Annotated in this window: 53 protein-coding genes, 4 tRNA genes and 1 pseudogene (1 of these 58 cut by a window edge); 29 read left to right on the plus strand and 29 right to left on the minus strand. The window is 74.6% G+C overall.

Translation table 11 applies throughout. The features are described 5' to 3' along the window. Window positions 1-115 precede the first annotated feature (115 nt). A complete protein-coding gene (locus tag ACI79U_RS06595) occupies window positions 116-1,285 on the minus strand; it encodes a 4-hydroxybenzoate 3-monooxygenase (protein WP_457064230.1) in 1,170 nt (389 codons plus the stop codon). Window positions 1,286-1,335: 50 nt separating this feature from the next. Continuing rightward, window positions 1,336-2,079 (minus strand): IclR family transcriptional regulator, encoded by a 744-nt coding sequence (locus ACI79U_RS06600; RefSeq protein WP_457064228.1) that lies wholly within the window; start codon window positions 2,077-2,079, stop codon window positions 1,336-1,338. A gap of 102 nt (window positions 2,080-2,181) precedes the next feature. Between ACI79U_RS06600 and pcaH the strand changes: the two genes are divergently transcribed. The 5 genes from pcaH to pcaC are packed head-to-tail and all read left to right on the plus strand — an operon-like array spanning window position 2,182 to window position 6,172. Then, window positions 2,182-2,949, plus strand: coding sequence for a protocatechuate 3,4-dioxygenase subunit beta (pcaH, locus tag ACI79U_RS06605; RefSeq protein WP_457064226.1), 768 nt, complete (start codon window positions 2,182-2,184; stop codon window positions 2,947-2,949). Next, a complete protein-coding gene (pcaG, locus tag ACI79U_RS06610; protein ID WP_457064224.1) occupies window positions 2,946-3,626 on the plus strand; it encodes a protocatechuate 3,4-dioxygenase subunit alpha in 681 nt (226 codons plus the stop codon). The genes pcaH and pcaG overlap by 4 nt, the downstream gene beginning before the upstream one ends. A 25-nt stretch (window positions 3,627-3,651) precedes the next feature. Beyond that, window positions 3,652-4,995: a 3-carboxy-cis,cis-muconate cycloisomerase gene (pcaB, locus tag ACI79U_RS06615; RefSeq protein ID WP_457064222.1), complete on the plus strand. Its 1,344-nt coding sequence runs from the start codon at window positions 3,652-3,654 to the stop codon at window positions 4,993-4,995. Beyond that, the gene (pcaD, locus tag ACI79U_RS06620; protein ID WP_457064220.1) at window positions 4,992-5,768 is read left to right on the plus strand and encodes a 3-oxoadipate enol-lactonase; all 777 of its coding nucleotides are present in this window, start codon (window positions 4,992-4,994) and stop codon (window positions 5,766-5,768) included. The genes pcaB and pcaD overlap by 4 nt, the downstream gene beginning before the upstream one ends. Next, the gene (gene pcaC, locus ACI79U_RS06625) at window positions 5,765-6,172 is read left to right on the plus strand and encodes a 4-carboxymuconolactone decarboxylase (protein ID WP_457064218.1); all 408 of its coding nucleotides are present in this window, start codon (window positions 5,765-5,767) and stop codon (window positions 6,170-6,172) included. Before pcaD ends, pcaC begins: the two co-directional genes overlap by 4 nt. 44 nt (window positions 6,173-6,216) lie before the next feature. On the opposite strand, the gene ACI79U_RS06630 is transcribed toward pcaC, so the two are convergent. Then, window positions 6,217-7,608, minus strand: coding sequence for a hypothetical protein (locus tag ACI79U_RS06630; protein ID WP_457064216.1), 1,392 nt, complete (start codon window positions 7,606-7,608; stop codon window positions 6,217-6,219). 280 nt (window positions 7,609-7,888) lie between these two features. On the opposite strand from ACI79U_RS06630, the gene ACI79U_RS06635 reads away from it, so the two are divergent. Further along, window positions 7,889-8,878 (plus strand): hypothetical protein, encoded by a 990-nt coding sequence (locus ACI79U_RS06635; protein ID WP_457064214.1) that lies wholly within the window; start codon window positions 7,889-7,891, stop codon window positions 8,876-8,878. Between the two features lie 24 nt (window positions 8,879-8,902). On the opposite strand, the gene ACI79U_RS06640 is transcribed toward ACI79U_RS06635, so the two are convergent. The 5 genes from ACI79U_RS06640 to ACI79U_RS06660 all read right to left on the minus strand — a co-directional run bounded on the left by ACI79U_RS06640 (window position 8,903) and on the right by ACI79U_RS06660 (window position 11,565). Further along, entirely contained in the window at window positions 8,903-10,390 is a 1,488-nt protein-coding gene (locus ACI79U_RS06640) for a sensor histidine kinase (RefSeq protein WP_457064212.1), read from the minus strand. Window positions 10,391-10,403: 13 nt separating this feature from the next. Beyond that, window positions 10,404-11,147 carry a response regulator transcription factor gene (locus tag ACI79U_RS06645; RefSeq protein ID WP_457064210.1) on the minus strand — a complete coding sequence of 248 codons (744 nt, stop codon included), beginning with the start codon at window positions 11,145-11,147 and terminating at the stop codon, window positions 10,404-10,406. Window positions 11,148-11,248: 101 nt separating this feature from the next. Further along, window positions 11,249-11,322: transfer RNA gene (locus tag ACI79U_RS06650), tRNA-Phe, on the minus strand. A 31-nt stretch (window positions 11,323-11,353) separates the two neighbouring features. Beyond that, a tRNA-Asp gene (locus tag ACI79U_RS06655) sits at window positions 11,354-11,430 on the minus strand. Window positions 11,431-11,492: 62 nt separating this feature from the next. Next, window positions 11,493-11,565, minus strand: a tRNA-Glu gene (locus tag ACI79U_RS06660). 164 nt (window positions 11,566-11,729) lie between these two features. On the opposite strand from ACI79U_RS06660, the gene ACI79U_RS06665 reads away from it, so the two are divergent. Continuing rightward, window positions 11,730-12,356 (plus strand): AMIN-like domain-containing (lipo)protein, encoded by a 627-nt coding sequence (locus ACI79U_RS06665; protein WP_457064208.1) that lies wholly within the window; start codon window positions 11,730-11,732, stop codon window positions 12,354-12,356. 7 nt (window positions 12,357-12,363) lie between these two features. Here ACI79U_RS06665 and ACI79U_RS06670 read toward each other — a convergent pair whose 3' ends face one another. From ACI79U_RS06670 to ACI79U_RS06680, 3 genes are all read right to left on the minus strand, one after another. Then, window positions 12,364-12,702 (minus strand): hypothetical protein, encoded by a 339-nt coding sequence (locus ACI79U_RS06670; RefSeq protein WP_457064206.1) that lies wholly within the window; start codon window positions 12,700-12,702, stop codon window positions 12,364-12,366. Between the two features lie 71 nt (window positions 12,703-12,773). Continuing rightward, window positions 12,774-13,376 (minus strand): NAD(P)H:quinone oxidoreductase, encoded by a 603-nt coding sequence (gene wrbA / locus ACI79U_RS06675; protein WP_457064204.1) that lies wholly within the window; start codon window positions 13,374-13,376, stop codon window positions 12,774-12,776. A gap of 76 nt (window positions 13,377-13,452) precedes the next feature. Then, window positions 13,453-13,983, minus strand: coding sequence for a GtrA family protein (locus ACI79U_RS06680; RefSeq protein WP_457064202.1), 531 nt, complete (start codon window positions 13,981-13,983; stop codon window positions 13,453-13,455). 181 nt (window positions 13,984-14,164) lie between these two features. Here ACI79U_RS06680 and ACI79U_RS06685 point away from each other — a divergent pair, with 181 nt between their 5' ends. From ACI79U_RS06685 to ACI79U_RS06705, 5 genes are all read left to right on the plus strand, one after another. Beyond that, window positions 14,165-14,629: a hypothetical protein gene (locus ACI79U_RS06685; protein WP_457064200.1), complete on the plus strand. Its 465-nt coding sequence runs from the start codon at window positions 14,165-14,167 to the stop codon at window positions 14,627-14,629. Window positions 14,630-14,713: 84 nt separating this feature from the next. Next, complete coding sequence (locus ACI79U_RS06690) at window positions 14,714-15,601, plus strand: Rieske 2Fe-2S domain-containing protein (RefSeq protein ID WP_457064198.1); 888 nt, start codon at window positions 14,714-14,716, stop codon at window positions 15,599-15,601. A 34-nt stretch (window positions 15,602-15,635) separates the two neighbouring features. Next, a complete protein-coding gene (locus ACI79U_RS06695; RefSeq protein WP_457064196.1) occupies window positions 15,636-16,454 on the plus strand; it encodes a hypothetical protein in 819 nt (272 codons plus the stop codon). Continuing rightward, window positions 16,448-16,582, plus strand: a complete 135-nt coding sequence (locus ACI79U_RS06700) for a hypothetical protein (RefSeq protein ID WP_457064194.1) — start codon at window positions 16,448-16,450, stop codon at window positions 16,580-16,582. Before ACI79U_RS06695 ends, ACI79U_RS06700 begins: the two co-directional genes overlap by 7 nt. A gap of 118 nt (window positions 16,583-16,700) precedes the next feature. Next, window positions 16,701-16,773, plus strand: a tRNA-Lys gene (locus ACI79U_RS06705). A 65-nt stretch (window positions 16,774-16,838) separates the two neighbouring features. Here the strand turns inward: ACI79U_RS06705 and ACI79U_RS06710 are convergent. Beyond that, window positions 16,839-18,335 carry a hypothetical protein gene (locus ACI79U_RS06710; protein ID WP_457064192.1) on the minus strand — a complete coding sequence of 499 codons (1,497 nt, stop codon included), beginning with the start codon at window positions 18,333-18,335 and terminating at the stop codon, window positions 16,839-16,841. A gap of 399 nt (window positions 18,336-18,734) precedes the next feature. On the opposite strand from ACI79U_RS06710, the gene ACI79U_RS06715 reads away from it, so the two are divergent. The 5 genes and pseudogenes from ACI79U_RS06715 to ACI79U_RS06735 form a co-directional block, all read left to right on the plus strand. Next, entirely contained in the window at window positions 18,735-18,998 is a 264-nt protein-coding gene (locus tag ACI79U_RS06715) for a hypothetical protein (protein WP_457064190.1), read from the plus strand. After that, window positions 18,998-19,828 carry a hypothetical protein gene (locus ACI79U_RS06720; protein ID WP_457064188.1) on the plus strand — a complete coding sequence of 277 codons (831 nt, stop codon included), beginning with the start codon at window positions 18,998-19,000 and terminating at the stop codon, window positions 19,826-19,828. Before ACI79U_RS06715 ends, ACI79U_RS06720 begins: the two co-directional genes overlap by 1 nt. Window positions 19,829-20,049: 221 nt before the next feature. Further along, window positions 20,050-20,757, plus strand: coding sequence for a hemerythrin domain-containing protein (locus ACI79U_RS06725; protein ID WP_457064186.1), 708 nt, complete (start codon window positions 20,050-20,052; stop codon window positions 20,755-20,757). A gap of 97 nt (window positions 20,758-20,854) precedes the next feature. Beyond that, on the plus strand, window positions 20,855-21,595 hold the full coding sequence (locus tag ACI79U_RS06730; RefSeq protein WP_457064184.1) for an enoyl-CoA hydratase-related protein: 741 nt from the start codon (window positions 20,855-20,857) through the stop codon (window positions 21,593-21,595). A 144-nt stretch (window positions 21,596-21,739) separates the two neighbouring features. After that, window positions 21,740-23,182 (plus strand): annotated as a pseudogene (locus tag ACI79U_RS06735) (flagellin N-terminal helical domain-containing protein); the annotation flags it as partial. 162 nt (window positions 23,183-23,344) lie between these two features. On the opposite strand, the gene ACI79U_RS06740 reads toward ACI79U_RS06735, so the two are convergent. Further along, window positions 23,345-24,388 (minus strand): YihY/virulence factor BrkB family protein, encoded by a 1,044-nt coding sequence (locus ACI79U_RS06740; RefSeq protein WP_457064182.1) that lies wholly within the window; start codon window positions 24,386-24,388, stop codon window positions 23,345-23,347. Between the two features lie 308 nt (window positions 24,389-24,696). Between ACI79U_RS06740 and ACI79U_RS06745 the strand changes: the two genes are divergently transcribed. Continuing rightward, entirely contained in the window at window positions 24,697-24,867 is a 171-nt protein-coding gene (locus ACI79U_RS06745; protein WP_457064180.1) for a hypothetical protein, read from the plus strand. 57 nt (window positions 24,868-24,924) lie between these two features. Here ACI79U_RS06745 and ACI79U_RS06750 read toward each other — a convergent pair whose 3' ends face one another. Then, window positions 24,925-26,718: an acyl-CoA dehydrogenase gene (locus ACI79U_RS06750; protein WP_457064178.1), complete on the minus strand. Its 1,794-nt coding sequence runs from the start codon at window positions 26,716-26,718 to the stop codon at window positions 24,925-24,927. Between the two features lie 107 nt (window positions 26,719-26,825). Between ACI79U_RS06750 and ACI79U_RS06755 the strand changes: the two genes are divergently transcribed. Further along, a complete protein-coding gene (locus ACI79U_RS06755) occupies window positions 26,826-27,296 on the plus strand; it encodes a hypothetical protein (protein WP_457064176.1) in 471 nt (156 codons plus the stop codon). Continuing rightward, complete coding sequence (locus ACI79U_RS06760; protein ID WP_457064174.1) at window positions 27,293-28,462, plus strand: zinc-dependent alcohol dehydrogenase; 1,170 nt, start codon at window positions 27,293-27,295, stop codon at window positions 28,460-28,462. The genes ACI79U_RS06755 and ACI79U_RS06760 overlap by 4 nt, the downstream gene beginning before the upstream one ends. Window positions 28,463-28,512: 50 nt before the next feature. Here the strand turns inward: ACI79U_RS06760 and ACI79U_RS06765 are convergent, their stop codons facing one another. Together ACI79U_RS06765 and ACI79U_RS06770 are read right to left on the minus strand one after the other, a co-directional pair. Continuing rightward, window positions 28,513-30,450: an MDR family MFS transporter gene (locus tag ACI79U_RS06765; RefSeq protein ID WP_457064171.1), complete on the minus strand. Its 1,938-nt coding sequence runs from the start codon at window positions 30,448-30,450 to the stop codon at window positions 28,513-28,515. After that, window positions 30,447-30,971: a MarR family winged helix-turn-helix transcriptional regulator gene (locus ACI79U_RS06770; RefSeq protein ID WP_457064169.1), complete on the minus strand. Its 525-nt coding sequence runs from the start codon at window positions 30,969-30,971 to the stop codon at window positions 30,447-30,449. The genes ACI79U_RS06765 and ACI79U_RS06770 overlap by 4 nt, the downstream gene beginning before the upstream one ends. Before the next feature lie 182 nt (window positions 30,972-31,153). Between ACI79U_RS06770 and hrpA the strand changes: the two genes are divergently transcribed. Further along, complete coding sequence (hrpA, locus tag ACI79U_RS06775; RefSeq protein WP_457064167.1) at window positions 31,154-35,110, plus strand: ATP-dependent RNA helicase HrpA; 3,957 nt, start codon at window positions 31,154-31,156, stop codon at window positions 35,108-35,110. 82 nt (window positions 35,111-35,192) lie between these two features. Here the strand turns inward: hrpA and ACI79U_RS06780 are convergent, their stop codons facing one another. Next, window positions 35,193-35,552 (minus strand): hypothetical protein, encoded by a 360-nt coding sequence (locus ACI79U_RS06780; protein ID WP_457064165.1) that lies wholly within the window; start codon window positions 35,550-35,552, stop codon window positions 35,193-35,195. Window positions 35,553-35,709: 157 nt separating this feature from the next. On the opposite strand from ACI79U_RS06780, the gene ACI79U_RS06785 reads away from it, so the two are divergent. The 5 genes from ACI79U_RS06785 (at window position 35,710) to ACI79U_RS06805 (ending at window position 40,090) form a co-directional block, all read left to right on the plus strand. Beyond that, the gene (locus ACI79U_RS06785) at window positions 35,710-36,114 is read left to right on the plus strand and encodes an ATP-binding protein (protein ID WP_457064163.1); all 405 of its coding nucleotides are present in this window, start codon (window positions 35,710-35,712) and stop codon (window positions 36,112-36,114) included. Window positions 36,115-36,187: 73 nt separating this feature from the next. Further along, window positions 36,188-36,343, plus strand: coding sequence for a hypothetical protein (locus ACI79U_RS06790; protein ID WP_457064161.1), 156 nt, complete (start codon window positions 36,188-36,190; stop codon window positions 36,341-36,343). A 149-nt stretch (window positions 36,344-36,492) separates the two neighbouring features. Beyond that, window positions 36,493-38,778 carry a xanthine dehydrogenase family protein molybdopterin-binding subunit gene (locus ACI79U_RS06795; protein WP_457064159.1) on the plus strand — a complete coding sequence of 762 codons (2,286 nt, stop codon included), beginning with the start codon at window positions 36,493-36,495 and terminating at the stop codon, window positions 38,776-38,778. Next, window positions 38,778-39,281 carry a (2Fe-2S)-binding protein gene (locus ACI79U_RS06800; RefSeq protein ID WP_457064157.1) on the plus strand — a complete coding sequence of 168 codons (504 nt, stop codon included), beginning with the start codon at window positions 38,778-38,780 and terminating at the stop codon, window positions 39,279-39,281. The genes ACI79U_RS06795 and ACI79U_RS06800 overlap by 1 nt, the downstream gene beginning before the upstream one ends. Further along, on the plus strand, window positions 39,278-40,090 hold the full coding sequence (locus tag ACI79U_RS06805; protein WP_457064155.1) for an FAD binding domain-containing protein: 813 nt from the start codon (window positions 39,278-39,280) through the stop codon (window positions 40,088-40,090). The genes ACI79U_RS06800 and ACI79U_RS06805 overlap by 4 nt, the downstream gene beginning before the upstream one ends. A gap of 67 nt (window positions 40,091-40,157) precedes the next feature. Here ACI79U_RS06805 and ACI79U_RS06810 read toward each other — a convergent pair whose 3' ends face one another. From ACI79U_RS06810 to ACI79U_RS06830, 5 genes are all read right to left on the minus strand, one after another. Next, window positions 40,158-41,444 carry a sulfate adenylyltransferase subunit 1 gene (locus tag ACI79U_RS06810; RefSeq protein WP_457064153.1) on the minus strand — a complete coding sequence of 429 codons (1,287 nt, stop codon included), beginning with the start codon at window positions 41,442-41,444 and terminating at the stop codon, window positions 40,158-40,160. Continuing rightward, window positions 41,444-42,364: a sulfate adenylyltransferase subunit CysD gene (gene cysD, locus ACI79U_RS06815; RefSeq protein ID WP_457064151.1), complete on the minus strand. Its 921-nt coding sequence runs from the start codon at window positions 42,362-42,364 to the stop codon at window positions 41,444-41,446. The genes ACI79U_RS06810 and cysD overlap by 1 nt, the downstream gene beginning before the upstream one ends. A 123-nt stretch (window positions 42,365-42,487) precedes the next feature. Further along, window positions 42,488-44,092 (minus strand): sensor histidine kinase, encoded by a 1,605-nt coding sequence (locus tag ACI79U_RS06820; protein ID WP_457064149.1) that lies wholly within the window; start codon window positions 44,090-44,092, stop codon window positions 42,488-42,490. A 4-nt stretch (window positions 44,093-44,096) separates the two neighbouring features. Further along, a complete protein-coding gene (locus tag ACI79U_RS06825; RefSeq protein WP_457064147.1) occupies window positions 44,097-44,822 on the minus strand; it encodes a response regulator transcription factor in 726 nt (241 codons plus the stop codon). 119 nt (window positions 44,823-44,941) lie between these two features. After that, window positions 44,942-45,745 (minus strand): siderophore-interacting protein, encoded by an 804-nt coding sequence (locus ACI79U_RS06830; RefSeq protein WP_457064145.1) that lies wholly within the window; start codon window positions 45,743-45,745, stop codon window positions 44,942-44,944. Window positions 45,746-46,089: 344 nt separating this feature from the next. On the opposite strand from ACI79U_RS06830, the gene ACI79U_RS06835 reads away from it, so the two are divergent. Together ACI79U_RS06835 and ACI79U_RS06840 are read left to right on the plus strand one after the other, a co-directional pair. Continuing rightward, the gene (locus tag ACI79U_RS06835) at window positions 46,090-46,299 is read left to right on the plus strand and encodes a DUF2945 domain-containing protein (protein ID WP_457064143.1); all 210 of its coding nucleotides are present in this window, start codon (window positions 46,090-46,092) and stop codon (window positions 46,297-46,299) included. 37 nt (window positions 46,300-46,336) lie between these two features. Beyond that, on the plus strand, window positions 46,337-46,765 hold the full coding sequence (locus tag ACI79U_RS06840) for a DUF2795 domain-containing protein (protein WP_457064141.1): 429 nt from the start codon (window positions 46,337-46,339) through the stop codon (window positions 46,763-46,765). Window positions 46,766-46,820: 55 nt separating this feature from the next. Here the strand turns inward: ACI79U_RS06840 and ACI79U_RS06845 are convergent, their stop codons facing one another. After that, a complete protein-coding gene (locus tag ACI79U_RS06845) occupies window positions 46,821-47,801 on the minus strand; it encodes a hypothetical protein (RefSeq protein WP_457064139.1) in 981 nt (326 codons plus the stop codon). A gap of 1,030 nt (window positions 47,802-48,831) precedes the next feature. On the opposite strand from ACI79U_RS06845, the gene ACI79U_RS06850 reads away from it, so the two are divergent. Continuing rightward, on the plus strand, window positions 48,832-50,364 hold the full coding sequence (locus ACI79U_RS06850) for an LCP family protein (protein WP_457064137.1): 1,533 nt from the start codon (window positions 48,832-48,834) through the stop codon (window positions 50,362-50,364). 192 nt (window positions 50,365-50,556) lie between these two features. Here ACI79U_RS06850 and pstB read toward each other — a convergent pair whose 3' ends face one another. The 6 genes from pstB to ACI79U_RS06880 all read right to left on the minus strand — a co-directional run. Then, window positions 50,557-51,336 carry a phosphate ABC transporter ATP-binding protein gene (gene pstB / locus ACI79U_RS06855; protein ID WP_457064135.1) on the minus strand — a complete coding sequence of 260 codons (780 nt, stop codon included), beginning with the start codon at window positions 51,334-51,336 and terminating at the stop codon, window positions 50,557-50,559. A 25-nt stretch (window positions 51,337-51,361) separates the two neighbouring features. After that, the gene (gene pstA / locus ACI79U_RS06860; RefSeq protein ID WP_457064133.1) at window positions 51,362-52,450 is read right to left on the minus strand and encodes a phosphate ABC transporter permease PstA; all 1,089 of its coding nucleotides are present in this window, start codon (window positions 52,448-52,450) and stop codon (window positions 51,362-51,364) included. Next, window positions 52,450-53,397: a phosphate ABC transporter permease subunit PstC gene (gene pstC, locus ACI79U_RS06865; RefSeq protein WP_457064131.1), complete on the minus strand. Its 948-nt coding sequence runs from the start codon at window positions 53,395-53,397 to the stop codon at window positions 52,450-52,452. The genes pstA and pstC overlap by 1 nt, the downstream gene beginning before the upstream one ends. 123 nt (window positions 53,398-53,520) lie before the next feature. Further along, window positions 53,521-54,636, minus strand: coding sequence for a phosphate ABC transporter substrate-binding protein PstS (gene pstS / locus ACI79U_RS06870; RefSeq protein WP_457064129.1), 1,116 nt, complete (start codon window positions 54,634-54,636; stop codon window positions 53,521-53,523). A 259-nt stretch (window positions 54,637-54,895) separates the two neighbouring features. Next, entirely contained in the window at window positions 54,896-55,858 is a 963-nt protein-coding gene (gene mshD, locus ACI79U_RS06875) for a mycothiol synthase (protein ID WP_457064127.1), read from the minus strand. 5 nt (window positions 55,859-55,863) lie between these two features. After that, window positions 55,864-56,227: the final stretch of a winged helix-turn-helix transcriptional regulator gene (locus ACI79U_RS06880; protein WP_457064125.1), read on the minus strand. Its footprint extends 374 nt past the window's final position; only the last 364 of its 738 coding nucleotides appear in the window; its start codon lies beyond the right edge, outside the window; the stop codon is at window positions 55,864-55,866.

The raw sequence follows: 56,227 nt of genomic DNA on the forward strand, positions 1-56,227 counted from the left end.
CCCCCCCCCCCCCCCCCCCCCCCCCCCCCCCCCCCCCCCCCCCCCCCCCCCCCCCCCCCCCCCCCCCCCCCCCCCCCCCCCCCCCCCCCCCCCCCCCCCCCCCCCCCCGGGAGGGTCAGTCGAGGGGGAGGCCGGTGTAGTTCTCCGCCAGCTCGCGGGCCGCGGCCTCCGACGAGCACACCCGGCGCAGCTGGGAGAGCTGCAGCTCGGCGTCGAAGTCGTCGCCGGAGCGGTGCAGCATCGAGGTCATCCACCAGGAGAAGTGGGTGCACCGCCAGACCCGGGCCAGCGCCCGGTCGGAGTAGCCGTCGACCAGGTCGCTGCGCCCCTCGGCCAGCAGTCGCACCAGGGCCTGGGCCAGCAGGGTGACGTCGGCGACGGCGAGGTTGAGCCCCTTGGCACCGGTGGGCGGCACGATGTGCGCGGCGTCCCCGGCGAGGAACAGCCGGCCGCGGCGCAGCGGCGCGCTGACGAACGAGCGCATCGGCAGGATCGACTTCTCGGTGACCGGACCGGTCTGCAGCTCCCATCCGTCGAGCGCGAACCGGGTCGACAACCCGTCCCAGATCCGGTCGTCCGACCAGTCCTCGATCTTCTCGGTCGGGTCGACCTGCAGGTAGAGCCGGGACACCGACGGCGAGCGCATCGACGACAGGGCGAAGCCGTCCGGGTGCCAGGCGTAGATGAGCTCGTCCTCGCTCGGCGCCACGTCGGCCAGGATGCCCAGCCACGCGTAGGGGTAGGTGCGTTCCCAGGTGCGGCCCGCCGTGCCCGCGGTGACCACCGGGCGGGAGACGCCGTGGAAGCCGTCGGCGCCGACGACGGCGTCGCACTCCAGCACCTGGGGCGTGCCCGCGGCGTCGGTGAAGCGGATGCGGGGGGCGTCGCCGTCGACGTCCTCGGGGGAGACGTCGGAGACCTCGAACAGCAACGGCGGCCCGCCGTCCAGCTGTGCCCGGATGAGGTCCTTGGTGACCTCGGTCTGCCCGTAGACCCACACCCGGCGGCCGCACAGCTCCGGGAAGTCCAGGTGGTGGCGGGTGCCGGGGTACTGCAGGTGGATGCCGTCGTGCGGCAGGCCCTCGCGCTGCAGACGGTCGCCGACGCCGGCGTCGACCAGCGTGCGGACCGTGTGCTCCTCCAGGATGCCGGCCCGGATGCGGGCCTCGACGTAGGACCGCGACCGGTTCTCCAGCACCACCGTGTCGATGCCCTGCAGCTGCAGCAGCCGGGAGAGCAGCAGCCCCGCCGGGCCGGCTCCGATGATCCCCACCTGGGTGCGCATGCCGCGAGTGTGGCCCGCGTCGCCCGCCCGGGCCGAACCCGGGCTTCCGCTCACCGGAACTCGGCGGTCAGGGCCAGTGCCCGCCCGATGCCCCGGGCGGCGACCTGCAGCACCGGCGCCAGCCGGGTCAGGTCACGGCGGTGGGTGGGGACGACGATGCCCAGCGCGGCGACGACGACCGGGCCGGTGGGCCGGTCGACGGTGACCGGGACGGCGACCGACGCGGTGCCCAGCGACATCTCCTCGGCCGTGCGCGACCAGCCGCGGCGGCGCACCTCACCCAGCTCCCGGGTGATCGTCCGCGGGTCGACCACGGTGTACCGGGTCTCCCGGCTGAGCTCCTGCAGCGCCCGGTCGACGACCTCGTCGGGCGCGCAGGCCAGCAGCACCTTGCCGACACCGGTGGCGTGCAGCGGCAGCCGGCTGCCGACGGTGCTGACCACCGGCACCGACTCGCGCCCGGAGATGCGCTCGACGTAGAGGGCACGGATGCCCTCGCGGACGGCGAGGTGCACGGTGTCCCGGGTGGCGGTGTGCACGTCGAGCAGGAAGGGGGCCGCCACCTGGCGGAGCTCCAGCTGCACCGGGGCCAGCAGGCCGAGGTCCCAGAGCTTGCGGCCGATCTCGTAGCGGCCGTCGGGCCGGCGGACCAGCGCACCCCACTCGACCAGCTCGCCGAGCAGGCGGTGGGTGGTGGTCAGCGGGGTGCCCGAACGGGCGGCGACCTCGGAGAGGGTGAGCCGCGGATGACCGCTGTCGAAGGCGTCGAGCACGCCGAGAGCACGGGAGGTCACCGACCTCCCGGCGGCGGCTGAGCCTCCGGCCACGGCGGCATCCGTTCTGCTCAGTGGAAGTCAGGGCTGTCGGAGCGTAGCCCCGGGTCGTACGGTCCGGGGATGACCGGGACCACACCGCGGGCGCCGCGCCCTGCGGAGGACAGCGCCTTGATCGTGCCGCGTTACCTGCGCGACCCCGAGGAGCAGCGCACGCCGCTCGCCTACCCGGGTTACCGCAGCACCGGGCTGCGCGCGCCGCTGCGCACCCCCGTCGACCTGCCGCACCGGCTGACCGAGGTCACCGGCCCGGTGCTCGGCGAGGACCGGGTGCTGCCCACCGACGCCGACCTCACCCTGCGGATGGGCGGCGAGGCCCAGGGCCAGCGGATCATCGTCTTCGGGCGCGTGCTGGACAGCGACGGCCGCCCGGTGCCCGACGCCCTGGTCGAGGTGTGGCAGGCCAACGCCGGCGGGCGGTACCGGCACGTGGTCGACAACTGGCCGGCGCCGCTGGACCCGCACTTCGACGGGCTCGGCCGGGTGGTCACCGACAGCCTGGGCCGGTACGAGTTCACCACCATCAAGCCCGGCGCCTACCCGTGGGGCAACCACCACAACGCCTGGCGTCCGGCGCACATCCACTTCAGCCTCTTCGGGCACGCCTTCACCCAGCGGCTGGTCACCCAGATGTACTTCCCGGGCGACCCGCTGTTCGAGCAGGACCCGATCTACAACGCCATCCCGCCGTCGGCGCGGTACCGGGCGATCAGCCGGTTCGACCTCGACCGTACCCAGGACAACTGGGCGCTGGCCTACCAGTGGGACATCGTCCTGCGCGGCAAGGACCAGACCCCGTTCGAGACCGACGACGACGGAGATGTCGCATGAGCGCCCCCCACATCTCGCCACTGGTGCAGGCGGCGATCGAGGACAACGACCGGGTCCCCGGCATCCCCCGGCGCGGCAGCGGGTACCTCGACGAGCCGCTGCGCTTCGCCACCACGCCGAGCGCCACCGTCGGGCCGTACCTGGCGATCGGCCTGACCTGGCCGGACGGCCCCTACGCCGTGGCCGAGGGCACCGAGGGCGCCATCTGGCTGCGCGGCCGGGTGTTCGACGGTAACGGTGACCTGGTCCCCGACGCCATGATCGAGACCTGGCAGGCCGACCCCGACGGGCGCTTCGCGCACCCGGACGACCCGCGCGGGGCGGTGACCACGCCCGGGTTCCGCGGCTTCGCGCGCTCGGACACCGTCGACGGCGGCCAGTACGCCGTGCTCACCCTCAAGCCCGGCCCGGTGCCGGACGGCGAGGGCGGCCTGCAGGCGCCGCACGTCGACGTCTCGGTGTTCGCCCGCGGGCTGCTGGACCGGGTGGTCACCCGGATCTACTTCGCCGACGAGGCCGAGGCCAACGCCGCCGACCCGGTGCTGACCGGTCTGCCGGACGACGCCGCCCGGCAGACGCTCATCGCCCGGCCGACCGACGACGGCTACGTCCTCGACATCCACCTGCAGGACTGCACCGCCAAGGGCATGGTCGAGACCGTCTTCTTCGCGGTGTGACCGCGGCATCCGACAAGATGCCGGCGTGACACTCCTCGACGCGACGTTCGCCCGTGGTCCGGTGAACGCCGGTTCCGGCGACGCCTGGCTGGTCGCCCTGCTGGAGGTGGAGGCGGCGCTGGCCCGCGCGGCGGCCCGGGTCGGGCTGGTCGCGGAGACCGCGGCGGAGGAGGTCGGGCGGGTGTGCGCCGACCCGACCCGGCTCGACCTGGCCGGCGTCGCCGCGCGCGCCGGGGACGCCGGCAACCCGGTCCCCCCGCTGGTCCGGGCCCTGCGCGACGCCGTGGGCCCGCACGCGGCGCGCGCGGTGCACGTCGGCGCCACCAGTCAGGACGTCGTCGACACCGCGGCGGTGCTGCTGGCCCGGCGGGGGCTGCAGCTGATCGACGCCGACCTGGCCGCCGCGGCCGGGGCGTGCGCCCGGCTGGCCACCGACCACCGCGACGACGTGCTGATCGGCCGCACGCTGCTGCAGCAGGCGCTGCCGATCACCGTGGGGCTCAAGGCGGCCGGCTGGCTGGCCGGGGTCGAGGGCGTCCGGGCCCGGATCGCCACGGTGCTGGCCGGGCTGCCGGTGCAGTACGGCGGGGCGGTCGGCACGCTCGCGGCCAGCTCCGGGTCGGGGGTCGACCTGCGCGCCGCGCTGGCCGAGGAGCTGGGGCTGCAGACCACCGAGGTGCCCTGGTTCACCGTCCGGCTGCCGATCGCCGACGTGGCCGGCGTGCTCGGCGCGGCCGCCGGTGTGGTGGCGACCATCGCCGTCGACGTCGTCCTGCTGGCCCAGACCGAGGTGGCCGAGGCCGCCGAGGTCGCCGAGGGCCGGGGCGGCTCGTCGGCGATGCCGCACAAGAACAACCCGGTGGCCGCCATCTCCGCACGTGCCTGCGCCCGCCGGGCGCCCGGGCTGGTGGCCACCCTGTTCGCCGCGATGGAGCAGGAGCACGAGCGGGGCGCGGGCACCTGGCACGCCGAGTGGCCGACCCTCACCGACCTGCTGGGCACCGTCGGCTCGGCGGTGTCCTGGCTGTCCGAGAGCCTGGCCAGCCTGCGCCTGGACACCGGGCGGATGGCCGCGACCGTGGCCGCCGCCACCGACCCGCTGCTGGCCGGTGCGCTGGCCGAGGCGCTCACCCCCACGCTGGGCGCGGGGCCGGCGCACGACGCCGCGGCCGCCGCCGTCCGCACCGCCGCCGAGCAGGGCCGGCCGCTGGCCGACCTCGTGCTCGAGCGGGCCGACGTCGACGGGGCCGCGCTGGTCGCCGACACCACCCCGGACGTCGGGGAGGCCGGCGCGCAGGTCGACGCCGTACTCGCCGCGCACACCATCGCGACCCAGGCGGACCCCGCCGGGCAGGAAGGAGCTCCGTGACCGCCGTCGAGGTGCACGCCGTCGTGGAGGGCCCGGCCGACGCCCCGGTGATGCTGCTGTCCAACTCGCTCGGGTCGGACCTGTCCATGTGGGACCCGCAGGTGCCGGCGCTGACCGAGCGGTTCCGGGTGGTCCGCTACGACACCCGCGGCCACGGCCGGTCGCCGTCGGTGCCGGGCGACGCGACGATCGACGACCTCACCGACGACGTCGTCGCGCTGCTGGACCGGCTGGGGGTGGCCCGGGCGCACGTCGCCGGGGTCTCCATCGGCGGGATGACCGGGCTGCGGCTGGCGGTGCGCGAGCCGCACCGGCTGCTGACCCTGGCGGTGCTGTGCAGCTCCGCCCACACCGGCAACGCGGGGATGTGGGAGGACCGGGCGCGCACCGTGCGCGCCGAGGGCACCGGCGTGATCGCCGAGCCGGTGGTCAGCCGGTGGCTCACCCCGCCCTACGCCGCCGCCCACCCCGACCTGGTGGCCCGGCTGCAGGCGATGGTGGTGGCCGCCGACGACGAGGGCTACGCGGGCTGCTGCGCCGCGATCGCGCGGATGGACCAGCGCGCCGACCTCGGCCGGATCACCGCGCCGACGCTGGTGGTCTCCGGCGCCGAGGACGAGGCCGTGCCGCCGGAGCACCAGCGGCTGATCGCCGAGGGGGTGCCCGGGGCCCGGCTGCTGAGCCTGAGCCCGGCCGCTCACCTGGCCAACCTGGAGCAGGTGCCGCAGGTGTCCGACGCGCTGATCGCGCACGCCACGGGAGGGCGACCGTGACCGAGCAGGATCCGCTGGAGACCGACGCGCAGCGCCGGACCGCCGGCATGCGGGTGCGGCGGGAGGTGCTCGGCGACGCGCACGTCGACCGAGCGGTCGCGGGTGTGACCCCGTTCACCGCCGACTTCCAGGACTTCATCACCCGGGTGGCCTGGGGCGACCTGTGGCAGCGGCCGGGTCTCGAGCGCCGGGAGCGCAGCATGCTCACCCTGGCGATCACCGCGGCGCTGCGTCACTGGGACGAGTTCGCGCTGCACGTGCGGGCGGCGGTGCGCAACGGGCTGACCGACGAGGAGATCGCCGAGGTCTGCCTGCACACCGCGGTCTACGCCGGCGTCCCGGCGGCGAACCACGCCCTCGCCGTCGCCAAGCCGATCCTCGCGGAGCTGCGCGCCCAGAGCTGAGGTCGGCCCGCCGGGGCGGCCGGTCGGCCCGCCGGGACGGCCTGTCAGCCCGCCGGGACGGTGAGGGGGAACTCCGCCCCGTCGGTGCCCAGGTCGGCGACCAGCCCGTCGGGCAGCGCGGCCCGGCCGCGGACGACGACCGTGCCGTCGGTGAACCCGGCCGGCACGTCGAAGGCGGCCAGCACCCGGTCCGCGGCGGGGCTGAGGTCGACGCCGGGGCGCCGGGTGCCGTCGGGCAGCACGAGCGTGAGCAGCTCGACCGGGACGGCGCCCGGGTCGCCCTCGGGCAGCGCCATGGTCACCTCCAGCACCAGGTACGCGCGGGACGGGTCGCGGGGGCGCACCGATCCGTCGGCGCCGGCGAACCACTGCAGCGTCGCCGAGCCCAGCCGCACGGTGACCGGGAACGACGCCGGCACCCGGCCGGGGGCGCTGAACGCCCCCTCGACCTGCTGGCTGGCGTCCACCTCCGCCGTCCGGTTGGCCCGGGTCAGCACCTGCACGTTGCCCGGGCCGGGGGAGCCGTCCAGCAGCGACAGCCGCTGCTCCAGACCGTCGTCGAGGACCACCAGGTCGGCCTGCGTCGTCCCCGCGGGGACGGCGACCACGGCCTCCACCGTGCTGCCGGGCGCGACCAGCGCCGGGGCGACCGGCACCGGTGCGGTGCCCGGGGCCTGGTAGCTGACCGTGGGCGGGGTGGTGGACCGGCCCTCGCCGGGGCCGACCGTGTAGCGGACGGCCAGGAAGCGCTGGCCCTCGGCGGGCCGGCGGGCGGCGTCGCCGGTGCCGACGACCTCGGGCGTGGCCAGCCCGGTCACCGTGACCGAGGCCGCGGGCCCGGACAGCCGGGCGGGCCCCGGAGGCGCTGCCCAGGGCAGGACGGGGAACGGGCCGACCGCGGTGAAGCCGGGCTCGGCGCGCGGCACCTCGGGCACCCGCAGCCCGCCGGTGCCCGGTGACGGGCTGTCGCCGTCGGGGCGGACGAGCAGGTCGGCGTCACCGAGGGCCTGGGGTTCGGGGTCGGCGGGGAGGCCGGCGGGGCGCAGCCGGACGTCGCCGCCCGTCGGGGTCGCGGTGAGCGGGAAGCGCAGCCAGCTGCGGCCCGGGTCGCCGCCGACGAAGAGCACCGGCCCGCACAGCAGCTCCCGGGCGATCTCGGTGTCGTCGGGGTCGATCCGCTGGAACCAGCAGCGGGTGTCCGGGCCGCGGGCTCCGGCGCGCTGGTCGACGTAGTCGGTGAGCCGGCGGTCGGCGTCGGCGAGGACCGCGGCCGGGGCGGTGACGTAGCGGCCGTCGACGGTGAGCGGGGTGCCGCGCAGCACCAGCAGCACACCGGCGCCGATCGCCAGCAGCACGACCAGCGCCCCGGCCACCACGAGCCGGGGGTCGACCCGCCGTCGGCGTCGCGGCGCGGCTGCCCCGCCGTGCTCCGCCACCCGCGTGCCTCCCCGGTCGCCCCCGTCGTCGGGGGAGTGAGCGGAACCTAGCCGACCGGAGGGGGCCTCCGCAGCCAGCCGCGCGGTCGCCCGGATCCCCCGCAGGGGTGAGCTGCGGGTTGATCACCGACCACGCGGGGTAGTTGCGTCCGGCAGGCTGAGAGGCCCACCGCACCGACCGTCGAGGAGCGCCGCACCCTCCTGTCGCCGTGCACGACCGCAGGAGGCGTACGACCGCGTGACCGCAGTGCCCGCTGGACCGAGCGCGCCGGGGACCCGGGTGGCGAGCGTCCCCGCCCGCAGCCCGTACGTCTCGGCCGTGCTGCCCGCCTCGGTCGTGCCGGTCGGCCCGGAGGCCGATCCGAGCCCGTGGCTGGACGCCGAGCACCTCACCGCGCACGCCGCCGAGATCGACGTGCTGCACCTGCACGCCGGCTACGAGCACCTCACGATCCCCGAGATGGACCGCTGGACGACGGCCGTGCGGCGGTCCGGGGTGCCCCTGGTGGTCACCGTGCACGACCTGCGACCGCCGGCCGGGACCACCCCGGGACGGCACCAGGCACACCTGCGCACGCTGCTGACCACCGCGGAGGTGGTGCTCACGCTGACCCCCGGCGCGGCCGACGAGATCGCCGACCGGTTCGCCCGCACCGCGATCGTGGTGGCCCACCCGTCGCTGGCCGCGCCCACCCCGGACATCGGCCGGGAGACCCGGCTGGTGGGCGTGCACCTGGGCCGGCTCGAGCCGGAGATCGCCGAACCGGTCGAGCTGGTCCGGGCCGCGCTGTCCGGTGCCGTCTCCGGCGGTGGGCGGCTGCGGGTCGACGTGCACCCCGACGTGGACGTCGCCGCCCGGCTGCCGGAGCTCGTCGCGCTCGCCGACGCCGGGCAGCTGGAGCTGCGGTCCAGCTGGGCCGAGGACCCGGCGTCCTGGGTGCGCCACCTGCAGGAGCTGCACGTGTCGGTGCTGCCCCGCCGTTCGGGCACCCACGACAGCTGGGTGGAGCTGTGCCGGGACGCCGGCACCCGGGCGGTCGTGCCGGGCGGTGGCCACCACGCCCAGCAGTGGTCCGACGTCGTCCTCTACGGCAACGAGCCCCGCGCCGGGCTGGACGCCGCCTCGCTGACCTCCGCGGTGGTCGCCGCGCTGACCCGCCCCGCGCCGGCCCGGGTCGACCGGCAGCGGCGCACCGAGCAGGCCGAGGCGGTGCGGCGGCTGCACGCGCAGGTCTACGAGCAGGTCGCCGCCGACGCGCTCTCGGTCTGAGGCCCGGTCGGCCCGGGCCGGGGGTCAGGCCTCCGGTGCCGTGGTCGCGCCGGGCAGCCGCACGGTGACCTCGGTGGCCCCCGGCGCGCTGGTCAGCCCGACGGTGCCGCCGTGGGCGGCCACCACCGCCTGCACGATGGCCAGCCCGAGGCCGGTGCTGCCGGCCGTCCGGGACCGGGAGGCGTCCCCGCGGGCGAACCGTTCGAAGGCGTGCGCCTGCAGGGCCGCGGGCATCCCCGGCCCGTCGTCGGCCACGCACAGCACCGCCCAGCCACCCTCGGTGCGCAGCCGGGTGGTCGCCGTCGTCCCCTCCGGGGTGTGCGCGCGCACGTTGGCCAGCAGGTTGGCCACCACCTGGTGCAGCCGGGCGGCGTCGCCCGGCACCAGCACCGGGACGTCGGGCAGGTCCAGCTGCCAGCGGTGCCCCGGTCCGGCGGCGTGCGCGTCGGTGACCACGTCGACCAGCAGCGCGGTCAGGTCGACCTCCTCGGTGGCCAGCTCCCGTCCGGCCTCGGCGTCGGCGTCCAGCCGGGCGAGCAGCAGCAGCTCCTCGACGAGCTCGGTCATCCGCACCGCCTCGGACTCCACCCGGCGCATGGCGTGCCCTACGTCGGCCGGCACCTCGCCGCCCTGGCGGCGGACCAGCTCGGCGTAGCCGCGGATGGAGGCCAGCGGCGTGCGCAGCTCGTGGCTGGCGTCGGCGACGAACTGCCGCACCTGGGTCTCCGACGCCTGGCGGGCGGCCAGCGACTGCTCGACGTGGTCCAGCAGCCGGTTCAGCGCCGTCCCGACCTGGCCGACCTCGGTGCCCGGGTCGGTGTCCTGCGGGGGGACCCGCTCGGCCAGCCGCACCTCGCCGCTGGCCAGCGGCAGCTCCGCCACCCGGGTGGCGGTGGCCGCCACCCGGTCCAGCGGGCGCAGCGTGCGGCGGATGACCAGCACGGCGGCGCCGGCGGCGGCGAGCAGCGCGGCCAGTCCGGCCAGCAGCTCGACGGTGACCAGGCTGCGCACGGCGTCGGCGGCGCCGCGCAGCGGCAGACCGGTCATCAGCACGTCGTCGCCGGGGGTCGGGCGCGCCACCAGTCGGTAGCTGCCCAGCTCGCCGCCGAGGTCCCGGGTCACCGGCTCGCCGTCGGTGGGCAGCTCGGCGAGGACGGCCTCCTGGGCGTCGGTCAGCGGCAGCTCGGCGCCGCTCTGGGCCAGCACCCCGGACCAGACGACCACCCCGTCGCTCACCTCGGCGACCAGGGTCCCCTCCCCCTGACCGGGGGCGCCCAGGCCGTTCCGTCCGCGGCGCCCGTCATCCCCGGACCGGGACCCTCGGCCGGGGCCCTGTGCACGGTCGGCGACCGCCTCGAGCCGGGTGTCGACCTGGCTGACCAGCTCTCCCCGCAGCGCGGTCACCGAGACCACGCCGACCAGGGCCAGCACCAGCACCAGCGGGACGACGAAGGCGACCAGCAGCCGGGTGCGCAGTGACCGGTGGGAGCGACGGGAGGGGCCGGGGCTCACCGGTGCCAGCGTGTCATGCGGCGGGCTTGATCACGTACCCGGCGCCACGGAGCGTGTGGATCATCGGCGTCCGGCCGGCGTCGATCTTGCGGCGCAGGTAGGAGATGTAGAGCTCGACGATGTTGCCCTGGCCGCCGAAGTCGTACTGCCAGACCCGGTCGAGGATCTGCGCCTTGGACAGCACCCGCTTCGGGTTGCGCATGAGGTAGCGCAGCAGCTCGAACTCGGTGGCGGTGAGCCGGATGTCCTCGCCGCCGCGGGTGACCTCGTGGCTCTCCTCGTCCAGGGTGAGATCGCCGACCACCAGCAGGCCGTCGTCGGCGACGACACGGCTGGTGCGGCGCAGCAGTCCGCGCAGCCGGGCGGCGACCTCCTCGAGGCTGAACGGCTTGGTGACGTAGTCGTCGCCACCGGCGGTGAGGCCGGCGATCCGGTCCTCCAGCGCGTCCTTGGCGGTGAGGAAGACCACCGGGACCAGCGGGGTGTCCGCGCGCAGCCGGCGCAGCACCTCCAGGCCGTCCATGTCCGGCAGCATCACGTCCAGGACGACGGCATCGGGGCGGAAGTCGCGCGCGGTGCGGACCGCCTCGGCGCCATCGGCCGCGGAGCGCACGTCCCAGCCCTCATAGCGCAGGGCCATCGACAGCAGCTCGCAGATGGAGGGTTCGTCGTCGACGACCAGCACCCGGAGTGCGCTGCCGTCGGGCCGGGTCAGCTGTGCCCGGGATCCGGGGGCGGAGGGGGTGCTCGTGGTCATGCCCGAACTGTGCCCGGCCAGCCTGAGAGTTCCCTGTGCCCCCGCCAGGAACTGGCTGGCAACCGCGCCGGTCGAGGTGACCGGGAGCAGGGGAGAGTGGGTGGGCAGGGGCGGGGTCGAACCGCCGACCTCTCGCTTTTCAGGCGAGCGCTCGTACCGACTGAGCTACCTGCCCCCACCGGACCCGGCTGGTGCCGGGCGCCGGATGGCGACCCTGACGGGACTCGAACCCGCGACCTCCGCCGTGACAGGGCGGCGCGCTAACCAACTGCGCTACAGGGCCTTGCATTGTCGTGCTGTGCCTTCTGGTGGTGCTCCGTGCCGGTTGCCCGGCTCGGTCCTGCGTGCCCCCAACGGGGTTCGAACCCGTGCTACCGCCTTGAAAGGGCGGCGTCCTGGACCGCTAGACGATGAGGGCTCATCAGCGCCGGAGGCATGGAGAACCATACATGCCCTCCGGAGGGCATCGCACCGGGGGGTCGGTCCGGCATGTCGCACCCGCCTGCCGGTCTCCCCAGGTGGCCTCCCGCCCCGACCGCGTGGCACCTCCGGCGCAGGTCCGTGGCGTGCCAGCATCGCGGTGTGCGCACCCGTCCGCTGCCCCGTGGGGCCAGCTCCGCCGTCCTGCTGACCGCCGCCCTGCTCCTCGCCGGGTGCGGCCAGGCGGAGTCGACCGGCACCGACACCGCCGCCTCCGACGGGACGGCGGCCAGCGCCCCGGCGACCACGGGCGCCGGCGCGACCCCGGACCAGGGGGCCGAGCCCGCGAGCGTCCCGACCGGCACCGCCGCGGCCAGTGCCGACCCGGCCGGCGCGGAGGGCCTGACCGTGACGTCGGTCCGGGTGGGTGACCACGAGGGCTTCGAGCGGGTGGTCTTCGAGCTCGCCGGCACCGGCACCCCGGGCTGGCAGGTCGAGTACGTCGAGGCCCCGTCGTCGCAGGGCCGCGGCACCCCGGTCGACGTCCCGGGCGAGGCGTACCTCCGGGTGATCCTGACCGGTACGAGCTACCCCTACGAGAGCGGCGCCGAGGAGGTTGCCCCGGGCCCGGTGGTGAGCGGGACGGGGCCGGTCGAGGGCGTCGTCTACGACGGGACCTTCGAGGGGCAGTCGGTGGCCTGGATCGGCACGTCCGGGCAGGTGCCGTTCCAGGTGTCGGCGCTCAGCGACCCCTCCCGGCTGGTGGTCGACGTGGCCGAGGTGCCCTGAGCCGGGCTCAGCCCAGCGACGCGGCGAGCTCGACCGAGTCGCTGCTCACCGAGGTGCAGCTGAGTGCGAGCGGGCCGGCCGACACCTGGTCGCCCTCGCCACAGGAGACCGAGGTGTCGCCCACCGACAGGGTCGCCTGGCCGTCCTGCACGCCGGTGAAGCCGATCTCGGTGCCGAGCACCGTGGCGGTGGCGCCCTCGCCGGAGAGGGTCACCGTGCACCGGTTGTCGGCGCAGGAGACGTTCTCCGAACTGAAGCTGCAGGCGGTGAGCGGAGCGAGCAGCAGTGCTCCGGCGGCGAGGGCCGCGGCGGTGGACCTGGTCCGGCGGACGGGCTGGGTCGGCATGCCGGCAGCGTAGGGCGCGGTACCGGGCGGGCGCGGCGACCCGCCGGGGTGCGCGGGTCGCCGCGGTGCGCTCAGGCGACCAGCTTGGCGGTGATCTCGGCCAGCCGGCGTCCCTGGTAGCGGGCGGCGGTGAGCTCGGCGTCGGAGGCCGTGGCGGACTCCCCACCGGAGGCGGTCGAGACGCCGTACGGGTTGCCGCCGGCGGCGAACAGCAGCGGGTCGGTGTAGCCCGGGGGCACGATCACCGCCCCGAAGTGCGAGAAGATGTTGAACATCGTCAGGATGGTCGACTCGTTGCCGCCGTGGACGTTCTGCGCGCTGGTGAAGGCGGTCGCGCCCTTGTTCGCGAGCTTGCCGGCGAACCAGAGCCCGCCCAGGGTGTCGATGAACTGCTTCATCTGGGCAGCGGGCGTGCCGAAGCGGGTCGGGGTGCCCAGCGCGTAGCCGTCCGCCCACTCCATGTCGGCCGGCGTCGCCTCCTCCACCTCGCCCGCGGTCGTGTCGACGTGCGCCTGCCAGAGCGGGTTGGAGGCGATCGCCTCGGCGGGGGCGAGCTCGGGCACCCGCCGCAGCCGCACCTCGGCGCCGGCGTCGGCCGCGCCCTCGGCGAGCGCGGCGGCCAGCTGGTGGGTGTTGCCGGTGGACGAGTAGTAGACGACGGCGATCTTCGCCACGGGTTCTCCTCAGCAGACGGGGTGGACTGGTTGCGTTCTCAACCAGCCAGCCCCGCCTACCCGGGGTCCGGTCCGCCTACTCCTGCGGGTCGCGCGCGGCCGGGAAGACCCAGCTGCGCAGTGCGATGAAACGGATCAGCCCGATCAACCCGGTGACCGCCGCGATCAGGCACAGCTGTGGGCCGGTGCCGATGTCGCCGAGCAGGGCGTGCACCCCCGCCAGGGTGAGGGAGGTGGCGACCAGGCCGATGCCGGCCAGCCCGCCGCCCTCCCATTGGGCGGTGAACCAGGAGACCCGCCCCCCGGCGTGGAAGGTCAGCCGGCGGTGGAGCTCGTTGGCCAGCAGGGTGGAGGCGATCGCCCCGGAGAGGTTGGCGGTCTGGTCGCCCAGGCCGCCGAGGGCGATGAAGAGCGTGGCGTAGAGCGCGCTGGACAGCCCGCCGACCACCACGAAGCGGGTGAACTGGGCTCCCGTGTCGTCCTGGCGCAGCCGGGTCGACGTCATGTGCACCAGGGACGCGACCCGGCCGTGGTCGGCCGCGGCGAGCACCGGCCCCTCGGGGGCGCCGCTGATGGCGGAGCGGCGCAGGAGGGACGGGCAGGTCACGGGTGTTCCTCTCGGGGGCGGAGCAGGGCCACGCCCATGCTCGGGCATGAAGCCCCTGTGGCGCCTGTGTATTCCCGGTGCGTTGTACAACTGCTCGTGAGGTCGGTCACCCGGCCTCGCTGCCAGTGTGTTCCCAGGCGGCCGTCAGGTGCCCGGCAGGTGCCCGCGCCAGCGTCGTTCCATGCGTGATCCCGAGCGTCGTCACTGGCTGTTCGACCCCACGCGGTCCGGGGTGGTGGTCCGCTCCCACCGGCCGTCGTCCGGCGGCGCCGCGACCCAGGTGGTCTCCGACGTCCTGTGGGCCGAGGTGGTCACGCTGCTGCGCTGGGCGGAGGCGACCGGCACCTGCCGGCCGGAGCTGGTGTCCGGCTCGGCATGGCGGACCGCGGCCGCCAGCGCGGGCCTGCTCGCCCGGCTGCCCGGCCTCTGCGCGGAGCTCGGTCAGGAGTACGCGCTGGAGGCCCCGCCGGAGTCCGACGGCCCGGCGACGGTCCGGTTGCAGCAGGCCGCGGACCGGCTGGCCGCCCGGCTGCGGACGACGGCCGGGGTGGAGACGCTGCCCGCGCTCGCCGGGGAGGTCGACGCCGTCGGTGCCGCCGCGGTGGCGGTGCTGGCCGAACGGGCCGACTGGACTGCGCTCCGGTGACGGCGGCGGCTCCCGCCGCGGGCCCGCGTGCTGCTCTCGCCGACTCCCGGGTTCCGGTGGGCTCAGGCGGGTAGGGGAGGGCGCATGAGCCTGCTGGGTGTCCTGGACCGCCTGTCCGAGGTGTCGAAGTTCGACGAGCAGTTGGAGGCCGCCCGCAAGGCGGTGAACGGCCTGCTGCGGCCGCAGGGGTTCAAGGACCTGCTGCACGGCAGCTGGCTGGGTCACCCGCTGCACCCGGTGCTGGCCATGGTGCCCGTCGGCACCTGGCTGTCCGCGGGCATCCTGGACCTGGTGCCGCCGACCCGCCCGGCGGCCACCGCGCTGATCACCACCGGCGTGGCGGCCAGCGTCCCGGCCGCGCTCGCCGGCGCGGCCGACTGGTCCGAGCAGGACGACGACGTCCGGCGCCTGGGTGCGGTGCACGCGGTGGCGAACGTGGCGGCCCTCGGCCTCTACGTCGGCTCGCTGGTCGCCCGCGCCCAGGGCCGCGGCGGACTGGGTCGGGCGCTGGCCTACAGCGGGCTGAGCCTGGCGAGCGGGTCGGCCGCCATCGGTGGGCACATGTCCTACGCGCAGTCGTCGGGGGCGAACCACTCGACGACGACGGCCCGGCAGATGACCACCGACTGGATCGACCTGGGCCCGCTCGACGACCTGCCCGAGGGGCGCCCCACGCTGCGCACCGGCGAGGGCCAGGGCACCCCGGTGCCGATCGCCGCCGTCCGGCGTGGCCCCCGGGTCGACGCCTTCGTCGGCGCCTGCGCGCACGTGGGTGGCCCGCTGGCCGAGGGGGAACTCGAGGAGGTGCGCGGCGCGACCTGCCTGGTCTGCCCGTGGCACGGCTCGGCCTTCGACCTGGACGACGGGCAGCCGCGCCGCGGCCCGTCGGCGGCCGCGCAGGAGAAGATGGAGGTCCGCTACGAGGCCGGGCGCGCCTTCGCCCGGCTGCCGCAGCGGCACGTGCAGAAGTGACCGCCCGGGGCTGACCCCGCCCTACGCCGCCCGCGTGCGGCGGGGCGTGGGCGCAGGGCTGCTGCTGGCGCTCGTCGGCTGCGCGGGTCCGTCGCCGTCCGCTCCCGCCGCCGAGCCCGGGGCCCCGCCGGTCCCGGGCATCGCGGCCGAGGTGGTCCGGCTGCGCACCGACGAGGCCGAGGGTGGACAGGTCCAGGTGCGGATCACGGCCACCGGGCCGACGCCGTTCACCGTCACCTCGGTCGTGCTGGACTCCCCGGGTCTCCGGCCGGTGGCTCCCCGTGCGGTGCGGACCGAGTTCCCGCCGGGGCGGACGTTCGACCTGCCCGTGCGGTACGGCGAGGCCGACTGCGCCGCGGAGGTGGCGCCGGCGGCCGCGCGGCTGACCGTCGTCCGGCCCGACGGCGCGGTGGAGCAGCTGCGGGTGCCGCTGGCCGGCGACACCCTGGCCCGGGTGCACGCCGAGGAGTGCGCGACGGCGGCCGTGCTGGCCGCCGTCGGCATCACCATCGACGGGTTCGCCGCCGCGGGCGAGATGCTCAGCGGGGACGTCGTCCTCCGCCGGCGTTCGGGCGAGCCGATCCACCTCGAGGCGCTGCAGCGCAGCGTCGTCCTGGCGCTGGTGCCCGGCGGCTCACTGCCGGCGACCCTGGCCGTGGGCGAGGACGAGCTGCGGCTGCCGGTGACCGTGCGGCCGGCGACCTGCGACCCGCACGTGCTGGCCGAGACGAAGCAGCCGTTCGTCTTCCCGCTGCTGGTGCAGGTCGGGGACGGCGAGGCGGTGGCGGTTGACCTGCCGCTGTCCGGCGCGCAGCGGCAGCAACTGCAGGAGCTGCTCGGCCGGGTGTGCTGACGCGTGCGCGTGGGCACGTCCAGTGGATGTTCTTCTTCTTCTCCAACCGCCTGGGCTGCCTGGGGTCGCTGCTGGTCAGCCTGGTGGTGACCGCGCTGCTCGTCCTGCTCTTCGTGGCGATCTTCTAGGCCTGCCCCCGTCGGTTGTGCGCTGACCGTCGGTCCGCCGAGCAGGAACCGACGACGAGTGCACAACCGTGGTCACCGGCCGCGGTGTCTCTATCCTCATCCCGGGACCGGACGTCCCGGGCCTCTAGCTCAACTGGCAGAGCAGCGGACTTTTAATCCGCGGGTTGTGGGTTCGATCCCCACGGGGCCCACCCGAACGACCCTCTCAGGGGCCTCCCCAGCGAGGGGACGGGCGGACGAGGGTGGGTGAGCACGGTCAGGCCGCGAGCTCGGCTCGTACCCGGCGCATCACCGGGGCCTTGCTGATCCTGGCCAGCGACCACACCATGGCGGAGACGAAGCAGACCCGGTTCGCCGACTCGCGGCCGGCGCTCTCGTCGAGCACCCCGCCGTGCACGACCTCCGCCATGCCCAGCAGGCCGGCAGCGACCAGGAACGCCGCGGTGCCGAACAGGTCACGGTTCAGGGCCTCCTTGCGCCCGTCGAGCCGGTAGACGACGTAGGTCGCCCACATCGCCACGATCTGGCTCATCACCAGGGCCACCCCGAGGATGCTCGGGACGAAGACCAGGAAGATGCCGCCGAACCTCAGCGCCTGCAGCACCGGGTAGGCGAAGATCCGCGCCTCGGGCCGCAGCCGGTTGTAGACGAAGAACACCACGCGCACCGCGAGCAGCAGGAGCACCCACGCGATGCCGGCGGCGAGGAGCTCATCGGTGCCGAGCTCGCCGAGGAGGACGGCCACGCCCATGCCGGCCGCCGCGAACGCGACGGCCCAGATCCAGGCCTGGACCCGGATCGGGTAGTCCCGGAACCGCGCCACGTGGGGGCTGAGGACCGGACGCTCCTCGAACGTCGAGGCGTACATGTCGTTCTCGAAGTAGCCGATCTCGTAGACCGACATCACCGACAGGAGCAGCAGCGGCACGATCAGTACGAACTGGAGCAGGCTCTGCACGTCGTACGCGATGGCGATGGCGATGACCAGCGCGTCCACCAGGAGCAGCCGGTCCAGCGTGTACCAGGGCGAGGACTTGACGCGGACGGTGTAGCGCAGCGGGATGTAGAGCCGCTCGCGGGCGGACAGCCGCGCACCCTGCTCGGGGACGAGGAAACCCGCACGGCACGCCCCGAGCAGGTCGGCGTCGTCGAGGGAGTCGGAGACGAAGACGGCCCGGGCGACTCCGTCCTCGCCGACGGCCGCGACCGCCGTCGCCGTCTTGCCCCCGGCGAACCAGGACGGCCGAGGGAGCAGCGGCGTCGCCAGCAGCGCGGCGGACTCGTACTCGCTCCCCCGCAGCAGTCCCCGGATCACGAACGCCATGCCGAAGGAGATGATCGTGAGCCGTGACCGGTCGACGTCGGCGAAGAAGGCGGAGATCCCGGTGGCGCGGTGCTGCTCGAACAGCGCCGGTGCCTCCCTGCGCCACCGGCGCAGGTTCCAGGGCGTGAGGACGACGATCAGGACGACGCAGAGGTAGTCCCGGATGCGGTAGCCGCGGCGTCCGGGCAGGAACCGCCACGGCACGCGCCCCCGCACCAGGAAGTCGATGACGGCGACCACCAGGGACGGCCGGCAGCGTGAGATGAACAGCTCGGTGCTGTTCGAGGCGAAGAGCGTGTGGTCGAAGTCGACCAGGACGGGTGCGTCCGGCTCGGCGATCTCCCGCCGGACGGCGTCGGCGGAGACCGATGACTGCCCTTGGACGTCGAAGAAATCCGGCTCGAGCTGCTCGGTGGCGCGTTCGGGCATGGGCCCAAGATCTCACGGCCGCGCACCTGACCGGTACGCCGGACGAGCTGCTCCGGTCAAGCCGACGGGCCGGGCAGCGCGTCGATCTCCGGCGCCGGGTCCGGAGGAGCCGAGCCGGCGGGCGCCGGTACCCGCTCCTGCGGCGCCACGCCGGGTGGCGGCGTCACCCGGGGCGATCGCGGCCGGTGACCGACGAAAGCCCAGGTGGGAGCGGTGCCGCTTGTCGACAAGGCGGCCCTGGCGGCGGGTCGGCGACCTGCGGAGTGCGCTGCACAACGATCCGGTGACGGCGCTGGAGAAGGCCTCGCCGAGCGCGTCGAACCGGGCTTCGCGGGCCCTACCTTTCGCACGTCCGCAGCACTTCCCCAGCCGCGGCACCCAGCACCGAGGAGCTCCCGCGTGACCATGTTCGCCGAACCGCCCACCCTGACGTCGTCCCGCCCGGCGGACGGCGAGACCGACCTGGCGACGCTGCTGGAGCTGTTCACCGTCTCGGCGGCCGCCGAGACGTCGCGGGTGGAGAGCCTCCGCGACGCCGGTGCCTGGCTGCGCGGCCTGGTCCGGCGCTGGTCGCGGCGCGCCGCCGACTGGGGCGCCGCCCCCGGCACCGCCGCGGCGTGGGCGACCCGTCCGGTGCCGGCCCCGGTGGAGGCGGCGCAGTGATGCTGCTGTGGCCCATGGTCGCCGTCGGTGGCTTCTTCGCACTGGCTGCGCTCGTCGTCGCGCTGGCCACCAGCTCCACCTCGCGCTACGAGTTCGAGCGCAACCGGGTGCAGGGGCAGCGCCACGAGGCCGAGGCCGCCGTCCCGGCCGCCGTCGCCGCGGTCGCCGCACCGGTGGAGGCCGGCGCCGAGCAGCAGCGCGGGGCCGCGACCGTGCGGGTCACCACGCACCCGGCCGGTGCGCGGGCCGGCGGGCGGGGGACGCCCTCGGCGTGGTGGCTGGTGGAGCAGCCGGCCGACCGGCCCGGTGAGGCGGTCCTGGCCGGCCCCTTCCCCGATCGGCTCGACGCCGACTGGGCCGCGCTGGCCGGCGGGCGCGCCGGGTCCGCGCAGGCCGTGCACGGGGTGCTCCGGGCCGACGGCCGGCTGCTGCGCCGGCCGCTGCCGGGGGAGCAGGCGTGGCTGGCCGACCTGGGCATCCAGCTCGACCGGCTCCCCGCGGAGTGGGACAGCCCGCTGGCCGACGAGGACGAGCTGGTGACCCTGGTGGTGGAGGTCGCCTCCGCGCTGGTCGAGGCCGGGCTGCCGCTGCACGACTGCGCCGGCGAGGGCGCCGCCGGCGGGGTCTGCCTCACCCCGGAGCCGGGGCGTCCGGGGGTGCTGGTGAGCTGGCACCAGCACGATCGGATGAGCCGCGACCAGGTGCACGGCGCCGACGTCGCGGCCGGGGTGCAGGCCACGATGAACGTGGCCGTCGCCGGGTGCCTGGAGTCGCTGGGCTTCGCCGTCGAGCCCTTCGGGGAGACCGGCTGCGTGCTGGTCACCGCCTGAGAACAGCGGGCAGCCCGGGCCGGCGAGACGCCGACCCGGGCTGCGGCGGAACGGTGTGTCGGGCCCCAGCGCGGGGAGTCCCCGGAACGCTGGCGATCCTGGGGCGCCGAATTCGTCCCGCACCTGGCCGGGGTGTCTGGCCGGGGTGTAATGCACCCCGCTGCCGGGCATGTCGGGCCGGTCGAGCACACGGCGTCGCACGGAACCCCAGGAGGCCCGACATGGCCCGATCCATCGCCGACCAGACCGTCGCGGAACTCGGCGGCCCGACCAGCGTCCTGGTGCGTCAGCGCGAGGACCACGCGGAGCTGGGCCGCCTGCTGGCCGAGCTCGACGGCACGACCGGCCGGGAGCAGGAGCGGGTGCTGCGGCGGATCGACCGGCTGGTGTTCAGCCACGCCTTCGCCGAGGAGACCGTGCTCTGGCCGGTCATCCGGCGGGTGCTGCCCGACGGCGACGCGCTGACCCGGCAGGTCGAGGAGGAGCACCAGGAGGTCAACGAGCTGGTCAGCCGGCTGGAGACGCTCGACCACGACGACCCCCGCCGGGCGGAGACGCTGGACCGGCTGGTCGAGGTGCTCGACGAGGACGTCCGCGACGAGGAGGACGTGATGTTCCCCCGCCTGCAGGAGGCCCTCGACGCGAAGGCGCTGCGGCGGCTCGGCCTGCAGTGGGAGGTCGCCCGCCGGGTCTCCCCGACCAGGCCGCACCCCACCGTCTCCCGCCGCCCGCCGGGCAACGCCGTCTCCGGCCTGCCGCTGACGCTGCTGGACCGCACCCGGGACCTGGTCGACGCCGGGGTGCAGCGGGCGCCGGAGCGCTTCGCCCCCGTCGGCGAGACGGTCAGCCGGGCGCTGGCCACGGCGTCCGGCTGGGTCGAGCGGGTGCCGCTGGCCCGTCGCGGCGACGGGCCGCCCACCGCCCGCTGACCGGCCGGCACGGTCTGGCCCGGCATGGTCTGATCCCGGCGTGGTCTGATCCTCGTCGAACGGCCGGCACCGGCGCCGGCCCCGCCAGAGGAGCCGCATGTCCGGTGAGGTCCTGCTCGAGGTGGCCGACGGCGTCGCCGTCGTCACGCTCAACGCGCCGCAGCGCCGCAACGCGCTGACCCCGGCGATGGCCGGGGAACTGGTCGCCGCCCTCGACGAGGCCGACGCGCGACCGGAGGTCGGGGCCGTGGTCGTGCGCGGTGTCGGCCGGTCCTTCTGCGCGGGCGGCGACGTGCAGACGCTCACCGCCGCCGGCCGGGACCCGGCCGAGCCGGGCGCCTACGCCGACATGGGCGCCATCTACGACTCGTTCCTGCGGCTGGGCCGGGTGCAGGCGCCGACGATCGCCGCCGTCCGCGGCTCGGCGGTGGGCGCGGGGATGAACCTGCTGCTCGCCGCCGACCTGCGGATCGTCGCCCGCGACGCCCGGCTGCTGTGCGGCTTCCTCAAGCGCGGGATGCACCCCGGCGGCGGGCACTTCGTGCTGCTGTCCCGGCTGGTCGGGCGCGAGGCAGCCGCGGCGCTGGCGCTGTTCGGCGAGGAGCTCGACGGCGAGGCCGCCGTGCGGCTGGGGCTGGCCTGGGAGACCCACGACGACGACGCGGTCGAGGACCGCGCCCGCGAGCTCGCCGGGCGGGTGGCCCGCGACCCGGAGCTGGCCCGCCTCGCGGCCACCAGCTTCCGGACCGAAACCGGCCCGCCCCAGCTGAGCTGGGAGGCCGCCAGCCAGTACGAGCGGCCGGCCCAGATGTGGTCGATGCGCCGCTCCGCCGGCTGACCCGCCTCTCACCCGGTCGGTTGTTCGAGTCAACTCCGGAGCGCCGCTGCCGTTGATCACCACGGATCGGCACAGCCGTCCCAGCGGCACCAGGAGGAGGGTCGGCACCGCATGGCGCTCAGCGTGCGCACGAACCTCCCCGCGATGTCCGCGCACCGGCACCTGGCCGGCACCACCGGGGACGCCGCCCGGTCGATCGAGCGGCTGTCCTCAGGTCTCCGGATCAACCGGGCGGCCGACGACGCCGCGGGTCTGGCCATCTCCGAGGGGCTGCGCGCGCAGATCGGCGGTCTCGGGCAGGCGGTCCGCAACGCCCGCGACGCCGTCAGCGTCGTGCAGACCGCCGAGGGGGCGCTGGCCGAGAGCACGTCCATCCTGCAGCGCATGCGCGACCTCGCCGTCCAGGCCGCGAACGTCGGAGGCCTCGACCGGAGCGCCCGCCGCACGCTGCAGGCCGAGGTCGTCCAGCTGAAGGCGGAGCTCACGCGGATCGCCGGGACGACGACGTTCAACGGCACGCCCCTGCTCGACGGCACCTACCGCGGGGTCTTCCAGGTGGGCGCCGACGTCGGGGAGACCATCGCCGCCGCCCTGGACCGGGCGCTGGGGACCGCCGGCCTGGGGCTCGACGGGCTCAACGTCGCCAGCGTCGAGACGACGCCCCCGATGGTCTTCCCGGCCCGGGGTCGCATCGTCGACCCGCTGGCCGGGCGGCTCACGTTCCCCGGTGCCGCGGCAAGCCCGGGGGACCTCACCGCGCTGCGGGGCACGATCAGGCTCGGTGGCGCGGCGCTGGACCTCGCCACGGTGACCCACGACCCCGGCGCGGACGGCGTGCTCACCACCGGCGAGGCCGTCGATGCGCTGAACGCCGCCGCGGCCACCGCGGGGATCACCCACCGGCCGGACCCGATCGCCGTGGTCGGCACGGACCTGGTGTTCCACGGGCCCGTGCCCACGAGCGACGCCGACGCGGAGGGGGCGGCCGACGTGGAGTTCGTCCCCGCCGACCCGCCCGACCCGGTCGCGCGCCCGGAGACGAGGGAGGCCCGGTACTCCATCCCCCCGGCCCCGGGGTTCCTGCTCTTCCTGGACCACCAGCCGGGGGTGCTGCCGGAGCTGCGGGGACGGGTCTCGGTGCCGGGCGGGGCGCTCGAGCTGGGCTCGGTGTCCTACCAGGACACCGACCGCAGCGGCACCGTCGAGGAGGGCGAGGCGCTCGCCCAGGTGAACGCGGCGGCGCAGGCAGCCGGGGCCACGGTCGGCGCCGACGCGTTCCGGGACGTGTACTACGTCCTGGCGAGCCGGCAGGGGACGGGCGTCGGCTTCTGGGGCCCAACCCCGCCCGAGGGTGCGACGCCGGCCGAACTGGCGGCGCTCACCCCCGTCTTCACCCCCGCGCCCCACCCGATCGACCAGATCGACGACGCGCTGGCGCTGGTCTCCACGGTGCGGGCCGACCTGGGGGCGGTGCAGAACCGGCTCGAGCACACGATCAGCAGCCTCGGGGTGTCACTGGAGAACACCGCCGCCGCGCGGGCCCGGATCGTGGATGCCGACATGGCCCGGGAGACGACGGCGCTGGCCCGGGACCAGATCCGGTCCAGGCCGGCACCGCGATGCTCGCGCAGGCCACCTCGTCGGCGAACCGGGTCCTCAGCCTGCTGGAGGGGTGACCGGACCACCCCGGGACGCACGTCGGGCCCGGCTCCACGGGTGGAGCCGGGCCCGACGGTCAGTCGCAGCCGATCAGGTGGTCTGCTGCGGCTTGGGGTCCGAGCGCGCGTCGAGCTGGATCTCCTTGTCCGCCCTCGGCACACCGTCCTTGAGCTCCTTGGTCCGCTCGGCCTCGGCGTCCAGCTCGATGCCGAACAGCAGCGAGAGGTTGATCAGCCAGAACCAGATCAGGAAGATCACCACGCCGGCCAGCGCCCCGTAGGTGGCGTTGTAGCTGCCGAAGTTCGCCACGTAGAAGGCGAAGGCGGCGGAGGCCACCACGGCCACCAGGATGGCCACGGCGGCACCGGGGCTGACGAACTTGAACCCGCGCAGCTTCACGTTCGGGGTCGAGTAGTAGAGGACGGCGATCATCAGCGCCAGCAGCACCAGCATCACCGGCCACTTGGCCCAGGTCCAGATGGTGAGCACGGTGTCGCCCAGGCCGATGGCCTGACCGATCGCGTCGACCACCGGGCCGCTCAGCACCAGCATGGCCAGGATCAGGGCGGCGAAGATGATGCCGACCAGGGTGATGAGCAGCTGGAGCGGCTTCAGCTTCCAGATCTTGCGGCCCTCGGGCGTCTCGTAGACGACGTTGGCCGCCCGGGTGAACGCCCCGACGTAGCCCGATGCCGTCCAGATGGCACCGACCAGACCGAGGACGAGACCGAACCCGGCCGCGGTCGAGTTGCCCGCGACCTGCTGGATGACCGGGTTGAGCGTCTCCGCGGCCGACGCGGGGACGACCTCGGTGAGCGCGCTGGTGAGCTGCTCGGGGTCGGTGAGCAGCCCCACGAGGGAGGCCAGCGCGGTGAGCGCCGGGAACAGTGCCAGCACGCCGTAGTAGGTCAGCGCCGCGGCCCAGTCGGTCAGGCCGTCCTCGCTGAACTCCTTGGCCGTGCGCTTGAGCGTGCCGCCGGTGGTGGCCTTCCCGTCGGCGCCGGTGGGGGCGTAGTCGGCCCGCTCGTGGGTGATGTTGTCGTCGTCCGGCGCGATGTCGCGGCCGGCGTGTGGATCGTGGGGGGAGTCCCCCCGAGCGCCCTGCTGGGCGCTGCGTGCTCGTGCTCCGGCCATCAGGCCCTCCGGTGTGCCGCTGGTCTGGGTCGGACCTGCGGTTCCCACTCCGGACGCCGGTCACGCCTCCGGGCGCGCGCATTCCGGTTCCGCCCGGTCCGGGTGGGGTGGACGGCGGGTGAACGGGTGGGGAACTCCGCAGCTCGCGCGCGCAACGCCCAGTCGAGTGCGACGAGGGTCACACAGAATCGGACGAGGAAGTCGCTCTTTGCAGGGTTCACCGGCGGGGAAGCCGGGCATCGACCCGTCCAGAACGGCTGCCGTCGGCTCCCCCCGGCGGTCCCCGAGAGAAGACGTGGAGCGTATTGATGGTGTTGTGGCCGGCGGTGACCCTGGTCGGTTTCCTGGTGCTGACCGCGCTGGTGATCGCGATGGGCACCCAGTCGACGGCGCGGTGGGAAGCGGAGAAGCGGGCGGCGTCCGCGCCGCGAGCGCGGCACGCTGCCCCCGAGGGCGCGCGGGCCACGGCAGCCCTGTAGCCCCTCCCGCACGCATCCGACGGCGGTCTCCCGGTTGGGAGGCCGCCGTCGTCGTGTTCAGAGCCAGTCGGGCGGGGTGTCCAGCACCGTCCGGTCCCCGGCGGCCAGCAGGGCGAGTTGCGGGCCCACCTTGGGCAGTTCCCACCGCTGGAAGAACCGCGCGGCCTGCCGCTTGCCGGCGTAGAAGGCCCCGTCCCGGCCCTCGGCGGCCAGCGCCTGCTCCAGCCACAGCCAGCCGACGACGACGTGCCCGACGGCCTCCAGGTAGACGGTGGCGTTGGCCAGCGCCCGCGCCGGGTCGCCGTCGGCCCACACCGCCCCGGTGACCGCGCCGATCTGCCGCACCAGGTCGTCGAGGATGGCGGCGAGGTCGGCCCACCCGGTGCCCTGTGCCCGGCGCGTGGTGGCCGAGATCGTCTCGCCGAGCAGGGCCAGGCCCGCACCGCCGTCGGCCACCACCTTGCGGCCCAGCAGGTCCAGGGCCTGGATGCCGTGGGTGCCCTCGTGAATCGGGTTGAGCCGGTTGTCCCGGTAGAACTGCTCGACGGGGAAGTCCCGGGTGTACCCGGCGCCGCCGTGCACCTGGATGGCCAGGTCGTTCGCGGTCAGGCACCACTGCGAGGGCCAGCTCTTCGCGATCGGCGTGAGGACCTCCAGCAGCAGGTGCGCCCGGGCCTGCCCGGCCGCGGACTCCGCCGTCCGTTCCTCGTCGACCAGCCGCGCGCAGTAGAGGCCCAGGGCCAGCCCGCCCTCGACGTAGGACTTGGCCGCCAGCAGCATCCGCCGCACGTCGGGGTGCTCGATGATCGGCACGGGCGCCTGGTGCGGGTCCTTGCCGGTGAGCGGGCGGCCCTGGGTGCGGGTGCGCGCGTAGTCGAGGGCGTGCAGGTAGCCGGTGTAGCCGAGCGCGGTGGCGCCGACCCCGACGCCGATCCGCGCCTCGTTCATCATGTGGAACATGTAGGTCAGGCCGCGGTGCTCCTCGCCGACCAGGAAGCCGACCGCGCCCGGGCGCCCGCCGGGGGTGTGCCCGCCCTCCCCGAAGTTCAGCAGGGTGTTGGTGGTCCCGCGGTAGCCCATCTTGTGGTTGAGGCCGGCCAGCACGACGTCGTTGCGCTCGCCCAGGGTGCCGTCGTCGGCCACCAGCACCTTCGGGACGACGAACAGCGAGATCCCCTTCACCCCGGGCGGGCCGCCGGGCACCTTGGCCAGCACCAGGTGGACGATGTTCTCGGTGAGCTCGTGGTCGCCCGCCGAGATCCACATCTTGGTGCCGGTGAGCCGGTAGCTGCCGTCGTCCTGCGGGACGGCGCGGGTGGTGATGTCGGCCAGCGACGAGCCGGCCTGCGGCTCGGACAGCGCCATGGTGCCGAACCAGCGGCCCTCGGCCATCGGCGGCACGTAGGTCTGCACCTGCTCGTGTGTCCCGTGCGCGAGCAGCAGGTTGGCGTTGGCCATGGTGAGGAACGGGTAGGCCGACGTGCCGATGTTCGCCGCCTGGAACCAGGCGTGCACGGCCTGGTTCACCACCGCCGGCAGCTGCAGCCCGCCCAGCTCCTCGGGGAGGGTCGCCGCGGTCATCCCGGCGTCGGCGAACACCCGCAGCGCGGCCGCCACCTCGGGGATCAGCACCACCCGGCCGTCGACGACGTGCGGCTCGTGCTCGTCGGCCGTCCGGTTGTGCGGCGCGAAGTGGTCGGTGGCGATCTCCGCGGCGAGCTCGAGCACCGCGTCGAACGTCTCCCGCGAGTGCTCGGCGTGGCGGGAGCGCTTGGTCAGCGTCTCGACCTGCAGCCACTCGTGCAGCAGGAACTCCAGGTCACGGGCGCTGAGGATCGACGACGGGGACACGGGCTCCTCCTGGCGAGGGCGGTGGCGGTGGGTCGGTGCCGCCAGGTTAGGTGCACTGACAGCTGGGCCGGGTGTCCGGTCCGGGGCACCCGGGTAGAGGTCGGCGCATGGACCTGTCCAAGATCGTGGCCCGCGCGACCGGCCTGGCCGGTGAGGCCGGCAGCAACGCGCTCAAGCAGCTGCAGCACATCCGGGTGCCCGGGGTCGGTCAGGCCTCGGTCACCGACGACCCGCAGACGGCGGCCCGGCGGTGGCGGGCGGTGACCGTGCTGACCGACGTCGACACCCTGCGGACGACGCCGCCGCCCCCGCTGGCGGCCTTCGGTGACCGGCTGGAGATCCGGGTGACCCCGGCGCCGGGCGACCGGGGCGCCGAGCTCGCCGCGCGCTTCCGCGGGCCGGTGACCGAGGACGAGATCGGTGAGCTGCGCGCGGCGCTCCGGGAGGCCAAGCAGCTGGTCGAGGTCGGCGAGGTGCTGCGGGTCGACCCGGCGCCGCACGGTCACCGCAAGCCGACGCCGCAGGGCGCCGCGGTCGAGGGCATGACGGAGCAGGCTCCGAAGGAGGGTGTGCTGTGAAGGCCGCGACCTGGACCGGGGTGAACGAGGTCTCCGTCGAGGAGGTCCCCGACCCGCAGTTGCTCAACGACCACGACGTGATCCTGAAGATCCGCCAGACCACCACCTGCGGCTCCGACCTGCACCTGATCGGCGGCTACGTCCCCTTCATGCGCAGCGGCGACGTCCTCGGCCACGAGTTCCTCGGCGAGGTCGTCGAGGCCGGCCCGGCGGTCCGCGACCGGAAGGTGGGTGACCGGGTCGTCGTCGCCTCGTTCGCCTCGTGCGGGAACTGCTGGTACTGCAAGCAGGAGCTCTACTCGCTCTGCGACAACGGCAACGCGAACCCCGGGATCACCGAGTCCCTCTGGGGGCAGAGCCCCAGCGGCTGCTACGGCTTCTCGCACGCGATGGGCGGGTACGCCGGCAGCCACGCGGAGTACATGCGGGTGCCCTACGCCGACGTCGGCACCTTCGTCGTCCCGGAGGGGGTCGACGACATCCGGGCACTCTTCGCCTCCGACGCCGCCTCCACCGGCTGGACCGGCGCCGACCTGGCCGGGACCAGGCCCGGCGACGTGGTCGCCGTGTGGGGAGCGGGCGGGGTCGGGCAGATGGCCGCCCGCGCGGCGATGCTGATGGGCGCCGCGCAGGTCGTGGTGATCGACCGGGTCCCAGAGCGGCTGGCCCAGGTGCGCGAGCACGTGGGCGCCGAGGTGATCGACTACTCGACCACGGATGTCCTCGCCGAGCTCCGCGAACGCACCGGTGGCCGGGGTCCCGACGTCTGCATCGAGGCCGTCGGCATGGAGGCGCACAGCCCCGGCGCCCCGGGCGTCTACGACCAGGTCAAGCAACAGCTCCGGCTGCAGACCGGCCGGCCGACCGCCGTGCGGGAAGCGGTCTTGGCCTGCCGGAAGGGTGGCAGCGTCTTCGTCCTCGGCGTCTTCGCCGGGATGGTGGACAAGTTCCCGCTCGGCGCGGTCATGAACAAGGGCCTCACCATGCGGGGGGCGCAGGTGCACGGGCCGCGCTACATCCCGCGGATCCTGGAGCACATGGAGCGCGGCGAGCTGACCACCGAACACCTGGCCACCCACGTGCTCCCGCTCGGCGACGCTGCCCGCGGCTACCAGATGTTCAAGGACAAGACCGACGGCTGCGTGCGGGCGGTCTTCCAGCCCTGAGGACGCGGCCCCTCTCCCGTGCGGGGAGAGGGGCCGTGGCCGTGGGTGGGTCAGCTCCTGCGGACGTCGTCCGGCAGGTGGTCGGCCGGCAGGCTGGCCAGCCCGGTCGGCTGATCGGGCGCCGCCTCGTGCCGGCCGCGCCGGGACGGCTCGGTGGCCTCGTGCCGGCCGTCCCCGGACGACTCGGTGGCCTCGTGCCGGACGCTGCCGTCGGCCAGCCGCCGGTCGGTGCGGTCGGCGTCCTCCACCGGCGGCGGCGTGGACGTCGGAGCCGCGGCCCCGGCGGCGTGCGCGCTCGCCAGCGCCGGGTCGTCGTCCCCGGCCTCGTCGTCCCCGGCCTCGCCCGCGCCGGCCTGCTGGGCCTGGATCCCCGACTGGGTGCGCAGGGCCAGCTGGGGCAGGAAGATCAGCACGAAGAAGCCCAGGGCCACCACGCCGGCAGCGATCAGGAACACCATGTCGATCGAGTCCGAGAAGCCCGTCTTGAACGGCAGCGCCACGGCGCTGGGCAGTTCCTGGATGAACGAGGTGTCGGACAGGTCGCTCGCGTTGCCCGCGGCGGCCTGCAGCTGCGGTGCCAGCGCCGGGTCGGCTGCGGCGGCGTCGGAGACCGCGTCGCCGATGTCGGTGGGCAGCCGGGTGAACAGCACAGACAGGAAGACCGCCGTCCCCAGGGTGCCGCCCATCTGGCGGAAGAACGTCACCGACGACGTCGCGACCCCGATCTCCCGCGGGCTGACCGCGTTCTGCACCGCGAGGATGACCGGCTGGAAGTTGAAGCCCAGGCCCAGGCCCATGAGCGACATGAACGGGAACATCACCAGCACCGACGTCTCCGCGCCGACGATGAACGACAGCGACACCAGCGCGGTGACGATGAAGACCACGCCGATCAGCGGGAACAGCTTGTACTTCCCGGTGCGGGCGATGACCTGGCCGGCGATGACCGAGCCGGCCATGATGCCCAGCACCAGCGGGATCATCTCCAGGCCGGCCTCGGTGGGGCTGGAGCCCTGCACGATCTGCAGGTACTGGGGCAGCAGCAGGATGCCGCCGAACATGCCGGCGCCCAGCACGATGCTGCTGAGGCTGCTCACCGCGAACGTGCGGTTGGCGAACATCCGCAGCGGCAGCAGCGCGTCGTCCCGGTAGGCCCGCTCCGCGAGCACGAACAGCAGGAAGCCGACGACGGCGAGGGCGTAGCAGACCAGCGATCCGGTGCTGCTCCAGCCCCAGGTCCGGCCCTGCTCGGCGACGATCAGCAGCGGGACGAGGAAGAGCACCAGGGCCAGGGCGCCCGGCCAGTCGATCCGGTGCTCGCGGCGGGTGTGCGGCAGGTGCAGCACCCGGAACACGACGACGAGGGCCAGGATGCCCAGCGGCACGTTGACATAGAAGATCCAGCGCCAGCCGGTGATGCCCAGGATCGAGGACTGGCCGGAGAGGAAACCGCCGATGACCGGGCCCAGCACGCTGGAGGTGCCGAAGACGGCCATGAAGTAGCCCTGGTACTTCGAGCGCTCCCGCGGCGGCACGATGTCGGCGATGATCGCCAGCGCCAGCGACATCAGCCCACCGGCGCCGATGCCCTGGATCGCCCGGTACACGGCCAGCTGGTACATCGTGTCGGCGAGGCCGCACAGCGCGGAGCCGACGATGAAGACGGCGATGGCGAACAGGTAGAACGGCCGCCGGCCGTACATGTCGCTCAACTTGCCGTACAACGGCGTGGCGATCGTCGAGGTGATCAGGAAGGCGGTCGTCGCCCAGGCCTGTAGGTCGTAGCCGTTCAGGTCGTCGGCGATCGTGCGGATCGCCGTGGAGACCACCGTCTGGTCCAGGGCGGCGAGGAACATGCCGAGCAGGAGACCGCCCATGATCGTCATGATCTGGCGGTGGGTGAAGACCCCGGAGGCGTCGGGTGCGGCCGCGGCGGCACGGGCACCGCGACGGTCGGCCGAGGACACGCGGTCGCTGGTCTGGGTCATCGGTCCTTCTCGGGGGGTTCCACGGCGCCGCCCGCAGCGGAGCCCAGGGTGGGGAGGTGGTCGGTGAGGTCCTGCACGAACCGGCGGAGCTGGGCGGTGAACCCGGCCAGCTCGCCCGGCGCCCAGCCGGCGGTCACCTCGGTCAGGAGCGCGTCGCGCTCCTGGCGGAGCCGCTCGAGCGCGGCCTCGCCGGCCGGGGTGACGACGAGCCGGCTGACCCGGCCGTCCTGCTCGTCGGCGACCCGGCGCACCAGCCCGCGGTCGACGAGCAGGGTGACGTGCCGGCTCACGGTGGACGGGTCGGCGTGCACCAGCTCGGCGAGCGCCCCCTGGCGCAGCGGGCCGAGGCGGGTGAGGGGGAACAGCAGCACGTGGGCGGCGCGCTCCCGTGCGTCGCTGTCCGCGCCACCGGCCCCCTTGAGCGCGTGCATGACCCGCATCAGCCGGGCCAGCTCGTCGGAGAGGGACGTCGGCGTGCCGGGGGCCGGGGCGGGGCCCGGCGCGGACACGAGATCGGTCACGGCGTCTCCGGTCGTCAGGGGTGCGGACGGCGCCGCGCTGCGCCGGGAACGGTTGCACCCTACAAACCGTTGCATCACGCATGCAACAAGTTGCACCGGGCATTCAGTGTGACGCGGGCGACGTCCGGGCCGGGGATGGGACGCTGGAGGGCGACCGCACCGGAGAGGAACCCCGAACGACCGTGAGCACCCCGCACGACGAACTGCGCTCGCGGCTGCCCGCGTTGACCCTCGCCGACGAGCACCGGCTCCGCCGCCGCCTCGACGGCACCCGGCGCACCAAGGACCCGGCCGCCCGCGCCCGCCAGCGCGAGCGGATCGCCGAGGACGTCGCCACCGCCGAGGCCCGCATCGCCTCCCGGCGGGCCGCCGTCCCGGTGGTCGGCTACCCGGAGGAGCTGCCGGTCAGCCAGCGCCGCGAGGACATCGCCGCGGCTTTGCGCGACTCCCAGGTGGTCGTGGTGGCCGGCGAGACCGGCTCGGGCAAGACCACCCAGCTGCCGAAGATCCTGCTCGAGCTGGGCCGCGGCGTGCGCGGCCGGATCGGGCACACCCAGCCGCGGCGGATCGCCGCCCGCACGGTCGCCGAGCGGATCGCCGAGGAGATCGGCACGCCGCTGGGCGACGTGGTCGGCTGGAAGGTGCGCTTCACCGACGAGGTGGGCGACCGGACGCTGGTCAAGCTGATGACCGACGGCGTGCTGCTGGCCGAGGTGCAGCGCGACCGGATGCTGCGCCAGTACGACACGATCATCATCGACGAGGCGCACGAGCGGAGCCTCAACATCGACTTCCTGCTGGGCTACCTGGCCCGGCTGCTGCCCCGCCGCCCCGACCTCAAGCTGGTCATCACCTCCGCGACCATCGACGTCGACCGGATCGCGAAGCACTTCTCGTACGAGGGCAACGAGGTGCCGGTCGTCGAGGTCAGCGGCCGCACCTACCCGGTGGAGGTCCGCTACCGGCCGATCGTCGACCCCGACGCCGCGGACGCCGACCCCGACCGGGACCAGGTCTCCGCGATCGTCGACGCCTGCGCGGAGCTGATCGCCGAGGGGCCGGGCGACGTGCTGGTCTTCCTCGCCGGTGAGCGGGAGATCCGGGACACCGCCGAGGCGCTGGGCGGGGTGACGGAACGGTCCGGCGCACAGGTCGAGGTGCTGCCGCTCTACTCCCGGCTGTCCGCCGCCGACCAGCACAAGGTCTTCCAGGCGCACACCGGCCGGCGGATCGTGCTGGCCACCAACGTCGCCGAGACCTCGCTGACCGTGCCCGGCATCAAGTACGTCGTCGACCCGGGCACCGCGCGGATCTCCCGGTACAGCCATCGCACGAAGGTGCAGCGGCTGCCGATCGAGCCGATCAGCCAGGCCTCGGCCCGGCAGCGCTCCGGCCGCTGCGGGCGCACCAGCGAGGGCATCGCCATCCGGCTGTACACCGAGGACGACTACGACGCCCGGCCGGAGTACACCGACCCGGAGATCCTGCGCACCAACCTGGCCTCGGTGCTGCTGCAGATGGCCTCGCTCGACCTCGGCGACGTCGCCGACTTCCCGTTCATCGACCCGCCGGACCGGCGGGCGGTCGCCGACGGCCTCGCGCTGCTGGAGGAGCTCGCCGCCCTGGACGGCGAGGGGAAGCTCACCGAGACCGGCCGCGCGCTGGCCGCACTGCCGCTGGACCCCCGGATCGCCCGGATGGTCGTGGAGGCCGACCGGCGCGGGGTGCTGGAGGAGGTGCTGGTCATCGCCGCCGGGCTCACCGTGCAGGACGTGCGGGAGCGCCCGGCGGAGCACCAGCAGGCCGCCGACGAGCTGCACAAGCGCTTCGCCGACGAGAACTCCGACTTCCTCGCCCTGCTCAACCTCTGGCAGTACCTGGCGGAGCGGGCCGAGGAGCTGTCGGGCAACCAGTTCCGGCGCACCGTGAAGAAGGAGTTCCTGCACTACCTGCGCATCCGTGAGTGGCAGGACCTGCACGGCCAGCTGCGCAGCACGGCCCGCCGGCTGGGCATGACCACCGGCTCGCTGGCCCCGGCCCCCGACGAGCGGGGGGTCACCGCGTCGTTGCTGGCCGGGCTGCTCTCCCAGGTCGGGATGCAGGCCGAGCCGGTCAAGGACCGCAGCGGCAAGCCCGGCCGGCCCGGCCGGGAGTACCTGGGCACCCGCAACACCCGGTTCGTCATCGCCCCGGGCACCCCGCTGGCCAAGAAGCCGCCGCGCTGGGTGGTCGCCGCCGAGCTGGTGGAGACCAGCCGGCTCTTCGCCCGCACCGTCGCCCGGATCGACCCGGAGGTGGTCGAGCGGCTCGCCGACCACCTGGTCAAGCGGCAGTACAGCGAGCCCCGCTGGGACGCCAAGCGTGGCTCGGTCGTCGCAACCGAGCGGGTCACCCTCTACGGCCTGCCGCTGGTGGTGGGCCGGCGGGTGCAGTACGGCGCCATCGACCCGGCCGTCTCCCGCGAGCTGTTCATCCGGCACGCCCTGGTGCAGGGCGAGTGGACGACCCACCACCGGTTCTGGGCGGAGAACCAGGCCGCGATCGAGCGGGTCGCCGAGCTGGAGGAGCGGGCCCGCCGCCGCGACATCCGGGTCGACGACGAGACGGTCTTCGAGCTCTACGACGCCCGCGTCCCGGCCGACGTCGTCTCCACCCGGCACTTCGACCGCTGGTGGAAGGAGGCCCGCCGGGCCTCTCCGGACCTGCTGACGTTCACCCCGGAGATGCTCACCAACGCCGCGGTGGCCGGGCAGGTGCAGGTCGAGGACTACCCGGACGAGGTGCGCCTGACGCAGGGGCTGACCCTGCCGCTGTCCTACGCGTTCAACCCGGGAGCGGTCGAGGACGGCGTCACCGTCGACGTCCCGCTGGGCGTGCTGGACACCCTCGCCACGACCTCCGGGGAGTCCCTGGCGTTCACCGTTCCGGGGCAGCGGGCGGAGCTGGTCACCGAGCTGCTGCGGTCGCTGCCCAAGCAGCTGCGCCGGGGCCTGGTCCCCATCCCGGACCGGGTGCGCGAGGTGCTGCCGGCCATCGACCCCACCGAGCCGCTGCTGCCCGCGCTGGAGCGGGAGCTGCGCCGGGCCACCTCGGTGGTCATCCCGCCGGACGCCTGGCAGCCGGCGGAGGTGCCGGCGCACCTGCGGGCGACCTTCCGGGTGCTCGACGACCAGCACCGGCCGCTGGCCACCGGCAAGGACCTGACCGCGCTGCGGGCCCAGGTGGCGCCGCAGGCCCGGGCGAGCCTGGCCCGGGCGGCGTCCACCTACGAGCGCACCGGCCAGACCGGCTGGACCTTCGGTGACCTGCCCGCGACCGTGGAGGTGCAGCGCGGCGGCCACGTGGTCACCGCCTACCCGGCGCTGGTCGACGAGGGGGAGACGGTCGGCGTCCGGGTGGTGGCCACCCAGGCGGAGGCGACCCGGCTCAGCTGGCGGGGCGCGCGGCGGCTGCTGCTGCTGGCGGTGGGCTCGCCGGTGAAGCAGGTGGTCAAGGGGATCGGCCCGCGGACCCGGCTGGCGCTGCAGTTCAACCCCGACGGGGAGATCCCGGACCTGGTCGCCGACTGCGCCGACGCCGCCGCCGACGAGCTGGTCGCCGCGGCCGGTGGCCCACCGCGCAGCGAGGCGGCGTTCACCGCCCTGGTCGGGACGGCGCGGGAGCAGTTGCCGCCGCTGACCAGCGACGCCGTCCGGCGGGTCGAGGCGGTGCTCACCCAGGCCCGCGAGGTCGCCGTCGCGATCGGTGCCGCACCGGGACGGCGGGTGCCGGAGGCCGCGATCGCCGACCTGCGCCGGCAGATGGGCGGCCTGCTGCACAAGGGGTTCGTCGCCGCGGCCGGCCGGCGCCGGCTGCCGGACCTGGTGCGCTACCTGACCGCGATGGCGCACCGGCTGGAGCGGCTGCCGGCCAACGCCGCGCGGGACGCCCTGCTGATGGAGACCGTGGCGGCGGTCACCGCCGAGTACGAGCAGCTGCGCCGGCAGGTGCCGGCGACCGGTGCGCCCGACGACCCGGTGGCGAGGGTGCGGTGGATGGTCGAGGAACTGCGGGTGAGCCTGTTCGCCCAGGTGGTGGGTACTCCCCGGCCGGTGTCCGAGCAGCGGGTCTACAAGGCGATCGACCAGCTGCTGCCCTGAAGAAGGTGGAAGGACCCCGACGCCTCGCAAGCTCGGCGCGGGCCCCTGCAGCGGGGCCGAACGGCCCGTGGGGCCGTACGGGTCAGCCGGGGTCGCTGACCTCCCGGAGCAGGGTGGAGATCCGCTGCCGGGTGACGCCGAACAGCGCGGCGATGCGGTTGATGCTCACGTCCTCCGCCTGCAGCGCCGCGGCCTGTTCCCGCCGCCAGGCGTGCCCGGCGGTGGAGAGGGTGGAGAGCACCGTGCTGATGCTCTCCACCACGAGGGGACGGCGCTCGTCGGTGACGACGTCCAGCCACGACCGGCCCGCCGCCCGGGCGGCGAGCAGGGTCTCCGCCCGGGCCCTCGCGTGCTCGAGCTGGGCCATGCAGGCGTCCAGCTCGGCGACGAGGTGGGTCAGCGCCCGGATGGCCCGGTCGTCGGCCGGCGCGGGTCCGCTCATGTCCCTCCGATCGGTGTCGGTCGTGCGGGCGTGTCGGTTGCACACTACCGAACGACACGCCCATTGCATGCAACAGGGGTTGCGCAGAGGTCGTCCCGACTGCCATCGTCATGGGCAACCCAGTCGCACACGACTGATCGGCTCGAACGGGGCTCCGATGTCCACCTTCACCGCCAGCGTCGACCTCCCCGGCACCTCCGCCAGCGTGCCGCTGGCCCGCCGCCTGGTCCGGGACGTGCTGCGCACCTGGGAGGCCCCGCAGGACCGCGAGTACGCCGAGCTGCTGGTCACCGAGCTGGTGGCCAACGTCGTCGACCACGCCGGCTCCGGCTCGTTCACCCTCGAGCTGGCGCTGTCCGGCGCCTGGTTGCGGATCGGGGTGGTGGACGGGTCCGCCGTCCGTCCGGTCGTGCGCGAGCTCGACCACGAGGCCGAGCGCGGCCGGGGCATGCGGCTGGTGGACGCGATCGCCCACCGCTGGGGGGCGGAGGACCACCGGGGTGGCAAGCGGGTCTGGTTCGAGCTGGCCCCGGCCGCCGTCGGCGAGCCGCCCGCCGAGTGACCGCCGGGTTTGCGCCCGTGGAGCAGCGGGGAGGGCCGCAGGGACAGCAGTCCCGCGGACGACAGGAGTTCCGATGACCGAGCCCAGCAACACCCAGCCGGCCGGCGAGGAGCTGACCGACGAGGAGATGGTGGAGGCCGTCGCCGGCTCCACCGACAGCGCCTCGGAGAACGCCGACCGCGCCGGCCGGGACTGGGACGGCGACCCCTCGCAGGCGCCCCAGCAGTGACCGCGCCGGCTGTGGGTGCCCAGGCGCCCCACAGTCGGCCGCGCCGCTGCCACCGGCTCCCTCCCGCCAGGCGGGAGACCGGTTGTGGCCGTGCTCACATGCTGTGACACCGTGTGCCGGTCCACGTCGCTGTCGACGAAGGCAGGCGCATGAGCATCCTCGGTACCCGGGTCGTCCGCACGGAGGACCCCCTCTTCCTCACCCGCGGGGCGGTGTACACCGACGACCTCACCGACGAGCGGCTCACCGGCGCCCTGCACGCGACGCTGGTGCGCTCCACCGTCGCGCACGGTCGTGTGCTGTCGGTCGACACGTCGGCGGCGCTGGAGGCCCCCGGCGTCGTCGCCGTCGTCACGGCGGCCGACCTGACGGACCTGACGCCCATCCCGACCGGGTTCCCGTTCGTCCACGAGTCGTTCACCCGCCCCTGGCTGGCCTCGGACGTGGTCCGCTTCGTCGGCGACGTCATCGCCGTCGTCCTGACCGAGGAGCGCTACCAGGGCGAGGACGCCGCGGAGCTCGTCGCCGTCGACATCGACCCGCTGCCGGCCGTCGTCGGCACGGCGGCGTCGGCCACCGACGAGGTGGTGCTCTTCCCCGAGGTCGGCACGAACGTCATCGCCTCCTTCGGCGAGCCGACCCCGGACGACTTCTTCGACGGCTGCGAGGTCGTCGTCCGCCAGCGGATCATCAACCAGCGCGTCGCGCCGGTGCCGCTCGAGGCGCGGGCCGCGTCCGCCGTCTGGGGCGCGGACGGCCGGGTCACCATCTGGTGCTCGAACCAGGGTGCGCAGATGGCCAAGGCGCAGATCGCCGGCTGGCTCGGCCTCGACCCCGCCCTGGTGCACCTGATCACCCCGGCGGTCGGCGGCGGTTTCGGCGCCAAGATCGGCGCGGACCCCGAGTTCGCCCTGGTGGCCCAGCTCGCCAAGCTGGTGCAGCGGCCGGTGCGCTGGGCGGAGAGCCGCTCGGAGAACCTGGTCGGGATGCTGCACGGCCGCGGCCAGGACCACGAGATCGCCATCGGCGGGCGACGGGACGGCACGATCGAGGCCTACAGCCTCAAGGCCGACCAGGACGCCGGGGCCTACCCGCGCTTCGCGGTCGTCCTGCCGACCCTGACGATGCTGATGACCCCCGGCGTCTACGCCTTCCCCAAGGTGCACGCCCAGGCCCGGGTGCTGGCCACCAACACCACCTCGATCGGCGCCTACCGCGGGGCCGGCCGGCCGGAGGCCACCGCCGCCGTCGAGCGGGCGGTCGACCTGTTCGCGGCCGAGATCGGCATGGACCCGGCCGAGGTGCGCCGGATCAACCTCATCCCGCCCTTCGACACCCCGCACACCACGTCGATGGGCGCGACCTACGACAACGGCGACTACGCCGCCGCGCTGGAGAAGGCCCTCGACGCGGCCGGCTACGCCGAGCTGCGGGCCGAGCAGGCCCGTCGCCGGGAGGCCGGTGCCGTCCGCCAGCTGGGCATCGGGCTGTCGGTCTACGTGGAGATCACCGGCGCCGGCGGCGAGTCGGGCGCGCCGACCGAGGAGGCGACGGTGGAGGTGCACCCCGACGGCACCGCCACCGTGCTCACCGGCACCTCGCCGCACGGCCAGGGGCACGCCACCGCCTGGGCGATGATCGTCAGCGACCAGCTCGGCATCCCGATCGAGCAGATCACCGTCCTGCACGGCGACACCGACCTGGTGCCCAAGGGCGGCGGGACCATGGGCTCGCGCAGCCTGCAGCAGGGGGGTGCGGCGGTGCACCAGGCCGCCGGCGAGCTCGTCGAGCTGGCCCGCAAGCGCGCGGCGGAGAAGCTCGAGGCCGACCCGGAGGACCTCGTCGTCGACGCGGCCCTGGCCGGGCTGACCGTCCGCGGCACCCCGGGCACGGGCATCTCCTTCGCCGAGCTCGCCGCCGACGAGCAGCTCCTCGTGCGGACCACTTTCAGCGCGGCCGCGCCGACGTTCCCCTTCGGGGCGCACGTCGTCGTCGTCGAGGTCGACGTGGAGTCGGGCAAGGCCGAGGTGGTCCGGGTGGTCGCCGTCGACGACGCCGGGACGATCCTCAACCCGCTGCTGGCCGACGGCCAGCGGCACGGCGGGCTGGCCCAGGGCGTGGCGCAGGCGCTGCTCGAGGAGGTGCTCTACGACGAGGACGGCAACCCGACCACCTCGACGCTGGCCGACTACCCGATCATCTCCGCCACCGAGCTGCCCAGCTTCGAGCTCGTCGACATGGCCACGCCGACGCCGATGAACCCGCTGGGCGCCAAGGGCATCGGCGAGGCGGGCACCATCGGTTCGACGCCGGCGACGCAGAACGCCGTCATCGACGCCGTCGCCCACCTCGGCGTCCGGCACGTCGACATGCCGACCACGCCCATGCGGGTGTGGCGGGCGATCCAGCAGGCCGCGGGCCAGGGAGGCAACTGATGCAGGTCTCGATCACCGTCAACGGGCAGCAGCGCACCGACGAGGTGGAGCCGCGGTTGTTGCTGGCGCACTACCTCCGGGAGACCTGCGGGCTCACCGCCACCAACATCGGCTGCGACACCACCTCCTGCGGTGCCTGCACGGTCGTCGTCGACGGGCTGTCGGTGAAGTCGTGCACCGTGCTGGCGGCCTCCACCGACGGCGGCGAGGTGACCACCCTGGAGGGGCTGGCCGGGCCGGACGGCGAGCTGCACCCGATGCAGGCGGCCTTCCGCGCCGAGCACGGCCTGCAGTGCGGCTTCTGCACGTCGGGCATGGTGATGGCGGCGATCGGCGTGCTGGCCGACAACCCCGACCCCAGCGACCGGGAGGTCCGTGAGGGCCTGGAGGGCAACCTCTGCCGGTGCACCGGCTACCACAACATCGTCCGCGCGGTGCAGGCCGCGGCGAAGGCCGGCCCGGCCGCCGGCCAGGTCCCGCAGGCGCGCGAGGAGCGAGCATGATCCCCTCGCCGTTCGAGTACGTGAAGGTGCGCTCGGTCGAGGAGGCGCTCGCCGCGCTGGCCGAGCACGGCGAGGACGCCAAGCTGATGGCCGGGGGGCACTCGCTGCTGCCGATCATGAAGCTGCGCCTCTCGGTGCCGACGGCGCTGGTCGACATCAGCGGGATCACCGACCTGTCCTACGTCCGGGTCGAGGGCGACGAGGTGGCGATCGGGGCGTTGACCCGGCACCACGAGCTGCAGCGCTCCGACGTCGCCGGCGCCGAGGTGCCGCTGCTGCCGCACGTCGCCGGCCACGTCGGCGACCCGCAGGTGCGCCACCGGGGCACCCTGGGCGGCACGGTCGCGCACAGCGACCCCGCCTCCGACCTGCCGACGGCGCTGCTCGCCCTGGGCGGGATCGTGGTGGTGCAGGGACCGGCCGGCCGGCGGGAGATCCCGATCACCGAGTTCTGGCTGGGCTTCTTCGAGACCGCGCTGGAGCCCGACGAGCTGGTGGTGGAGCTGCGGGTGCCGCGCACCGGCGCCGCGGGCTGGGGGTACCAGAAGTTCACCCGCCGGGCGAACGACTGGCCGATCGTCGCGGCCGCCGCGGTGCAGGGCCGGGTGGCGCTGGCGAACATGGCCGGCGCCGTCGTCCGGGCGACCGCGACCGAGGAGGCGCTGGCCGCCGGGGCCTCGATCGCCGAGGCGGCCGAGCTGGCCGACCAGGGGCTGTCGCCGTCCGCGGACATGCACGCCGACGCCGACTACCGCCGGCACCTGGCCCGGCTGCTCACCCGCCGCGCCCTGGAGCAGGCCGCCGCCTGAGGGCAAAAATGGCCATCTTCGCCCCCTCCGGAGGGGGCGAAGATGGCCATTTCCGTGGCGGCGGGCGTCAGCGGGCGGGGCTGAGCATCCCCGCGCCGACGGTGGCGTTGGTGGACTCGTCGATGAGGATGAACCGCCCGGTCGCCCGGTTGCGGTGGTAGTCGTCGACGAACAGCGGCTGGGTGGTGCGCAGCGTGACCCTGCCGATGTCGTTGAGCCCGAGGCTGTCCGACGTCAGGTCGCGGTGCAGCGAGTTCACGTCCAGCCGGTACTGCACGTCCTTGACCACCGCGCGCACCGAGCGGGTGGTGTGCTTGACCGCCAGCCGCTGCCGGGCCTGCAGCGGCTGGTCGGACATCCAGCAGACCATCGCGTCGAGGTCCTGGGTGACCTGCGGGGCGTTCTGCGGCCGGCAGATCAGGTCGCCGCGGGACACGTCGAGGTCGTCGGCGAGCCGGACGGTGACCGACATGGGCGGGAACGCCGCGTCGACCGGGCCGTCGGGGCCGTCGATGCCGGCGATCGTCGTGGTGAGCCCGCTGGGCAGCACCTGCACCTCGTCACCGGGGCGCAGCACCCCGCCGGACACCCGGCCGGCGTAGCCGCGGTAGTCGTGGAAGGCGTCGGACTGCGGGCGGATCACGTACTGCACCGGGAACCGGGTGTCGACCAGGTTCCGGTCGCTGGCCACGTGCACGTGCTCGAGGTGGTGCAGCAGCGAGGTGCCCTCGTACCAGGGCATGTTCGCCGAGCGGGTCACCACGTTGTCGCCCTGCAGCGCCGAGATCGGCACGACGGTGACGTCGGGGACCTCGAGCTTGGTGGCGAAGGCGGTGAACTCCTCGCGGATGCCCTCGTAGACGGCCTCGGACCAGTCGACGAGGTCCATCTTGTTCACCGCGACCACCAGGTGCGGCACCCGCAGCAGCGAGGCGAGGAACGCGTGCCGGCGGCTCTGCTCGACCATGCCCTTGCGGGCGTCGACGAGCACGATGGCGAGGTCCGCGGTCGAGGCGCCGGTGACCATGTTCCGGGTGTACTGCACGTGCCCGGGGGTGTCGGCCAGGATGAAGGTGCGCCGCGGGGTGGTGAAGTACCGGTAGGCGACGTCGATGGTGATGCCCTGCTCGCGCTCGGCCCGCAGGCCGTCGGTGAGCAGCGCCAGGTCGACGTAGTCGCCGCGGCTGGCCCGCTCGATCGCCGCGTACTGGTCCTCGAAGACCGCCTTGCTGTCGTACAGCAGGCGCCCGATCAGGGTGCTCTTGCCGTCGTCGACCGAGCCGGCGGTGGCGATCCGCAGGATGTCCTTGCGGGCGGTGGCGAGCTCGGCGGCCGCCTGGGAGAGAGTGCTCATCAGAAGTACCCCTCCTTCTTCCGGTCCTCCATGGCGGCGTCGCTGACCTTGTCGTCGCCGCGGGTGGCGCCGCGCTCGGTCAGCCGGGTCACCGCGATCTCGGCGATGACCTCCGCGACCGTGCTGGCGGTCGAACGGACCGCGGCGGTCAGGTTGGCGTCGCCGACGGTGCGGTAGCGGACGCTCTCGCGCAGCACCTGCTCACCGTCGCGCGGCGTGATGAACTCGTTGACCGCGTAGAGCATCCCCTGGCGGTCGACGACGTCCCGCTCGGCGGCCAGGTAGAGCTGCGGGATGGCGATCTCCTCCTGGGCGATGTAGCCCCAGATGTCCAGCTCGGTCCAGTTGGACAGCGGGAACACCCGGATCGACTCGCCGAGGTGGATGCGGCCGTTGTAGAGGTCCCAGAGCTCCGGGCGCTGGTTCTTGGGGTCCCACTGGCCGAACTCGTCGCGGAAGGAGAACATCCGCTCCTTGGCGCGGGCCTTGTCCTCGTCGCGGCGGGCGCCGCCGAACAGCGCGGTGAAGCCGTGCCGTTCCACGGCGTCGAGCAGCACCGGGGTCTGGATCCGGTTGCGGGAGCCGTTGGGCTCCTCGCGCACCGTGCCGGCGGCGATCGCGTCGGGCACCGAGGCGACGACGAGCTCCACGCCCAGCTCGGCGACCCGCTTGTCGCGGAACTCCAGCACCTCGGGGAAGTTCAGCCCGGTGTCGATGTGCATCACCGGGAAGGGGATGCGGGCCGGGGCGAACGCCTTGCGGGCGAGCTCCAGCATCACGATGGAGTCCTTGCCGCCGGAGAAGAGCAGCACGGGGCGCTCGGACTCCGCGGCCACCTCGCGGAGGACGTGGATCGACTCGGCCTCCAGCGTCTGCAGCTGGGTGAGCCGGTGGTCGGGCAGTGAGGCGAGCGGCGTCACGCTGTCGAGCTCCCGGGGACGGCGGCAGGGGCGGACGCGCCGCCGTGAGACGACGCATCAGTGGGCCAACCACATCGGAGTGGTGGGGATTCCCGGCACCAGTGTCCGGCATGGCCCCGGCGGTCAGGCCCCCGGCTCCTCCGCGGGGCCGTCCGGCCCCTCGGGGGCCGGCTTCGGCGGGCCCGAGCGGGGCAGCCGGACGGCGAAGGTCGCGCCCTCGCCGGGGGCGGTGGTCAGCTCGACCCGGCCACCGTGCGCGGCGACCAGCGAGGCGACGATCGACAGTCCCAGCCCGGTGCCCCCGGCGGCCCGGGTGCGGGAGGCGTCGGCCCGGTAGAACCGCTCGAACACCCGGTCGGCGTCGGCCCGGGCCAGCCCCGGTCCGTCGTCGGAGACGGCCAGGACGACGCACCCCGGGTCCTCGGTGTCCTCGGCGAGCCGCACGGTGACCCGGGCGTCGAGCGGGGTGTGGGTGAGGGCGTTGGTGACCAGGTTGCCCACCACCTGCCGCAGCCGCGCCTCGTCCCCGCGCACCACCGGCGCGTCGGTGAGCGAGTCGTCCAGGTGCAGGCTCACCGAGCGGTCCGGCTGGACCGCGCGGGCGTCGTGCACCGCGTCCCCGGCCACCTGGGCCAGGTCGACCGGGCCGAGGGACAGCGGGCGCTGCTGGTCCAGCCGGGCCAGCTGCAGCAGGTCCTCGACCAGCGAGCCCATCCGGGTGGCCTCGGACTCGATGCGCTGCATCAGCCGCCCGGTGTCCTCCGGGCCGCGGACCGCGCCCTGCCGGTGCAGCTCGGCGAACCCGCGGATCGAGGTCAGCGGGGTGCGCAGCTCGTGGCTGGCGTCGGCGACGAACCGGCGCATCCGCGCCTCGGAGGCCCGGGCCTGCTCCTCGGAGGTCTGCTGGGCGCGGAAGGAGCTCTCGATCCGGCCGAGCATGCCGTTGAGCGCGGTCGACAGCCGGCCGACCTCGGTGCGGTCGTCGCCGGCCGGCACCCGGCGGGACAGGTCGCCGCCGGCGATCGCGCGGGCGGTGTCCTCCACCTCCTCCAGGGGGCGGAGGCTGTTGCGCACCAGCAGGTACCCGGCGATGCCCAGGACGACGAGGACCGTCAGCCCGACCAGCAGCTGGATGCGGACGAGCCACTCGAGCGCCGCCTGGTCACCGGCCTGACCGACCACGACGGTGCGGTCCGGAGCGACCGGCAGCGCGATGACCCGCCAGGAGTTGTGGTCGTCCATCGCCGGGAGGGTGAACGCCTCGCTGCCGTAGCTGGTGGCCGAGGCGGCGTCGAGGTCGCCGAGGTCGGGCAACGCGTCGTCGGTCTGCGCGGCGTACTCCTCGATCGGCCCGTCAGGGCCCAGGCAGGCCAGGTAGACGCCCCGGCCGGTGACGTCGATGCCGTCGCCGCTGCACGCCTGCTGCACCAGGACCGGGTCACTGCTGACCTGGCGGACGAGGGAGCGCAGCTGCTGGTCCTGCTGCTCGAGCAGGTAGCTGCGCAGCAGCGAGGTGGCGGCGAAGCCCGTCGCGGTGAGGGCGAGGGCGACCAGCGCGACCAGCAGCGCCACCAGCGTCACGCGCAGGGGGACGCGGGGTGCGCGGGACGGCCGGGGCCCGGCTGCCGGGAGGAAGGCGTCGGTGTCCCGTGCGTCGTCCGGGCCGGAGGTGAGCGTGCCGGCGGAGCTCGCGCCCGCCGGCGCCCCCTCGGTCGGGGTGCCCGTCACGCGGTCAGGCGCCGCGGGGGAGGCGCAGCGAGTAGCCCACGCCGCGCAGGGTGTGCAGCAGCCGCGGCTCGGTGGTGTCGATCTTCCGCCGCAGGTAGGAGATGTAGGACTCCACGACGTTGGCCTCGCCGTTGAAGTCGTAGTTCCACACGTGGTCGAGGATCTGCGCCTTCGACAGCACCCGGCCGGCGTTCGTCATCAGGTACCGCAGCAGCTTGAACTCCGTGGGGGAGAGGCTGACCAGCTTCCCGGCCTTGATGACCTCGTGCGACTCCTCGTCCAGCTCGATGTCGGCGAAGACCAGCTTCGGCGACTCCGCGACCTGCTGGGCGCCCTGGGCGCGGCGGAGGACCGCCCGGATCCGGGCGAGCACCTCGTCGAGGCTGAACGGCTTGGTCACGTAGTCGTCCCCGCCCAGGGTGAGGCCGGTGACCTTGTCCTCCCCGGCGTCGCGGGCGGTGAGGAACAGCACGGGTGTGTGCACGCCGTTCTGCCGCATCCGGCGGACGACGGCGAAGCCGTCGAGCCCGGGCATCATCACGTCGAGGACCAGCAGGTCGGGGCGGAACTCCTCGGCCAGGGCGAGCGCCTGCTGGCCGTCGGCGGCGGTGGCCACCTCGAACCCGGCGAAGCGCAGGCTGGCCGACAGCAGCTCACGGATGTTCGGCTCGTCGTCGACCACGAGCAGCCGGGCCTCGGGGGCCGCGGCGGTCGAGCTGCTGGCGGGCACGGTCCCTCCCGTTGCTGCCGGTCCGGTCGTCATGCCGCGAGTCTCGGGGCTGCGGCTGGGTCAGGCCTGGACGGTACCTGTGAGAACGCTGCGAAGCCGCCGCTCAGGACGAGGGGGCCTCATGACGAGGGCGACATGGCGCGGCCGCGACGCCAGTAGCCGATGGCGTGGTGCTGCCCGCGGCGCAGGCCCCAGCGGCCGCGCAGGTCGGCGCGGACCGCCCGGACGGCCGCGGACTCGGCCGCCACCCAGGCGAAGACGTCGTCCCCGTCCGGGCGCGGGAGGGCCACGACCGCGTCGGCCAGCAGGGTGCTCAGCCCCGGCTCGGTGCCGCCCCGGTGCAGCCAGCGCACCTCCACCCCGGCGGGGCCGGGCAGCTCCTGCTCCTCCGCCGGCCCGGCCACCTCCAGGAGGGTGACCCCGCGGGTGTCCGGCGCGGCGTCGGCGAGCACCCGGCTGATCGCCGGGATGGCCGTCTCGTCGCCGGCCAGCAGCAGCCACCCGGCAGGTGCGGAGCCCAGCGGCGCCGCGCTGGCGACGCCGAGCAGGGCGCCGGGAGCCGCGGCGGCGGCCCAGGAGGCGGCCGGTCCGTCGCCGTGCAGCACGAAGTCGACGTCGACCTCACCGGCGGCCGGGTCCTGCCGGCGCGAGGTGTAGCTGCGCAGGCTCACCCCGTGGCTGCCCTGCGGCCAGACGATCCGGCCGTCCCGGGCCACCTGCGGCCACTGCGGGTCGGCGTCGCCCACCCGGGGCACCAGCAGGGACAGCGTGGGGCCGGCCGCCGCGACCACCGGGGCGGCGGCGCTGAGGGTGACCCGGCGGACGGCGGGCGTGACGTCGCGGACGGCGGTGACGGTGAGGACGTCGACCGGGCGGGCGTCCGGGGCGGTGCTGGCGGGCGGCGGGTCGGCGGGGGCGCTCACGGTCAGCCAGCCTAGGCGGGGCCGACCCGACCGGCCCCGGGGGAATGGGGCCAGCCGGGCCGGCGATCGCGGACGGGACTCTCACGGAACGTGACCAGTGCGTGGCGCTGGTCAGGGAAGTCGTTCCGGACACCCCGTCGAATGAGCACGCTACGTGACGATCTTCGGGGAAGCACTCCCTGGACGGGTGATCCCCCTCGATGGGGTGACCCCGGGAGCGGCTCACGCTGCGCGCGGGAGGCCGGTGTGCTGCCGATGTGTGCGGCGCGGTCGGCCCGGGCAGGCACCCCCGCACGAACGGGTGCCGAGCCGGGACCCCACCGCACCGGACGGAGGAGGCCGGGATGGCCGAGGAGTTCAGCAAGGGCGACCACGTGACCTGGAAGAGCCACGGCGGTGAGGCGGCGGGCACCGTCCAGCGCGAGATCACGTCGGACACCGAGGCCGCCGGCCGCACCGTGCGGGCCAGCGAGGACGACCCGCAGTACGAGGTGAAGAGCGAGAAGAGCGGTGGCACCGCCGTCCACAAGCCCAGCGCACTCGAGAAGGACTGACCGCCGCGGCCCGCGGCCGCGGGGAAGAGGAGGAGACGTGAGCGAGACCGGAGGTTTCGACGCCGCTTCGAGCCGGAGCACCAAGCACAGCCCGCGCCTGGACGAGGAGCTCGAGCACGAGGTGCAGGGGATGATGAAGGCCGAGCGGGCGACCCGCTCGGAGGAGTGGCGGGAGGTCGAGCCGGTCGGGGAGGACCAGCCCGACGTCGACGCCGACCCGGCCGGCACGCTGACCGGCGGCGTTCCGCAGGGGATGACCGCCGACGCCGTCGTCGCCCGGGCGGAGCTGGCCCGCTGGCTCGACCGGGCCGACTTCCCGGCGACCGGCGGGGACCTGGTCGAGGCCGCCCGCGACCACCGGGCGCCGGACGCGGTGGCCGACGAGCTGGCCAAGCTGCCGGCCGACGAGGTCTACGAGCGGATCGGCGACGTGGTCCGGGCGCTGGGGTACCCCACCGAGACCTGAGCCCGGCAGCTCCTCGACCGGCGTCGTCCCCGCGGGGACGACGCCGGTCGTGCGTTCACCGGGCCTCGGCCTCGGCTTCGCCCTCGGTGTCGGACTCCTCCTCGGCGATCTCCTCCGCGCCCCGGCGGCGGAACAGCTTGGACCCGGGGAAGCCCTTCACCACCTGGCGCATGTCCTGGACGGTGTCCAGCAGCTGGTGCACGTCGGGGGCGACGTCGCCGAGGGTGACCAGCACCGGGAGCACGTCCTCGTCCACGTGGGTCACCAGGGCCGGGAGCCGGTCGACCAGGTGCACCAGCGCCTGCACCTCCTCGGGGTGCAGCTCCTCGGCGAGCCGGGTCACCACCGGGGCCATGTCCTCCAGGGCCGGGCGGTAGGCGTCCAGCAGGGGGGAGAAGGCCGCCAGCAGCGCCTCGGCCCGCCGCAGCAGGCCATCGGCCTCCGCGGTGGTGCCGCCGACCGCCGTCACCAGCTGGTCGGCCACCTCGGTGGTGCGCCCGGCGGCCGCGACCGCGGCGTCGGCGGCGGCCTGGGTGCTCCGCACCGCCTCGACCGCGGCGTCGGCGGCGGTCTGGGTGCTCCGGACGGCCTCGATCGCCTGGTCGGCGCCCTGGCGGGTGCCGTCCACGGCGGCGATCGCGGCGTCGGCCTGCTGGCGGGTGCCGTCCACGGCGGCGATCGCGGCATCGGCCTGCTGGCGGGTGGCATCCACGGCGGCGATCGCGGCATCGGCGTTCTGCCGGGTGTCGTCCACCGCGGCGATCGCGGCATCGGCGACCTGGCGGGTGCTGTCCACGGCGGCAATCGCGGCGTCGGCCTGCTGGCGGGTGGCGTCGATGTTCACCATCGCCACCTCGGCGCGCGCCACTGCCTGCTCGGCCCGGTCGAGCAGTCCACCGACCCGGGTCAGCAGCTGCTCGGCCTGCCCGACCGCGCCGACCACCCGCGGCAGCAGGGCGAGCCCCTGGCTGATGCCCTCGCGCAGTCCGTCGACGGCGTCCAGCAGGTCCGACGGCCCGGGGATGGGCAGCTTCACGGCGTCATCACCGGTGCGAGGCTACTGAGCGTCCGGGCACCTCGCCGGTCGAAACGGCAAGTCCGGCGCCGCCGCAGCGGGCCGACTCGGGCGCCGTGCACCGCGCGTTCGGCCCGGATCGCGCGCTGGTCACCCGTATCGTGGAACGATCCGTGCTCGACCGGTCACCGACCGGCGCGGGAGTGAGCGGGCGGCCCGGACGCGGTGCCGCAGGAACCACGACGATGGAGTGCCCAGACCGGTGGTGGACGACCCCAGGCGACGCGGCCGCGACGGTGACCGGTCACCGTCCCGGCCCTCGGCCCCGGGCACCCCCGGAGCAGCTGGCCCGGCGGCACCGCTCACGGTCGAGGAGCTGCTGGCCCGGACGGGCGCCGGCCCCGGCGCGGGACGCCGGCGGGCGGAGCGACGCGAGGCGGCCGAGGGCACCGGCTCGACCCGTGTCGTCGGTGGCCCGGGAGCCGACGGCCCGGCATCCTCGCGGACGTCGGGTCCGCAGCGCGGCGCGTCCCGCCCGACCTCCTCCCCGGCGCCGGTCCTGCCCACCGGCTGGCAGCCGGCGCTGCCGGCCGAGCCCGCGACCACCGACGACCCCCGGCCGGCCACCTGGTTCCAGCCGGCCACCCCCGCCGCCCACCCCCCGGCCCCGCCGTCGCGGCCCACCCCCCACGTGCGGCGCCCCGGAGCACCGGAGACCGGTGCCCAGCCGACTCCGCCGCCCGCGGCGCGCGCCGTCCCGACCGCGCCGCCGCGGCCGTCCCCCGGCCCGGCGACACCGCGGCCGTCCCCCGGCCCGGCGACACCGCGTCCGTCCGGCGCCGGTCCGTCCGGGGCGGCTCCGCGGGTCCCGGTGCCGCCCCGGACGGCCGCACCGCAGTCGGCACCGTCGCAGTCGCCACCGCCACGGTCGGCCCCGCCCCAGCCGGCGCCGCCGCGGCACGGGACGCCTCCGCGGCCTGCCGAACGGCCCGGGCCCGCGGCGCCGGCCCGCCCGCCGCTGCCGGCCCAGCCCTCCGTCCCGGTACCCGGGGTGCGGCGGAGCCTGCCCGTACCCCCGATCCCCGGCCGGGACGCGCCCGCCACCCCGCCACCGGCCGAGCCGCCCGCCCCGGCCCACCGCCGGGCGCCGGCCGGTCCGGGGCGCCGGCGGCTGGTGCGTGCCGGGGTCGCGCTGTCCGCGCTGCTGGCCACCGTGCTCGCCTTCTACGTGGGGCTGTACTTCTACGCCGACGTGAGCATCGAGCGGGTCGACGCGCTCACCACCGACGGACCCGAGGTGCTCGCCCCCCAGCTGCAGCAGGCGTCGCGCACCTACCTCGTCGTCGGCACCGACCTGCCCGGCCGCACGGGCCCGGCCGCGGTGAGCACCCTCGTCGCGCACGTCAGCGGCGACGGCAGCTCGGCGGTGCTGGTCTCCGTGCCGCCCACCGCACTCACCGACACCCCCACCTGCCGGGGCGCCGACGGCGAGGTGCGGGAGGCGGTCACCGAGTCCTTCGCCGCCGCGCTGCTCGACGGCGGGCCGGCCTGCCTGGTCCGGGCAGTGCAGCAGGTGTCCGGGTTGCGGATCGACCACTACCTGCAACTGGACGCGGCGCGGCTGCCGGAGCTGGTCGACGCGCTGGACGAGGTCGAGCTGTGCCTGCCCGCGCCGACGAGCGACGCCGCGCTCCCGCTGCCCGCCGGTGAGCAGGCGCTGACCGGTGGGCAGGCCGCCGGGTACCTCAGCCCGGGCCGGGACGGCGACGACGTCGCCGGCGATGCGGCGGCGCAGCGCCAGCAGCGGCTGCTCACCGCCACCCTGGACGCCGCGGCGGCCGGCAGCACGCTGGCCGACCCGATGACCCTGACCCGGTTCCTCACCCGCGCCTCCGACGCGCTGACCGTCGACGGCGGCACCACGCTGGGCGACGTGCGCTCCTTCGGTACGACCTTCGCCGACCTGGACGGCGCGGCGGTCGAGCGGGTGGGCCTGCCGGTCAGCCGGATCGGGTACGTGCCCGCGGGCAGCGACCAGGCGGTCGTCGTGGTCGACGCGCCCGCGACCCGGCAGCTGTTCGACGCGGTCATCGACACCGACCGGCTGCCGTCAGCCGAGGCGGGGGTCGGGGCCGCACCGGCCGAGGGCGGCGCGGTCGGGAGCGCTCCGGCGGACACCCCGCCGGCGGCGGTCCCGACCGACCCGGTGCCGGTGGGGACGACCGTCACCGTCGAACCGGCCGGGGTCGTCGTCGACGTGCTCGACGCCACCGGTGGTCAGCGGACGGCGGAGGCCGCCGACGGGCTGACCGCACAGGGCTTCCGGGTCGGTGCCCGCGCCGTCGAGCCGGGCGCGGTCGACCGGACCGTCGTCCGCTACGGCCCGGCGTCCCTGGAGCCGGCCCGCACGGTGGCCGCCGCCGTGCCCGGCGCGGTGCTGGTGGAGAGCGGGCAGGTCGGCGGGGCGGTGCAGCTGGTGGTCGGCCCCGACTTCGCCGGCGTCGCGCCGGTCGCCCTGGGCACCCCGGTGCCGACGTCGGCGGCCCCGGCGCCGATGCCCGCGGGCACCGCCGACTGCGGCTGACCGCCTCCCTCCGCGAGCGCACGCTGCGTCGGCGTCCACGCGCCACCGTCGTGCGCCGTTCGTCGGTCCCGGGCGGGTGGACCGACGGTTCGCGCACAACGGCGTGACCGGGGACCCCCGGACACGACTCCGCCCCCGGTGCGGCGCCGGTGAGGGCGCTGCGCCGGGGGCGGCGGCGGGGTCAGGCGGAGATCACCCGAAGCGGCCGGAGATGTAGTCCTCGGTCGCCTTCTGGTCGGGGTTGCTGAAGATCTTCTCGGTCGGGTTGTACTCGATGAGCCGCCCCGGCTGGCCCACGCCGTTGAGGTTGAAGAACCCGGTGGTCTCGCTGACCCGGGCGGCCTGCTGCATGTTGTGCGTGACGATGACGATGGTGAAGCGCTCCTTCAGCTCCATCATCAGGTCCTCGACGGCCAGGGTGGAGATCGGGTCCAGCGCCGAGCACGGCTCGTCCATCAGCAGCACCTCGGGCTCGATGGCGATCGCCCGGGCGATGCACAGCCGCTGCTGCTGGCCACCGGAGAGACCGGAGCCCGGCCGGGCCAGCCGGTCCTTGACCTCGGCCCAGAGATTGGCGCCCTTGAGCGAGCGCTCGACGAGGTCGTCCATGTCGGACTTCTTCATCTTCTTGCTGTTCAGACGCACCCCGGCGATCACGTTGTCGTAGATCGACATGGTCGGGAACGGGTTCGGCCGCTGGAAGACCATGCCGATCTGCCGGCGGACGTCGACCGGGTCGACGTCGCCGCCGTAGAGGTCCTGCCCCTCGATGACGACCTTGCCCTCGACGCGGGCGCCGGGGATCACCTCGTGCATGCGGTTGAGCGACCGCAGGAAGGTCGACTTGCCGCAGCCGGACGGCCCGATCAGCGCGGTGATGCTGCGCGGCTCGATGGAGAGGTTGACGCCCTCGACGGCCTTGAAGTTGCCGTAGTAGATGTCGAGGTCGGAGACGTCGATGCGCTTGGCCACAGGGGGATCCTCCGGATCGGGTCGGTCAGCGACCGGTCTTGGGGGCGAAGAAGCGGCTGATCAGGCGAGCGACGACGTTGAGGCCCATGACCAGCATGATGAGCAGGAGGGCTGCCGTCCAGGCCCTGTCGATCGCGAACTGCGGCGGCACGCCCGGCTGGGTGAGCTGGTAGTAGGCGTAGACCGGCAGCGTCGCCATGCGCCCGTCGAACGGGTTGAAGTTGGTCGCGTTGGTGATGCCGACCGTGATCAGCAGTGGTGCGGTCTCGCCGACCACCCGGGCGATGGCCAGGGTGATGCCGGTGCCGAGGCCGGCGATGGCGGTCGGGATGACCACCTTGAGGATCGTGCGCCACTTGGGCACGCCCAGGGCGTACGCGGCCTCGCGCAGCTCGTTCGGGACGAGCTTGAGCACCTCCTCGCACGAGCGGACGACCACCGGGATCATCAGCACCGACAGCGCGACGGCACCCATGATGCCCAGCCGGACGCCCGGACCGAAGATGAGCACGAAGAGGGCGTAGGCGAACAGACCGGCGACGATCGAGGGGATGCCGGTCATCACGTCGATGAAGAAGGTGATCGACTTCTTCAGCCGGCCGGTGCCGTACTCGACCAGGTAGATGGCGGTCATCAGGCCGATCGGCACCGAGATCAGCGTGGTGAGCAGCGTGATGATCAGGGTGCCCATGAGCGCGTGGTAGGCGCCGCCACCCTCACCGATGATGCCGACCAGCGAGGCGCCGAAGTACTCGGCGTCGAACCGCTCGGCGCCACGGCGGACGACCTCGTAGACCAGCGACACCAGCGGGACCAGGGCGATGGCGAAGGCGCTGGCCACCAGGCACGTCACCAGCCGGTCGGTCGCCTTGCGCCGGCCCTCGGTGGCCCGGGAGAACAGGTACACACCCAGCGTGCCCAGCACCACGGTGTAGATGACGAACAGCACGACGTTCCAGCTGGTCACCAGCCCGATCGCCAGGGCGAGGACGGCGGCCGCGCCGAAGATCGCCCAGGGGACCCACGGCGACTGCTTCTGGTGGCCGCTCAGGGAGGCCTGGGAGGGGGCTGCGGTGTCCGGTCCGGTGGTCGGCTGCTGGGTCGAGGTGCTCATCAGTTCGCTCCGGAGAAGTCGGCGCGGCGGTTGACGACCCACCGGGCGAGCATGTTGACCAGGAGGGTGATCACGAACAACGCCAGCCCGCTGGCGATCAGCGTGTTCACCGCGATGCCGGTGGACTCGGGGAACTGCAGCGCGATGTTCGCCGCGATGGTCTGCGGGTTGGCGCTGGAGATCAGCGCCCAGGTGATCCCCGCGGCGGAGCCGGAGAGGATGATCGCGACGGCCATCGTCTCGCCGAGGGCACGGCCCAGGCCGAGCATCGCCCCGCCGATGATGCCGGACTTGCCGTAGGGCATGACCGCCATCTTGATCATCTCCCAGCGGGTGGCGCCGAGGGCGAGGGCGGCCTCGGTGTGCAGCGTCGGCACCTGCCGGAACACCTCGCGGGAGATGGCGCTGATGATCGGCAGGATCATCACGGCCAGCACCAGGCCGATGGTCAGCATCGTGCGCCCGGTGGCCGAGGCCGGCCCGGCGAAGAACGGGAGGAAGCCGAGGTTCTCCTCGAGCCAGCGGTAGAACGGCACCAGCCGCGGGGCGAACCAGGTGATGCCCCAGAAGCCGTAGACGATGCTCGGCACGGCGGCCAGCAGGTCGACCACGTAGCCCAGGCCGGCGGCCAGTCGCCGCGGCGCGTAGAAGGTGATGAAGAGCGCGATGGCCACCGCCAGGGGCGTGGCCACCAGCAGCGCGATCGCCGAGGAGAGCAGGGTCCCGAAGATCAGCGGGCCGATGTAGGAGGCCAGGCCTGCGTCGCCGGGGATCTCCTCCGCCGGCGCGGTCAGGGCGGGGAAGGCCTCCGCGACGAGGAACACCGCCACCCCGGCGAGGATGACCAGGATCAGGATCCCGGCCCCCTTGGCGCTGCCGGCGAAGACGCGGTCGCCCGGCCGGCGCGTGGGCCGCTGCTCAGTGGGTGGTGCGCTGGTGGTCGTCACCGATCGCTCCGGAGTTCTCGTGCCGCACGGTCGTGGGGGGTGGTGCGCTCACGCGCCACGGCGGCCCGGGGTGTCCGAGTGGACACTCCGGGCCGCCGCACCGCGCTGTGGAACGGTATTCGATCAGCTGCCGGCCGTGATGGCGTCGACCGCGGTCTGCGCCTGCTCGCGCAGGTTGTCCGAGATCGGCGCGCTGCCGGCGGCCTCGGCCGCGGCCTGCTGGCCGTCCTCGCTGATCACGTAGCCCATGAAGTCCTTGACCAGGTCGGCCTTCTCCTGGTCGTCGTACTCGATGCAGCCGACGTGGTAGCTGATCAGCACGATCGGGTAGTTGCCCGACTCGGTGGTGTCGCGGGCGAGCTCGATGGCGAAGTCGTACTCCCCGCGACCCTCCAGCGTCTCCGAGTTCTCGACGACGGCGGCGGCGGCCTCGGCGGACGGCGCGACGAACTCCTCGCCGACCCCGATGCTGGCGACACCCAGGTCGCCGGCCTGGCTCAGGTCGGCGTAGCCGATGGTGCCGTCGCCGGCCCCGACCGCCTGGACGACGCCGGAGGTGCCCTGCGCGGCTTCGCCACCGGAGACCGGCCAGTCACCGCTGGCCTCGTGCGGCCACGCGTCGCCGGCCGCGGCGACCAGGTACTCGGTGAAGTTCTCCGTGGTGCCCGACTCGTCGGACCGGTTCACCGGGGTGATGGCCAGGTCGGGGAGCTCGGCGTCGGGGTTGTCCGCCGCGATCGCCGGGTCGTTCCAGTTGGTGATCTCCTGGTTGAAGATCCCGGCGACGACCTCGGGGGAGAGGTTGAGCTCGTCGACGCCCTCGAGGTTGTAGACGACCGCGATCGGCGAGATGTAGTTCGGCAGCTCGAAGACGCCGGAGGGGCCGCAGCGCTCCTCGGCCTGGGCGAGCTCCTCCTCGTCGAGGGGGGCGTCCGAACCGGCGAAGTCGGTGCCGCCGGCGAGGAACTGCTCGCGGCCACCACCGGAGCCGATCGGGTCGTAGTTGACGGTGACCCCGGGCTGCACGCTGTTGTAGCCCGCCCGCCAGCCCTGCATGGCGGCTTCCTGGCTGCTGGCGCCGGCGCCGACGAGGGTGCCGCTGAGCTGCTCGGCGGTGGAGTCGCTGCCGGAGCCGGTCGTCGCGGTCTCCTCGTTGGAGGCGCCACAGGCGGCGAGGGCGAGGGTGGCGGCGAGCCCCGCGGACAGGGCCGCAGCGCGCGTCGTCGTGCTGAGCTTCAACTCAGTGCCTTTCGCTGGTGTGCCCGGACGTCGAAGCCGGGCAGCGGGAACCGAACGACGAGGACGCTAAGCAGCCGAGGTGGACGGATCCGGGTGGCTCGGTGAACGACGGATGAACGCAAGCCGAGTCTTCGGCCACGACACGGCGGCCGCTGTCCGTCGAACGGGTGAACGAGCCCGTGGCGCGGTGGCCGTTATCGCTTCGTTACGGTAGTGCGTGGCGTGGCTCACTCTGTGGTGTGCTGACGCCGCGCGGCCGTCAGGCGCGGCCGGGCTCCCGCCGCCAGGCGACGTCGACCGCGTGCCGGATGAACCCGCTGCGCTCGTAGAGACGCACCGCCGCGCTGTTGTCCTCCTCCACGTACAGCAGCACGGTGCCCAGCCCCAGGCGCCGCAGGTGGGCCAGCCCCAGGTCGGTGAGCGCGCGGCCCAGCCGCATGCCCTGCGCGTCGGGGTCGATGCCCAGCACGTAGATCTCGCCCACCGGGTCGGGGCCGGCCTCCCCGGCGGGGTGGACCTTGGTCCAGTGCGAGCCGAGCAGCCGGCCGCCGTCGTCGGGGTCGCCGTCCCAGGCCAGGAAGAACCCGGCCGGGTCGAACCACGGCTCGGCCTCGCGCAGCGCGACGTCCTCGGCGGTCCAGCGGCCCTGCTCGGGGTGGGTGGCGAACGCCCGGGCGTTCACGCGCAGCCAGGCGGCCTCGTCGGTGCCCGGGCGGAAGGTGCGCACCGTGACGCCCGGCGGCAGTGCCGGCTGCGGGTCGGGGTCGACGTCGGCCAGCGGGCGGCGCATCTGCAGCAGCACCCGGGCGCGCTCGTAGCCGCGGGCCCCGGCGAGCTCGGCCGAACCGGGCCGCTCGCCGTGCGCCCACACCCGCAGCGGCCGGTCGCCGGTCAGCGTCTCCAGGTGGGCCAGCAGTGCGGTGCCGATGCCGCGTCTGCGGGCGGTGGGTGCGACCACCAGCTCAGCCTCGGCCTCCGGCTCGCCGGGGTCGGCCTCCAGCCGGGCGTAGCCGGCGAGGGAGCCGTCCGCCGCCCGGGCGACGACGTCCCGGCCACCGGCCGGCCCGCCGTGCTGCAGCCGCAGCTCGGTCTCCTCCGACACGGGGCGGACGCCGTCGGTGGTCAGCGCGGCCGCCAGCAGGGCCCGCACCTCGCCGACGGTCCCCGGGGGGAGCCGGTCGGTGTCGGTGACGGTCGGGTCGCCGGGGGCCGGCCCGGTCACGCCGCTCAGGAGACCGGCGAGCCGTTGTCGGCGGCGGCCAGCCCGGCGGCGGCGGTGGCGTCGGCGACCTGCTGGTCGAGCTTGTAGCCGACGTTGCGCACGGTGCCGATCAGCGCCTCGTGCTCGGTGCCGAGCTTGGCCCGCAGGCGGCGCACGTGGACGTCGACGGTGCGGGTGCCGCCGAAGTAGTCGTAGCCCCAGATCTCCTGGAGCAGCTGCGCGCGGGAGAAGACCCGGCCCGGGTGCTGGGCGAGGTACTTGAGGAGCTCGAACTCCTTGTAGGTCAGGTCGAGGGGGCGGCCGCGGAGCTTGGCGGAGTAGCTGTGCTCGTCGATGACGAGCTCGCCGGCCTTGGTCACCCCGCCGTCG

This window comes from Modestobacter sp. SYSU DS0904 (genome assembly GCF_054051115.1).

Bases quoted from the DNA above. Each gene is read 5' to 3' on its own strand.
- ACI79U_RS06595 (WP_457064230.1), bottom strand. From the start codon at position 1,285: ATGCGCACCCAGGTGGGGATCATCGGAGCCGGCCCGGCGGGGCTGCTG.
- pcaH (WP_457064226.1), top strand. From the start codon at position 2,182: ATGACCGGGACCACACCGCGGGCGCCGCGCCCTGCGGAGGACAGCGCC.
- pcaG (WP_457064224.1), top strand. From the start codon at position 2,946: ATGAGCGCCCCCCACATCTCGCCACTGGTGCAGGCGGCGATCGAGGAC.
- ACI79U_RS06645 (WP_457064210.1), bottom strand. From the start codon at position 11,147: ATGACCACGAGCACCCCCTCCGCCCCCGGATCCCGGGCACAGCTGACC.
- ACI79U_RS06670 (WP_457064206.1), bottom strand. From the start codon at position 12,702: ATGCCGACCCAGCCCGTCCGCCGGACCAGGTCCACCGCCGCGGCCCTC.
- ACI79U_RS06685 (WP_457064200.1), top strand. From the start codon at position 14,165: ATGCGTGATCCCGAGCGTCGTCACTGGCTGTTCGACCCCACGCGGTCC.
- ACI79U_RS06690 (WP_457064198.1), top strand. From the start codon at position 14,714: ATGAGCCTGCTGGGTGTCCTGGACCGCCTGTCCGAGGTGTCGAAGTTC.
- ACI79U_RS06710 (WP_457064192.1), bottom strand. From the start codon at position 18,335: ATGCCCGAACGCGCCACCGAGCAGCTCGAGCCGGATTTCTTCGACGTC.
- ACI79U_RS06720 (WP_457064188.1), top strand. From the start codon at position 18,998: ATGCTGCTGTGGCCCATGGTCGCCGTCGGTGGCTTCTTCGCACTGGCT.
- ACI79U_RS06725 (WP_457064186.1), top strand. From the start codon at position 20,050: ATGGCCCGATCCATCGCCGACCAGACCGTCGCGGAACTCGGCGGCCCG.
- ACI79U_RS06730 (WP_457064184.1), top strand. From the start codon at position 20,855: ATGTCCGGTGAGGTCCTGCTCGAGGTGGCCGACGGCGTCGCCGTCGTC.
- ACI79U_RS06740 (WP_457064182.1), bottom strand. From the start codon at position 24,388: ATGGCCGGAGCACGAGCACGCAGCGCCCAGCAGGGCGCTCGGGGGGAC.
- ACI79U_RS06745 (WP_457064180.1), top strand. From the start codon at position 24,697: ATGGTGTTGTGGCCGGCGGTGACCCTGGTCGGTTTCCTGGTGCTGACC.
- ACI79U_RS06755 (WP_457064176.1), top strand. From the start codon at position 26,826: ATGGACCTGTCCAAGATCGTGGCCCGCGCGACCGGCCTGGCCGGTGAG.
- ACI79U_RS06765 (WP_457064171.1), bottom strand. From the start codon at position 30,450: ATGACCCAGACCAGCGACCGCGTGTCCTCGGCCGACCGTCGCGGTGCC.
- ACI79U_RS06780 (WP_457064165.1), bottom strand. From the start codon at position 35,552: ATGAGCGGACCCGCGCCGGCCGACGACCGGGCCATCCGGGCGCTGACC.
- ACI79U_RS06785 (WP_457064163.1), top strand. From the start codon at position 35,710: ATGTCCACCTTCACCGCCAGCGTCGACCTCCCCGGCACCTCCGCCAGC.
- ACI79U_RS06790 (WP_457064161.1), top strand. From the start codon at position 36,188: ATGACCGAGCCCAGCAACACCCAGCCGGCCGGCGAGGAGCTGACCGAC.
- ACI79U_RS06795 (WP_457064159.1), top strand. From the start codon at position 36,493: ATGAGCATCCTCGGTACCCGGGTCGTCCGCACGGAGGACCCCCTCTTC.
- ACI79U_RS06800 (WP_457064157.1), top strand. From the start codon at position 38,778: ATGCAGGTCTCGATCACCGTCAACGGGCAGCAGCGCACCGACGAGGTG.
- ACI79U_RS06805 (WP_457064155.1), top strand. From the start codon at position 39,278: ATGATCCCCTCGCCGTTCGAGTACGTGAAGGTGCGCTCGGTCGAGGAG.
- ACI79U_RS06810 (WP_457064153.1), bottom strand. From the start codon at position 41,444: ATGAGCACTCTCTCCCAGGCGGCCGCCGAGCTCGCCACCGCCCGCAAG.
- ACI79U_RS06835 (WP_457064143.1), top strand. From the start codon at position 46,090: ATGGCCGAGGAGTTCAGCAAGGGCGACCACGTGACCTGGAAGAGCCAC.
- pstA (WP_457064133.1), bottom strand. From the start codon at position 52,450: ATGAGCACCTCGACCCAGCAGCCGACCACCGGACCGGACACCGCAGCC.